Here is a 57671-nt window from a genome sequence, read left to right on the forward strand (position 1 = left end):
TAGCGGTAGTGACGGTTCCAATGGTGCCGTGGCCACACATTGGTAAGCAGCCACTGGTTTCAATAAACAGAATTGAAGCGTCTGCGTTATCGCTGCAAGGAGGCAAGACAACTGACCCCGACATCATTGAGTGTCCGCGAGGCTCAAACATGAGTGCCTGACGAATCCAATCATAATGCTCAAGAAAGTATTGGCGCTTTTCGCTCATGGTATTGCCTTCGAGTGGAGGCACACCGCCTGCGACCAGCCTAACTGGGTTGCCGCAGGTGTGGGCATCAATACAGAAAAAAGTTCCTTGTCTCATTTTTCGCTCCTTGCTGAAAAAATGGTTGAATTAAACAATGGTAATGTTAACGTAATGTAAAATATATTGTATACAATCTACGTTTTCAAGTGTGACTCGGAGCATATTTATGTTGGTCAAGGATGAAACCAAAAAGGAAAGGATCGCCGTGATAGGTGCGGGGATTATCGGCTTATCAATTGGATTGAAGTTGCAGCAGCAAGGTTATCAAGTCACGATTTTTGATCCCAATGGCGTGGGGAATGGATGCTCTAAGGGAAATGCAGGCCATATCGCGACTGAGCAAATCTTCCCTCTTGCAACGCCAGCGCTGCTTTCACAATTACCTAAAATGCTGCTAGATCCCAAAAGTCCGGTTTCGATCCGTTGGCAAGATATTCCAAGCACTATCGGGTGGATGATTCGTTTTCTATTACAAACAAAGCCATCAGCCGCGGAGCAGGCAAAAAACGCGATTAAAACTCTTAACGAGCGGTCAGTGGCGAGTTGGCGTGGCGTGCTTGATTCAATCGGAAAAGCGCATCTAATAAAAATGAATGGTTCATTGCTCACTTTTGAAAACGAGAAACTGTTTAAAGACTACCAAAGTACGCTTAACTCACTGGCTAAAAACGGTGTGGCGTATCAAGTTTGGACACAAGAGGCGATTCGAGAGCGGATACCTGATCTCAGCCATAAGGTTCGTGTCGGCGTCTTTTTTCCCGATACAGGTCATACGCTAGACCCTTATCAGCTCTGTGTTGAGCTAAGTGAAGCTTTTGAAGTTCTTGGCGGTAAGGTTTTACAAAACGGTGTATCTGCGTTGGCGAAAAATGGCGAGGTGCTGGTTGAGTCTCAAACGTATTCATTTGACCGAATCATTGTTGCCGCTGGTGTACATTCTAAGCCTTTGATACGGCAACTAACCGGAGTCAAAGTGCCTATTCAAGCCGAGCGTGGTTATCACCTAATGGTGGATGACAAGCGTGATGTATTGCCATTTCCTATTAGCTCTGCCGATAGAAAGTTCATCATGACTCCGATGTCTGGCGGGCTACGCTTGGCAGGCACTGTTGAGTATGCCGATGTAGAGTCACCACCTAATATGAAACGTTCAGCAATGCTTTTTCAGTTAGGTGATGAGATGTTTGAATCGGAGTTAAATCCACTCAAGCAAGGAGAAAAGTGGATGGGTAATCGGCCTTCAACAGTCGACTCGTTACCGGTTATTGATAGCATTTGGGATGGAAATGTATTACTGGCATTTGGCCACCAACACCTTGGATTAACTCAAGCGGCGATTACGGCAGATCTCCTTTTAGAGCTTATCGAAGGAAAGCCGACATCGATTGATCTTTCACCTTTTTCATTACAACGATTCGCCTGAAAAAATTTAATATTAAATATTGTATAAAATATATTAAATGCTAATGTTAACTTAATTTTAACAAAAACTGGTGTCCAACAGCCGTACTCGGATGCCTCCAGAAAAACAACCAAAAGGAGTAATACATGTCACGAATGACCAAAGCACCATTGGCACTGTTGATTTCAGGAATGCTGTTGGGGACTTCTGCTTATGCTGAAGACAAATTGACGGTCGTATCTTGGGGTGGTGCATTCACCAAGAGCCAAGTGGAGGCATATCACAAGCCTTTCATTAAAAAAACAGGTGTTGAGATCGTATCCGAGGATTTCAGTGGCGGATTAGCCGAAATTAAAGCGCAGGTGGAAGCGAACAACGTGCGCTGGGATTTGGTGTCTCTCGACAAGCCGGACATTGTTCGTGGTTGTGCCGAAGGGTTATTAGAACCAGTGAACCCAAGTATTTTGCCTCCGGGCGCAGATGGAACACCAGCACAAGAGGATTTTATTGATGGTGCGATTCACGAATGCGCAATCAATACCATCGTAGTGTCCACTGTATTAGCGGTGAACGAAGACGCGTTTAAAGGTAAGGCTTTGCCTAGCAAGTTGAACGATCTCTTTGACCTAAAAACTTTTCCAGGTCGACGTGCATTGCAAAAACAGCCTCAGGGTAATCTTGAGTGGGCACTATTGGCTGATGGTGTAAAGCCAGAAGAGGTCTACAGCCTGCTCGAAACCGAAGCGGGGCGTGAGCGTGCTTTTGCTAAGTTGGATACGATCAAATCAGAAGTGCTGTGGTGGACAACAGGTGCCCAGCCACCTCAAATGCTTGCAGACAAAGAAGTGGTGATCGCCTCGGCGTTTAACGGCCGAATCCACAATGCCCGTAAAGATGAAGGTCAACCATTTCGGATTATATGGGACCGTCAAATGGGTTACATGAATGGATGGGCGATACCTAAAGGGAGTGAGAACACAAAGCTTGCATTGGACTTCATTGCTTTTTCTTCAGGAACAAAACCATTAGCTGATCAAGCTAAGTACGTTGCCTATGGGCCTACGCGTAAGTCGTCTTCGGCGGAGGTGAACCCAGACATTTTAGCGAACCTTCCTACCGCACCTCAAAACTTCCAAACCGCCTTCCTGATTAACGATGAATGGTGGTCAGACTACGCGGATGAACTAAATGAAGAGTTCAATACCTGGCTGCTTAACTAGGCGTTAATTTGTGTATGGGGTCGAGTTTTCATCCATAAGCGAGGTTCCGTACTTTTCCTCAACTGTATTTATGTTTTCGGAGAAATGATGAAAGTCATCGAAGCACAGCAAGTCGCGCAATGTTTAACAATGAAGTCTCTTATTGAAACGATGCGTGAAATGTACTCGCGGCCAGCAACAATACCTCAACGCCGAGTCATGCCCTTAGAAGAGGGAGAATACGAGGCGTTTGCGCTACTTCCAGCTTGGAACCAGGAGTTGATTGCGGTGAAAGCCTTTACGTATTTCCCGCATAACCCTGAGCACGGCAAAGATACGCTTGCATCTAAACTGCTTGTTTTTAGACGAAATGATGGTGAGCCGCTCGCACTCGTAGACGGTAAAGTTTTAACGTTTTGGCGCACCGCCGCAGCTTCTGCGTTGGCAGCGGACTACTTAGCGTGCCCCGATGCTGATCGTTTGTTGATCTGCGGAACGGGCAATCTTGCGCCTTATTTTGCTTGGGCATACGCTGCGGTTCGCCCGCTTAAGCAGGTTTACATTTGGGGGCGCAACTCAGACAAAGCCGAGGCGACGGTAGATGCCATTGTGTCATCTTCAGAGTATCAGTCGCTTCCTGATGAGCGTCGGTTTCGCGTTTCAGTCGTAGAAAATGTGGACCACATTATCAAACACGTTGATATCATCAGCTGTATTACCGCATCAGCAGAGCCTTTGTTTAATGGCGCAGACGTGCAGCCGGGCACCCATATTGATTTGGTCGGTAATCATGACTTGGATAAGCGTGAATGCGACTCCGAAGCAGTGCAACGAGCACAGGTGTATGTTGATAGCCGTATTAATGTATTAGCCGAAGCGGGCGATCTTCTCATTCCAATTCAAGAGGGCGTGTTCACGTCAGACGATATCAAAGGGGAATTACCGCAGCTTTGCGCCCAACAAATCTCAGGACGTCAAAACGATGAGGTCATTACTTTATACAAATCAGTTGGCAGTGCTTTGGCTGATTTGGCCGCTGTAAAGGCGGTGTTGTTAGAAAATGGCATAGATAGCCATGCCTGAGCATTTTTGCTCGTTCATTTAAATTGCATACAATATACATATAAGGAAAGTAGTTCATGAAAATTGATTGGAAAGGTGTTTATCCGGCGGTCAGTACGCAATTTCGTCAAGATCAGTCAATCGACTTAGACGCAACGCAAACTGTTATAGATAACCAAATTAAAGATGGTGTGAATGGCATTATCTGCTTGGGTACTGTCGGTGAGAACTGTGCGTTGTACCCGGAGGAGAAACGCCAGGTCTTGCAAGCGGCAAAAGAAGTCGTAAATGGCCGTGTGCCTTTGATTGCTGGTACAGCAGAGTCTATTACCACAGCAGCTGTTGATTACATGCAGGATGCGTACAAAATTGGTATCGATGGTTGTATGGTGATGCCTGCCATGGTTTACCGCACGTCTGAGAGCGAAACGTTCGAATATTACCGCACGCTAGCAAAAGCAACGCCAGAAATGCCAATCATGATTTATAACAACCCGGTTGCTTATGGTGTCGATGTAAACCTCGATATCATGGCGAAACTGGCTGAGTTTGAAAGTATTGTAGCTATCAAAGAGTCGACCACTGATACTCGTCGTATCACCGAGCTTTACAATAAATTTGATGACCGCTTTACCGTGTTCAGTGGTGTTGATGACATCGCTCTTGAATCATTGATGCTAGGTGCGACCGGCTGGATTTCTGGTTTAACCAACGCATTCCCAGAAGAGTCCGTTGCGATTTATAAACTGGCAAGCCAAGGTCGTTATGCTGAAGCGTTAGAGATCTACCGTTGGTTCTTACCCCTACTGCGTTTAGACACCATTCCTACGCTGGTTCAGTGCATAAAATTGGCCGAGCAAGTCTGCGGACGTGGCTCTGAACAAGTTCGTGCGCCACGCCAACTCTTACAAGGTGAAGAGCGTCAACAAGTCATTCAAATGGTTGAACATGCGTTAGAAACCCGCTTAGACCTATCCAAATACAATCTGTAATTGTGCTGTTTAGTAGAGCGTTAACTGACGCTCTACTCATTCGTAATATTCAAAAAATGAGAAGAGGGAAGTCATGAGCACGGAAAACAAGGACTATGTCAGCTTTCAACACGTTAAGAAAACCTACGATGGCACGAATTTGGTGGTGAAAGACTTCAACTTAGATATTGCTCCTGGAGAGTTCGTTACTATGTTGGGGCCGTCAGGATCGGGCAAGACCACTTGCTTGATGATGCTAGCAGGCTTTGAAACTGCGACCGGTGGAGACATTTATATTGATGGCGTTCCTGTCAATCATCTCGCGCCGCACAAGCGCGATATTGGTATGGTGTTTCAAAACTATGCGTTGTTCCCACATATGACCATTGCTGAGAATCTTGCGTTTCCTTTAAAGGTGCGAAAACTCGACAGTGACACGATTCAAAGCAAAGTTCAGAGTGTATTAGAAATGGTCGAGCTTGAGCATGTTGCGACTCGATACTCAAAGCAGTTATCAGGTGGTCAACAACAGCGTGTCGCGTTAGCGCGAGCATTAGTGTTTGAGCCTAAACTCGTGTTGATGGATGAACCACTAGGCGCATTAGATAAGCAGCTGCGCGAGCAAATGCAGATGGAAATTAAACATTTGCATGAAAAGCTTGGCATTACCATTTTGTATGTGACGCACGATCAAGACGAAGCTCTCACTATGTCCGACCGTATTGCGGTTTTTAATCACGGCGAAGTGCAACAACTCGCGACACCAACCGAGCTTTATGAATCTCCGAGTAATACGTTTGTTGCGCAGTTTATCGGAGAAAACAACCAACTCTCAGGTTTAGTCAAAGAGTGGAACGGAAAGTATTGCCAAGTGCTCGTTGGGAAAGAGTTATTTACTGCGAAACCTGTCAGAGTCTCTGAGCAAGGGCAGAGAACAACACTTTCCATTCGACCAGAAAAGATTGTTATTCAACCAGAGAAAGCGTCTTGTGAGAACCAAGTCTCGGGCGTCCTACGAGAATTGATTTATCACGGTGATCATTATCGTCTGGTCGTCGAAGTAGAGAGCGTTGGTCACTTCATCGTTAAAGTACCTAACGATAATCGTAAACACTTGCAGTTAACGCCTGGCTCAATTTGTCGTATTGGTTGGCAAAGTGACGATTGCCATGCTCTTGATGGGACACAAACTCAAAGTAGCGAGGTAGCAGCATGAGTCGAGAGCTAACCGCATTAGATTCTGTATTGGAAATCGAACGCCAAGTTCATCAGCAAGAAACCAATTTGAAAGCGCAGTTGCAAAAGGCCGAGCGCCGAAAAAAGCTTCGCTCCATTATGCTCACAACTCCATTGGTGTGTTTTGTTCTGCTTACGTTTGCTTTTCCTATCCTCGACATGCTTTATCGAAGCGTGGATAACCGAGAAATATCCCTGTCACTACCACAAACTATTCAAGCCTTAGAAAGTTGGGATTATCAAGGTCAGCCTCATCAAGAAGTCATTGAGGCATTCTCTGTTGAAGTACTTGCGCTTTATCAAAGCAAAGAGCTGCCGAAAATAGCCAACCGGATGAATATTGAAGAGTCTGGTATGCGTAGTTTACTCATGAAAACCGGCAGAAAGTTGTCTCGTTTGACGTCGCTGCCGAGCTCGGTGACACAGTTGGCTAAGCTGGATAAGCGATGGACTAATCCTAAATATTGGGCGGCGTTTAAGAATCTTAGTGGCGCATTAACATTCAGTCATTATCTTGCAGCGCTAGACTTGCAAGTGAATGAGTTTGGAGACATTGAGCCCCAACCAGAAAAACGCCAAATATACGTCGACCTTTTCTTTAAAACTTTTTGGATGTCTATCTCAATCACCTTAATTTGTTTGGTGATGGCGTACCCCGTTGCTTACCTGCTTGCCAATTTACCTGATAAGCGCGCGAACTTACTTTTAATTATCGTGCTGCTGCCATTTTGGACATCATTATTAGTCAGAACCACGTCTTGGATTGTTCTGCTGCAAAACCAAGGGGTCATTAATGATCTCCTTATTTGGTCGGGTTTTACTTCTGAGCGAATTCAGATGATTCACAATACCTTCGGAACGGTGGTGTCTATGGTGCACATTCTGTTGCCTTTTATGATCCTGCCTCTGTATAGCGTAATGAAAGGAATTAGCCCAACTTATTTCCGTGCCGCTCGTTCTCTAGGCGCGACGCCTTTCATTGCGTTCATCAAAGTTTATATGCCGCTTACGCTACCGGGGATAGGTGCGGGGGCCTTGCTCACTTTCATTCTTTCTATTGGCTTCTACATTACGCCCGCTTTGGTTGGTGGAAGAAGCGGACAGATGATCTCCAATATGATTGCCTATCATATGCAGACATCACTGAACTGGGGGATGGCTGGCGCATTGGGTGGACTGCTTTTGTTCGTTGTACTGGTTCTGTTTTATATGTTCAACCGTGTAGTTGGCATTAACAACCTTAAGGTAGGGGGATAACTATGGCATTACCAAACTATGCATCAAAAGTAGAGCGAGTTGCTTACGCAGGTTACTTAGCTTTTTGTGGGGTGGTGCTGTTCTTTTTAATCGCTCCAATTCTGACCATCATCCCGTTATCGTTTAATGCAACGCCTTACTTTACTTTTACCGAGGGGATGTTAAACCTTAATTCGGAAGCGTATTCTACTCGCTGGTATCAAGAAATGTTTACTAGTGATCAGTGGCTGTTGGCGCTGAAAAACAGCACGTTCATTGCTTTTATGGCGACACTCGTTGCAACAGGGCTAGGAACTCTGGCGGCGTTGGGTTTAGCCAGTAGTAATTTGCCTTTTCGCAATACGATTATGGCGCTGTTGATCTCACCCATGATCGTACCAGTCATTATCTCTGCTGCTGCGATGTACTTTTTCTACACACGCCTTGGCTTATCACAAACTTATTTAGGCGTCATTTTGGCACACGCTGCGTTAGGTACGCCTTTTGTCGTCATTACCGTTACTGCGACGTTAAGCGGCTTTGACCATAGCTTGGTAAAAGCGGCGGCTAGCTTAGGAGCAAACCCTGTTTATACTTTCAGACACATTACCTTTCCTCTGATTCGTCCGGGGATGATATCTGGCGGCTTGTTTGCTTTTGGCACCTCGTTCGACGAGGTTGTGGTGGCGTTATTCCTGACTGGGGCAGAACAAAAAACCGTTCCGAGGCAGATGTGGTCAGGAATTCGAGAGCAAATTAGTCCGACCATATTGGCGGTCGCTACGTTGTTGGTTTTTATGTCGGTGTGTTTGCTCGTGATATTAGAAGTTTTACGTAGGCGTAATGTACGCATTAGAGGCATTCAAGAATGACCAGACTTTTTCTTTGTTGGTCACTTTGCACTTTTGTTTAGGGGCACCTCAATTTTTGATCAAATGCGCCTCATTGTAGGCGCTTGTCTTTTGTGTTTATCATCAGCGATGACTGACATGTCACTCTTGTAGATTAATGCCAGCCTGCTCGAAACGTGCCAAAGGCGACTTGTTTGATCGCTGATACCAACTAGCTGGCATGTTTGGTTTAAGTCGGGCTTTCTCTTCCTTGCTAATCACAACATAGTGCAAAAACGCATTAAGTGTGGTTACCATCACGTCAAACGTCATTTCCCCATCTTTGCTGATGGATTTCACTAACCCAACGACGGTTTCCTCAGAGACTAACGGTTCAACCACCGCCTTTTTTCGCTCTTTTGTTGATGTTGAAGCGGGCAGTCTTGCACGTGCCGTCTCCCAGCAAACTTTGTTGGTTTTACTGACAAGGTTGTGCTTGTAGCAGTAGTAACTGAATAAAAAGCGTGGCAGGTTTTGCCAGCGTTCGGCTTGGACTTCTAACCAAAGGTGTTGTAGCTCAATATCAGCGTCGGTCATAGGAGTTGTTTAGCAAAAAGAAAAGAAACCATTTTATCGCTTTTGTGAGGAGCAATAAAAGATATTTGAATGGAAAGATAAACAACTAGTTGATCAATATTATTAAAGCAAATCGATTTCTGGCAAGCTCGTGCAACGGCAACTCGAGTACCAAAAACTGATACCGCCACATCTGTTTGTTAACAAAATGTTTCTTCTTATCTTGCGAGTAGATTATATGGAGATGCTCTTGCAGTAATAAGGGCAGTGGCGATGCAAAAGACGTAATGCATTTAAGGAAAACTCAATATAGAAGAAATTAGATGGAACTGAAGATTTTGAGTGTCGCGATTGCGACAACATTAACCAGTACTGGCGTATTTGCGTTAAGCGAGCCAGTTTCTCAAGTTACAGAGCAACATGCACATTCGGCTCATACACACGGTGTTGAATCCAATCGAGTTGAATACCAACCAACCGCAACTCTCCCTATTCAGCCCTCCAAGGCAACTCGAGTACAGTCACTTGAAAGCCTTGATGAGTCGAGCACTGCTTGTGATTTGGAAGCATTGGTTACCGAAAGCAGTAACCAATTGATCGGCGAAATTTTAAGTCAGGGCGCGACGTGTGTGAACCAGCTATTCTCTGCTGAAAGTCGGATTCAAGAGTCGGTATTTAGCTCCGATCATATGTACAACATTGCGAAGCGTACTACGACATTGGCGAAGGGGTATACAGGTGGCGGGAGCGATGAACTAGAAACGTTGTTCTTATACTTACGCGCAGGTTATTACGCCGAGTTTTACAATGACAACATCTCATTTATTGAATGGGTCACCCCAGCGGTGAAAGAATCCGTGGATGCGTTTGTTAACAACGCAAATTTCTACGAGAACAGCGACCGTCACGGCAAAGTGCTTAGTGAAGTCATCATCACTATGGATAGTGCGGGCTTGCAGCACGCGTACTTACCGCAAGTGACCCAGTGGCTTACTCGTTGGAATGATCAATACGCCCAGCACTGGTATATGCGCAATGCGGTTAACGGTGTTTTTACTATTTTGTTTGGTGGGCAGTGGAACGAGCAATTTGTGCAAATAATTGGCAACCAAACGGACCTTGCCAAAGCTTTAGGCGATTTCGCTCTAAGGGCGTCATCAATCGGTGCTGAAGATGAGTTTATGGCCGCGAATGCGGGGCGAGAGCTCGGGCGTTTGACCAAGTATGCGGGTAACGCGAGTTCTGTGGTGAAGAGTCAGCTGAGTCGAATCTTTGAACAGTATGAAATGTATGGTCGGGGTGACGCGGTTTGGCTTGCGGCGGCGGACACCGCCTCATATTACGCAGATTGTAGTGCGTTCGGAATTTGTAATTTCGAAACTGAGCTAAAAGGCTTGGTGCTATCGCAAACTTATACTTGTAGCCCGACAATCCGAATTTTGTCTCAGAATATGACGCAAGAGCAACACGCGGCCGCATGTTCTAAAATGGGCTACGAAGAGGGTTACTTTCATCAGTCTTTAGAAACTGGTGAACAACCAGTAAAAGATGACCACAACACTCAGCTCCAAGTCAATATCTTCGATTCAAGCACTGATTATGGTAAGTACGCAGGGCCAATTTTCGATATTAGTACTGACAATGGCGGTATGTACTTGGAGGGCGACCCTTCCCAGCCGGGGAATATTCCCAACTTTATTGCTTATGAAGCCTCTTATGCGAACGCGGATCACTTTGTCTGGAACCTAGAGCACGAATACGTGCATTACTTAGATGGTCGATTTGATCTCTATGGAGGGTTTAGTCATCCAACTGAAAAAATAGTGTGGTGGAGTGAAGGCATTGCAGAGTATGTCGCTCAAGAAAATGACAACCAAGCAGCACTTGAGACGATTTTAGACGGCTCGACATATACCTTAAGTGAGATTTTCGAGACTACTTATGATGGGTTTGATGTCGATCGAATTTATCGTTGGGGGTACTTAGCTGTACGTTTTATGTTTGAAAATCATAAAGATGACGTAAACCAAATGCTGGTGGAAACACGCCAAGGGAATTGGAGCAATTACAAAGCAACGATCACCCAATGGGCGAATTTATATCAAAGTGAGTTTGAGAAGTGGCAGCAAGCCCTTGTCTCAAATGGTGCACCTAATGCAGTCATAACCGCAAACAACAAGGGGAAAGTCGGTGAAAGCATTACATTTAGCAGTGAAAACAGTACAGACCCAAACGGGAAGATCGTCAGCGTCTTATGGGACTTCGGTGATGGCTCGACAAGTACACAAACCAAGCCGACGCACCAATATGGGAGTGAAGGGGAGTATTCGGTCAGTCTAAGTGTGACAGACAGTGAAGGCTTGACGGCAACCGCCACTCATACTGTTGTTATCTCAACGTTGGGCGGTAATGACACATTGCCACAAGACTGCGCGGTGCAAAGTAAAGTAAGCGGTGGGCGCCTAACAGCAGGAGAGCCCGTTTGCTTGGCAAATCAACAAACCATTTGGCTAAGCGTGCCAGCGGTGAATGAGAGCTCAAATCTGGCGATAACGACGGGGAATGGTACGGGCAACCTAAAGCTTGAATACAGTAACTCTGGTTGGCCGGATGATACTAATCGTCACGGGTGGTCAGATAATATTGGTAATGGAGAGTGTATTACGTTGTCAAATCAGAGTAACTACTGGGGCTACGTTAAAGTCTCTGGTGACTTTGAGAATGCCGCCATCGTCGTTGATTTTGATGCTCAGAAGTGTCGTCAGTAGGGCATTTTAACTGCATCATTTTAATTTAATTGATCGCCTCGCTAACATTGCGGGGCGTTTTTGTTTTTCACGCCGTTATCTCTATAAAAAAAACCAGCCCGAAGGCTGGCAAACAAGGAGTTTGAGATGAAAATGAAAACGTTATAAAGCTTGCTGATATCCTATTTCTCAATAAGTTGGGTTGTGCGTTGAAGCCAGTTTTTATCTTGCGTATCAAGAAAAGGGCTAAGTGCTTGATAGACTCGTGAATGGTAATGATTGAGCCAGTCTAGCTCTGCTTGATCTAGCATTGATAAATCAAGGGCGTTGGTCGCAATTGGAGCAAGAGTGATGGTCTCAAAACCGTAGAACGTGCCGAACTCATTTTGTTCTACTTCTACAACTTTAAGAATGTTCTCTATTCTTACCCCGTACTCACCTTCGCGATAAACGCCTGGTTCATTAGTAATGACCATACCCGGTTTTAGCTCAACCTCATGGTGGCTTTGCGAGAAATTTTGTGGGCCTTCGTGAACATTCAAGCAAATGCCCACGCCGTGTCCAGTGCCGCACTTGTAATCAATACCATGTTGCCATAAGACGCCACGCGCCATGATATCAAGATTGGCACCCGTAGAGCCTTTCATGAATCGAGTCTGAGTCAGTCGGATGACCGCTTTGAGCACCAAGGTATAATCTTTGCGCTGCTTAATGGTCGGTGACCCGAAGTGGAAAGTACGGGTGATGTCTGTTGTCCCGCCAAGGTATTGGCCACCAGAATCGACGAGAAAGAAGTTGCTTTCATTGACTGCCGCATTGCTTTCTTCATCGGCGGCATAATGCATTTTTGCCCCGTGAGCTGCGAAGCCTGCGATAGTGCGGAAACTGTCACTCACATAATGTCGGGTTTGACGGCGATAGTGATTCAGTTGTGCATCAGCAGACAATTCTGTAACGAGTCCGCTTGGAACTTGCTCTTCGAGCCAGTTCATAAACCTTACGATTGCCACACCATCATCTGTTAATGCCTGTTCTAGGCTAGTTAGCTCGGTCGCATTTTTTATGGCCTTCATTGCCGTTACAGGGCAAGCCATTGGCTTTAGATTCACATTCCCTTCAATCGAACTCACCAATAAGCTGTCTGTGTGGGTCGGGTTAAAAGCGAGCGATAATCCCTCACATTGCTGATTCAAATACTGACTTACGTAGTTGTAATGGCGAATGTGTACACTCTGCTCGGTCAGCGCTCTTTCAACGTCTTGAGGCAGTTTGGCTTTATCAATAAACAGTGTCGCAAGTGATTGCTCTACGACTAGATAGGCTTCAGAAACTGGGCAGTAATTCGTATCACCACCTCGAATATTCATTGTCCACATGACATCATCTAGCGTTGACACTAATAAGCTATCTACTTGGTTCTCGGTTAACAAAGAACGGATTCTCGCTAACTTATTTTCTGTGTCGACGCCAGCAAAAGCGGTGGGGTGCTCGAATACGGGTGCACTTGGGCGAGGTGGTCTTTCAAGCCAAATCGGTGTGAGCAAATCTAGGTCGAGAATGATCTTAATGTTTTTCGCTTCAAAGGCTTGTTTGAGGCCTTGATAAAAAGCGTAACTGATGGCGCGCCCGTCAACCGCGACAATACTGTTTTCTGGGAGCGTGGTAGCCAGCCATTTGGCAATTGTCGGCGTTTCTGGTTGTTTGGCTTTAAACAGTTCAAGTCCTGTGCCGTGTAACTGTTCTTCAGCTTGAATATAGTAACGACCATCAGTCCACAGGCCACCACCTTGTTGGGTAATGACGACATCGCCTGCTGAGCCGGTAAAACCTGAAATCCAGCTTCGCGCTAACCAATGATCCGCTGAGTATTCACTGTTATGTGGGTCATTGTTGGTCACGATATATGCAGACACGTTATGAAAGGACATTGCCTCACGCAATAACGTAAGGCGTTGGTTTACTGAGTTAGTATTGTTCATTAAATGGTTCCTAAAGTCATATTTGAGCAATAGATATGATGCTGCTCCGAGCCTGTTTTTATTGGGTTCTGTTGCCCACATACTTCTGTTGCTTCTGGGCATCGAGTACGAAAAACGCAACCGCTCGGTGGATTAAGTGGAGAAGGAAGGTCGCCGGGCAATAGTTGTATTTCACGGTAACGTGCTAATTGCGGATTAGCTATCGGGACAGCAGATAACAGTGCTTTGGTGTAGGGGTGTTGTGCATCATCAAATACTTTATCGTAACGTCCTACTTCCATAGGTTTACCAAGATACATCACCATAACGCGGTCGCTGATGTGGCGCACCACGCTTAAGTCGTGCGCAATCATCACCAGTGTTAACCCCATTTCTTGTTTAAGATCATCTAGAAGATTGATGACCTGAGCTTGTATGGAGACGTCTAGCGCACTAACGGGTTCATCACACACGACCAAATCTGGATTGAGAATTAATGCTCTGGCAATACCCACACGTTGGCATTGACCTCCGGAAAATTCATGTGGATAGCGGTTTCGCTGGCTCGCCAAGAGACCCACTTTATCCATCATAGCGATGACACGCTTTTCTACCTCTGCCCGTTTAAGTTGTGGCTCGTGGGTGAGCAGTGGTTCGGCGATGCATTCTGAGATGGTTAATCTCGGATTCAAACAAGCGGATGGGTCTTGAAACACCATCTGAAATTCTCTACGTCGAGAGGAAAGCTCTTTCTTACTAAACCCGCGCATGTCTTGATCTTTCCAAGTCAACTCGCCATGTGTAGGTTCAATTAAGCGAAGTAAGGCGCGTGCAAGCGTTGATTTTCCGCAGCCTGATTCCCCCACAATGCCAAGTGTTTCACCTCGATAAACATCTAAGTCGATACCATTGACCGCTTTCACGATTTTACGTTGACTTGGAATAAGGTGACGCGAAACAGGAAAGTGGACGTTTAAATCACGAGCAGACATGAGGACTTCTCTTTTATTCATAATGCCTCCTTAAGCTTTTATTTGAATAGGAGTGATAACACTGGGTGCGTTAACGTGACAGGCAATGGACTGGCTCGTGTTTAATGGAGAAAACCGTGGGGTTTCGTATTGGCAACGCGTCTCTCGATGCTCGCACCGCTCTTTAAACGGACACCCTTGATGGTTAATCAACGCACTTGGTGGGTTACCTGGGATGGTTGGTAAACGCGGCATATCTTCAGTGATGGAAGGAATCGCCTTTAGCAGGCCTTGAGTATAGGGGTGCGCAGGTTGAGCGAACAATGTCTCGGTATCTGATTGCTCCATTTTTTGACCACCATACATGACCAATACGCGATCACACATCTCGGCGACGACGCCCATATCGTGAGTGATCAGTAAAATTGCGGTGTTGAACTCTTGTTGTAAGTCTCGTAATAGCGTCAAAATTTGAGCCTGAACGGTTACATCTAATGCGGTGGTTGGTTCGTCTGCAATTAACAACTCGGGCTTACACAACAACGCCATCGCTATCATGATTCGCTGACGCATTCCGCCAGATAATTCTTGAGGGTATTGATTCATCCGAGTTTCGGGAGAGGGAATACGCACCGCATCCAACATGTGAATCGATTCAATTTTTGCTTGTTTTCGGCTCATTCCTTTATGAATCATGAGAACTTCACAAAGCTGCTTGCCAATTTTCATGAATGGATTAAGTGACGTCATCGGATCTTGAAAGATCATTCCGATTTTCTCTGCACGGATGCGGTTGAGCTGCTTTTTCGACATCGCGAGTAAATCATCACCGTGGAACATTGCGCTTCCAGACACGGCGCCGTTGTCCGCGGTTAACCCCATTAATGCGAAAACAGATTGGCTTTTTCCCGAACCTGATTCCCCAACAATCCCAAGAGTTTCGCCCGCTTTAATCGAGTAGGAGAGATTACTGACCGCTTGCACTTGCCCATCTGGCGTATCGAAGCGCACGTTCATGTTTTCAATAGATAGCATGGGTTTGTCCTTATCGGTCTTTCGGGTCAAGAGCATCACGCAAGCCATCGCCGATGAAGTTAAAACAAAAGAGGGTGGCAACTAAAAACAGAGAGGGAAAAAGCAGCATCCACAATGCAACGTCAATTGTTTTTGCGCCTTCGGAAATCAGGATCCCCCAGCTCGTGTCTGGTGGTTGAACACCAAGCCCTAAGAAGCTTAAAAACGATTCGAACATAATGAATCCTGGTACCATTAAGGAGGAATAAACCATCACGATCCCAAGAACATTAGGCAGAACATGGCGTCGGACAATTGTCAATTTAGAAACCCCAATAGAGTGTGCGGCTTCGATGAACTCTCGCTTTTTTAGACCGAAGGTGACACCACGTACAACACGGGCAATGCCCAGCCAAGATACCATTCCGATCACGATAAAAATCAGGTAGATGTTGTTGCCAAAAAGGGTAACAAACAGGATAACCATAAACATAAATGGCACCGAATCGAGCACCTCAATAATGCGCATCATTACGCTATCGACAACGCCGCCAAGATAGCCGGAAATACTTCCCCAAATCGTACCAATAACAACGGCGACTAAGGCCCCGACAAAGCCCACCAAAATAGAGAGCCTGCCACCTTGCATCGTGCGAGCGAAAACATCTTGCCCGAGATCATCGGTACCAAAGTAATGGCCACTGCTCAGTGAAGGTTTCCCTAGCTCGTATGGATCGATGAGCACTTCCCAGTCAATTTCATCATGGCCAAAAGCGGCAATAGAGGGGCCGAAAGTTATGCATAAGGTAATGAAAGCCAAAACATACACTGATGTCATCGCGGCTCTGTTTTTACGAAATCGAGTCCATGCATCCTGCCAAAGACTGCGACCTTCGACGGCTTCAATATTGTCGACGACTTGATCTTGAAGAGCTTGTGTATCCAGTTTTTTTATCGTTAACATGCCGGACTCCTAAACGCGTATACGAGGGTCGATAATCGTATATAGCAAGTCGACCACAAGGTTAAAGAAGATAGTGAGTGAAGCGACAATCAGAGTAATGCCCATTACTAGGCCGTAGTCGCGGTTGAGAGCCCCAGACACAAAGTGTTGTCCCATGCCACCTGTACCAAAGAAAATGTCGATAATCACCGAGCCTGTCACGACAGAAACAAACGCAGGGCCGAGCATCGCAACGACGGGAATCAGGGATGGTCGCAAAGCGTGATGGAATAAAATGTAGGTTGTGGACAAACCTTTGGCTTTTGCCGTTCGAATGTATGGTTGGTTGAGCGTTTCAATCATTGCGCCACGCATGACGCGTGCAATACTCGCAATGGAGCCAATCGCCAGGCTGAGCACGGGAAGAACAAGAAAAGCCAGCTTTCCTCCTTCCCAACCACCAGCAGGGAACCAGCCGAGCTGAATGGCGAAGATCATGACTAAAACTGGAGCAAGTACGAAAGCCGGAACCACAACTCCAGTCATCGAAAGTGTCATCAGGCCGTAATCTAGGCGGCTATTTCGGTTCAATGCCGCAATGGTGCCAAGCAACATGCCAAGTGGAACGGAAATGCAAAAGGAGAGTACGCCTAATACTGCTGAAACTGGCCATGATTGTGCGACGAGCTGTGTAACACTGAAGTCTTGATAAACGAAGCTCGGACCGAGATCTCCTTGTATGAAATTACCAATGTAAATCCAAAACTGAGTAAGGAAGGGCTGGTCCAAATGGAATTTTGCTTCGATATTCGCCCGTACCACCTCTGGCATAGGCCGTTCCATATCAAATGGCCCCCCTGGTGCAATGTGCATCAGCCAAAATGATACGAGTGCGATGAATAGAAGCGTGGGGATAGCGATAGCTAATCGCTTAACAATGTACCAAATCATGATCCATCATCCTTTGGTCATCCGAAATCACTTCGAACGGTTATGAATAAAAAAATGGTCTGAGCTCAGGTTGCCTTCTCCACCGAGAGATATGAGGAACGGCAAGTAAACATTGAACTTGCCGACTCAGACCGAAAACATGCTTTTAGTGGGCTTTTACATAGACATTCTTGCGGTAGTACGACGACTCAGGGTTTGTCAGTTCGTAGCCGCCCACGTAAGGCTTGATGAGGTATTGATCGTTACCCGGACGATAAATAGGAATAATGGCCATGTCTTCAATCAGCATGCTTTCTGCTTGTAGATACAGTTCTGATGGGTTGCTCATGGTCTTTGAGCGAGCCATTAACTCGTCGTATTGCGGGTTGTTATAACGAGAATCGTTGTACTCGCCACTAGAAACGAAGATATCCAACCATGTAGAGGCTTCATTGTAGTCGGCCGTCCAGCCGCCGCGAGTAATGTCGGTCGGCTCTTTAAGTGCGTAGAACACTTTCGGTTCTAGCTGTTTTATCGTGACTTGCGCACCCAATCGGCTTTTCCACATGCCTGCCATGGTGGTTGCCATTTTTACGTCCATCGAGAAAGTTGGTACGGTAAACGTTAACTTAAGCGGATTGCTTTTATCGTATCCAGCTTCTGACAGTAATTGCTGCGCTTTTTCGATACGTTTATGGCGGTTCCAAGTTGCGAACTCAGGAGTGTGAGATTTAAAACCATCTGTTTGAGGTGGCACAAGGGTATACATTGGAACCCCACCGTTTCTCAAAATAGCACTCGTTAACAGTTGACGGTCAATGGCATATGAGAGGGCTTTACGAACTCGCACGTCTTTTGTTGGCCCTTGTTGAGTGTTGAGGTAATAGAATGTGGAGCCAAGAGACGCACTGGTGCTTGCCACTTCTTGTGGGCGTTGTTGAATTAACTTTTTCTTCTGAGCGGCAGGAATGGAAACCGCTTGGTCTATCTCACCAGCTAGGTAGCGGTTTAGCACTACGTTTGCATCACCAATTGGTAGCCAGGTGACTTTTTCCAGCACTACATTGCTTGCGTCCCAATAATGTGGATTTTTAACCATCACCAGTTTTTCGTTAACTTTCCATTCAGAGACAGTAAACGCACCATTTGTAACTATATGTTCTGGCTGGGTCCAACGGTTGCCATGTTTTTCAATGGTCGCTTTATGAACGGGGGCAAGCACTGGATGACTTAATAGTTTCGTAAAGAAGGGAATAGGCTCTTCTAGTGTTACCTGGAACGTTTTTTCATCCAGCGCCTTCACGCCCAAAGACTCGGGTGCGGCGTCGCCCTTCATAATCGCTTGCGAGTTTTCGATCTTTGGAATGGCCGCAAACCAAGCGTAGGGTGAAGCAGTGCTTGGATTCAGTAAGCGTTGCCAGCTGTAGACAAAATCTTGTGCAGTGACCGTTTCGCCATTTGACCATTTTGCATCACGTAAGTGGAAGGTATAAACCGTATTGTTGTCATTGACTGACCAAGACTCAGCAACACCAGGAATGGTTTTACCTTGCTTATCTTGAATGACCAGACCTTCAAACAGGTCTCGACCGAGATTAAAAGCGGGCTCTGCGGCTTGCTTGGCTGGGTCAATAGAAGTAACTTCAGCTCCATTGTTTAGCGTAATTTCTTGTATCTCATCGAGGGTCACACCTGCGGGATACGGTGCGGCATAGCTTGATGTTGCCAGTATTGGACTCATCATCGACGCTAATAAAAGCAACTTAGGTAATTTCATCCTTGTCTCACTCTTTTCATCCTGAAAGATGCCAAAAATGTATATTGTATAAATTGTCTGCACAATCGAGTTTTAACATTACTGTAACAGGGTGTCGGGTGTTGAGCTGTCTGGTCTCAAAAAGTGAGCTAGGGGAATTTCTTTGAAAATCTGATATCAAGTTGGCATGACGGGAAGTAATTTTGCTTCGATACAAATTAAAATCCCCTTCAAGCACAGGCTAGAAGGGGAAGATAGTCAGTCTGCTCTTCAAAAGGCACGACGTTAACTGACTAGGAAATGTTTCACGAACTCAGTGATTTTGACCATATCACTTACCGCGATAAACTCTTCTGTCGTGTGTACTTTTGCCATGCCAGTTGAAAGGTTGACAGTTGTGAGACCTTTCTTGTTAAAGTTGTTGGCATCGCTACCGCCGCCAGTGCCTTTTGTGAAGGCGTCAATGCCCAACTCTGAAAACGCTGCTTTTATAGCGTTTACGTGTGGGTGGTTTTCTTCAATAACAAAAGCGTCGTAGGCTCGGCTAGATTCAATTTCGACTTCTGCACCGTGTTTTTTACAGACAGACTCTAATGTTGAGATCATATGATTGACCTGAGCATCTAGTTTATCGCCATTCAGGGAGCGTGCTTCTGCCACGATTTTTAATTCAGGCATAACAATGTTTGTGGCCTGACCGCCGTTAACCATACCGATGTTGGCTGTCGTTTCTTCGTCGATTCGAAGCAGCTTCATTTGGTTGATGGCATCTGCCGCCACCATGATCGCACTGATGCCTTCTTCTGGCGCAAGCCCTGCGTGTGCTGGTCGACCTTTGATTTTTGCCATGATCTTTTGCTGGCCTGGGGCTGCGGTCACAATGGTGCCAATAGGGCCACCCGTATCTAACACGATTGCTTCCGTTGAAGTGACGTGTGACATATCGAAGTATTGTGAACCGAATAAACCGCCTTCTTCATACACGGTGAAAGCAAGTTCTAACGTTTTGTGCTCACGGTTTTCCGCTTGAATACAACGAACGGCTTCCATGATGGCAGCAATACCAGATTTATCATCGCCACCAAGAATCGTATTGCCTTTTGAACGGATAACGCCGTCTTCGATGAGTGGCTCAATGCCAATACCTGGAGTGACCGTATCCATATGACAGCTCATTAGAATAGAGCCGTCTTTTTTGCCGTCTAAACGGGCGTACACGTTAAAACCGTTAGAAATGTGCTCAGGCACTGGAAGCTTGTGCACGGTAAATCCTAGCTCGCCTAGCTGCTCTGCCAGTGTTTCTGCAATTTGTTTTTCGTTTGTTGATTCGCTATCGATACGTACTAGTTGGCAAAAATGTTCAACTAAGCGTTCTTGATTGATGTGTGTCATTAGATGTCTCTTTTTCTGATCGAGAGTGAAGCCCTGTGGCTCGGCTCGATAGGGAACAGAGCACCACTTATGGCACAGTTACTTTTGAATAAAACTGAGGTGAATCAATAAAGGAGTATCCATGACACGATTCTGACCGATGAGCCTTTCGAACTGTATGAAGCGTCACGAAACATTACTTTTGATGTTTTGCAGGATCAAATGAATAAATCGGATAGAGATAGGGTGCAATAGACTTTCCATCCCCTTTTTACTTTTTGAGCTACGTTGCCAAGATAAAATTCCAAAGTAACAACTTGTTTACATTTTGTGTATTGGCGTAAAGCCGAAAATATCAATCTAATATATTGAAAATAAGCAGTTTGTTTGATGTTTACGAAAGTGAGTTCGATGTGCCTTCTGTGTGTAACATATATTTTACAATTATGCGTAAAAATCGCCAAGGTAAAGATTTCTCCCCACGTATTCCAATTTCTCAAGACCTGCGCCAAGTTAGAAAAATAAGTCCAAACAAAAGCTACTGAGACAAGGAGAAAGTCATGGTTGATGCATATAACCCACTAGGAACAGACGGATTTGAGTTTGTTGAATATACCGCTGCTGACAACAAAGGCATTCAACAGCTTAAAGATCTGTTTATATCGTTAGGTTTTGCGGAAATTGCAAAGCATCGCTCAAAAGAAGCGTGGTTATATCGACAAGGTGACATTAGCTTTATTGTGAATGCGCAGCCGCATAGCCAAGCTGAGGGATTCGCCAAAGTCCACGGTCCGTCGGTTTGTGGCATGGCATTTCGAGTGAAAGACGCGACCGTTGCTCTGGCGCATGCGTTAGAGAATGGCGGTAAAGAATATAAAACGGAAATTGGGCCGATGGAGCTTAGCATTCCTGCTATTTATGGCATCGGTGAAAGCTTGCTTTATTTTGTCGATCGTTATGGAAAGCAGAGCATCTATGATGTCGATTTTCGTTTTTATGATGATGCTGATGAGCGTTTATCAAAAGCGAATGTTGGTCTTTACGAAATCGACCACTTAACGCACAACGTTAAGCAAGGCAACATGGATGTCTGGTCTGGTTTCTATGAGCGCATTGGTAACTTCCGCGAAATTCGTTATTTCGATATCGAAGGTAAGCTGACTGGTCTTGTCAGCCGCGCGATGACCGCACCTTGCGGCAAAATCCGAATTCCTATCAATGAGTCGTCAGATGATAAATCACAGATTGAAGAGTTTATCCGTGAATACAATGGCGAAGGCATTCAACATATCGCATTGACTACAGACGACATCTACGAAACGGTCAAAACATTGCGTGAGCGAGGCATGGACTTTATGCCAACGCCAGATACTTATTACGAGAAAGTCGATCAGCGTGTTGAAGGCCACGGTGAAGATGTAAGCAAGCTTCGTGATTTGCAGATTCTTATTGATGGTGCACCAACGAAAGATGGCATCTTGCTACAAATCTTTACTCAAACCGTTATCGGCCCTGTGTTCTTCGAAATCATCCAACGTAAAGGCAATGAAGGCTTTGGCGAGGGTAACTTCAAAGCGTTGTTTGAATCGATAGAAGAAGACCAAATTCGCCGAGGAGTATTGAGCGATGCATAAATGGATCACATTCCCTCACCGGGAGGGAGTGTGCTCTAAACAAGCGCATGCTGACTTCCCGGAAGAGGCAATTTATGAACGTGAGGCAGGTCGAAGTGGCTTCTTCGGCCCCGCAACACATTTTCATCATCAACATGCCCCAACGGGGTGGTCTGAGTGGGAGGGAGAGCTACGTCCACGAGCGTTCGATTTTAATCTAGTTGAGAAAGCCAGCCATATTACCCCTTGGGCAGTCCCGCATCTATTACACAACGCGAATTGTAAAGTTCGTGTTTGGCGTATGGATGAAAAAATGGACTTCTTGGTGAGAAACGCGGATGGCGACGAACTGCTATTCATCCACCAAGGTACGGCAGATCTCTACTGTGATTATGGTCATTTGAAAGTGAGCGAAGGGGATTATGTCATGATCCCTCGCTCAACGAGCTGGCGTTTAGAGCCAAGCGAGCCGATGTTCATTCTGATGATCGAAAACACCGATGCGGCTTATACATTGCCCGAAAAAGGCATGGTTGGAAACCACGCGGTGTTTGATCCGGCGGTTTTAGAAACGCCGTCGATCAACGATCAGTTCCGTGCTCAATATTCTGAGAATCAAACACAGGTTCAGGTGAAACGCCACGATAAAGTCAGTGTTATCACTTACCCATTCAACCCGTTGGATGCGATTGGCTGGCATGGTGATTTGGCGGTAGTAAAAGTGAACTGGCGTGATATTCGTCCACTTATGTCACATCGTTACCATTTACCGCCTTCTGCACATACTACATTTGTAGGAGCAGGATTTGTGGTGTGTACCTTCGTTCCTCGTCCAATTGAAAGTGATCCTGGAGCGCTCAAAGTACCGTTCTACCACAACAATGACGATTATGACGAAGTCTTGTTCTACCATGCAGGTGATTTTTTCAGCCGTGACAACATTGAAGCAGGCATGGTGACATTCCATCCAGCAGGATTTACACATGGTCCTCACCCGAAAGCATTCAAAGCAGGGCGAGAGCATAAGAAGACTTTCACCGACGAAGTTGCGGTCATGATTGATACGCGTCACGCACTTCAGTTTTCGGATGAGCTGGAAAAAGTAGAAAACAAAGAATACGTCTATAGCTGGCAAGAGAAGTAAGAGGCAAGGATGAAATTAGCAACCAAGAAAAATGGCACTCGTGACGGTTTGTTGATGGTCGTGAGCAAAGATTTAACGCGCTGCGTACCAGCGACAGAAATTTTCCACCCCATGAACTTAGCACCGACGATGCAGGTGGCGCTTGATAACTGGGATACGCTAGCACCACAACTGGAAGAGCTATACGTTGCACTGAACAATGGCACGGTTGCAGGGTATGAAGAGTTTGAAGCGCACTACTGCGAGTCGCCGCTTCCTCGCGCTTATCAGTGGGCTGATGGCAGTGCTTACGTAAACCACGTTGAGTTGGTTCGAAAAGCTCGCGGCGCTGAAATGCCAGAGAGTTTTTGGACGGATCCGTTGATGTACCAAGGAGGCTCTGATGCCTTTATTGGTCCTTGTGACAACATCGAGTTTGCGAGTGATGAATGGGGTATTGATTTCGAAGGTGAAGTGGCTGTGGTAACTGGTGACGTACCAATGGGCGCGAGTGTTGCAGAGGCTCAGGAGTCGATTCGTTTGATCATGCTGGTGAATGATGTCTCACTGCGTGGTCTAATTCCGGCAGAGTTAGCTAAAGGGTTTGGTTTTTTCCAATCTAAACCTTCTTCTGCGTTTTCTCCTGTGGCAGTAACACCTGACGAACTAGGCGATGCGTGGTACGAAAACAAAGTGCATTTACCACTGGTCTCGACCTACAACCACAAGCCGTTTGGTCGCCCGAATGCAGGTATCGATATGACGTTTGATTTCGCAGACTTAATTGTTCATGCGACTAAAACGCGCCCGCTATCTGCTGGGGCAATTATAGGTTCTGGCACGGTATCTAATAAGCAAGGCACCGAACATGGCACTTCGATTGAGGAGGGTGGTGTTGGTTATTCATGTATCGCGGAAGTTCGCATGATTGAAACCATTCGTGATGGTAAGCCGTCGACTAACTTCATGTCGTTTGGAGATTCTATTAGATTGGAAATGTTCGATGCGGATGGCAACAACATATTCGGTTCGATTGACCAACAAGTTAGCCAATATCTCAAGCACTAACAGTGCTGGTTGGGAGACGATATGAGCGATAGCATGATTTTATACGGATACTGGCGATCATCGGCGGCATATCGTGTGCGTATTTGCTTGAATCTTAAAGAGTTACCGTATGATTCAAAATCGGTACACTTGGTGCGCAATGGTGGCGAACAACACAGTAACGAGTACCATGAGTTAAACGCTTCTGAACTGGTTCCTTTGCTGGTGGATGGGGAGGTTCAGTTAACCCAGTCACTGGCGATCATTCAATACTTAGAAGAACACTACCCGGATGTCACTGTGATCCCCGAGCAAACGCCGCTTCGATACCAAGCGCTAGCTTTGGCTCAGGATATTGCAATGGAGATTCATCCCCTGAATAACTTAAGAGTTCTACAGTATTTAGAGGGGGAGTTAGCTTGCGAGCCAGAGCGCAAAGTCGCTTGGATTCATCACTGGATCCACAAAGGTTTTACAGCATTAGAAGAGAAACTTCAGAAGCATCGTAAACTAAATGGTGATTGCAAGTTTAGCCTGACAAGCTCGCCATCTATTGTCGATATTTGTCTGGTACCACAATTTTATAACGCACAACGCTTTGGTGTAGATACCTCTCTTTATCCAACCATTAACGCTGTTGTGCAGTCATGCAATCAACTGCCCGCTTTTATTGATGCGATGCCAGAGAGTCAGCCAGACGCTAATAGTTGATTCTTAGCATACATAATGTATTAACAAAATTTAAACGAGCCAATCCAAGTGTGTGATTGGCTTGTTTTTATTGGTGAGCAAAATTTTCTGTTTCTCGCTATCGTCGTGGCGCCTCAAAATTGCGAGGTTTTGTTGCTCTGCATAACATTTCCATTTACGCTTTGAGCAACGAGTTGTTTTGGATGCACTTTATTTATGACCAACATTTTTATCATTGTTGTTCTTCTGGTTTTATTCTTCTTTGTTATTCAAAAGTACGTGATTAAGCACGATGACACGCGTGATTATCCTTATCGCTCGAAAGGCCCTCTGCTCAGAGGTCAAGAGGGTGCGTTCTATAATGCGTTAAGAGCTGCGGTCGGGGAGCATGCCGTAGTATTCGCGAAAGTAAACATGTCCAGTTTGGTTACGCCAAAAGAAATCAAAAATAAGAAGCGGTTTTTTGTCGCGAACAATCGTATATCTCGAAGCTATTTTGATTACGTTATTTGTGACCCAAGGACACTAGAGCCGCGCGTTATCGTTGAATTGGATAATGGGCAGGAGCTAAACAAGGGTAAGATAGAAAGACAAAAGTTATTGATTCATGTTTGTAAGACGGCCAACCTGCCTTTAATTGGCGCCTCGGTAAAGCACAGTTATCAAGTTGGGCGATTACGTCGTTTGCTTGCGGCACACATTGATTTGATTGAGCCCGATAAAGAAGTGCGCTTTTGCAAAAAATGCGGCAGTCCGATGATCATTAAAACCGCAAGCCAAGGTGAGTTCAAAGGGAGACGTTTCTTTACTTGTAGCCGTCAGCCGAATTGTACATACACCGAAAATTATAACGTTGTGTTTGAGGCGGACGACTAAACACGACAATTAACCTGCAGAAATAAGGGGCTTTGATTAGAGATGATCAAAGCCTTTTTTGTATCTGTCCTCAAGGCAAGACCTATACTTTGAAAAAGAGTGCAGAATAGGGCAGCCATATGCGATACGGATGGATTTTATCGGCGTTGTTCATCGCATCGAATGTTAGTGCGATACCTAATTTGAAACCACTGGAGTGTGAATTGACAGAGACACCCCAAGATCATTTCTTGTTTTACCGAGAGCAAATGGTTTACCACAGTGAGCAGTTTGTCATATTTCAAAACTTCAAAGGCAGGGTGAGCACTCAAGTGGACGTCAAAACAGGAGAGTTGATTCGTACAACCTATATCGGCGAACCATTTAAACCTAAATATCAGATTTTGTTTGGTACTTGCCCCAATGTATCGCAAACCTTACAGATTTGGATGCTCAGTGAAGTGCCTTACGACAATTAAGTGAGATAATAAAAGTTATATAGATCACACTTTTAAACCCTACAGGCCCAGTTCTTGTCGATAAAATCATCTGAAAACGCGTGTTGAGTTTACATTTTCGCCAAACGGTTCAAAGTTGGCAAATTTGTGCTTGCACCGTCGTTCGCTTATAGCTAATATCCTCGTCGTTCCAGAGAAATGCGTCCGTAGCTCAGCTGGTTAGAGTATCGCCTTGACATGGCGGGGGTCGGTGGTTCGAGTCCACTCGGACGCACCATTCTGAATTGAATGGTTAGGAACACAAAATTTGGGTCCGTAGCTCAGTTGGTTAGAGTACTACCTTGACATGGTAGGGGTCGGCGATTCGAGTTCGCCCGGACCCACCAAATTTTAGAAAAAGCCCACCTTTTGGTGGGCTTTTTTGTGTCTGTAATTCATTGATACTCAAGTAAAACTACTTCTTTTCTTGTCCCTTGTTTTTGCTCTGCGTTAGCCCCTTGTTAAAGATAAAAGCGCACTACCTGATCCGCAACACAACCTCAAAACCCTAAATGCAATGCATAAGGTGCATACACTTCAAACCCACTAGAGCCGTCTATAAATCATGTTGCGTGCCACTAGCCGTGGCATTAGAGACACTGACTATTAATCTAAATTATCTGGCGTGTGAAGATTGGTGCCGCATATTGTACATTTGTAGTCACCAGTCGCTTCGCCTTCCATTAATGAGCTAATTATTGCTGCAAATAGACCTGAGAAGAAACCTTTAGCTTTTTTCTCGGTCTTTTCCTGCGCTTTAGAGAAGCTTTCGTACCGATGTAGCGTTACTTCTTTACAATTACAGCAAAACGCTCTTGTCTCTTCAGAACCGTACATTTTTACCAATTGATTTACTCCCTGTAAGTTAATTTCCCAAGTGGCGTTATGTTCAAGGGTAAGTCACACAAGACTGATGTGTGACTTACCCTAAACACTAAAACGAACGTAATGTAAAACACCACATGTTATGAATGATTATTTAATGCCTTGTGATCCGAGCTTGCTAACTCTGCTGATTGAATAGTTGTGGCAATAAGCTCTTCAAACAGCTCTAATTGCCCAGCAGGTATCAATTGATTTTGTATAGCTTTTCGTTTGTTTGAGTCAAATAGCCGCTCTGTTAACCAACCAATTAGATACATCAGTGAAAGACAGCCACCGGCCGTCGCTACATTACCGTCTATCACGAGAGGCAGATCCTTAACATCTCCTCCCATACTTTGTAGAACATCCTTTGCATCTGGGTTTGTTGTTAATCGCTTGCCTTTTAGTAAACCGAGTTCATGGAGGATGAATGATCCCGCACAAATCGAACCTATTAGCTGCCTATTTGGATCAAGATTCAACGCTGACATAAATTCAGCATCTTTTAAAGCGGCTGGAATACCCCGTTTGCCGCTTGTAATAAGAACGACATCTTGATTCGTCACCTCAGAAAGGTGTCCGTCTGTTTTAACTTTCATACCGAGGTGGGAATGATGTTCAGATTTAGTTCCAAGTATACTTACTGTCCAACTGTCGGTTGTGCGCCCCAGCAAGTCATACATAAGAAAGAAATCGACATCCGTGAAATCATCAAATAAAACAACGCCGATTTTATACATAACATTTATCCTTTTGGACTTACTCGTAAGTCGCAAAATGTGTAGTAGGAGGGGAGGGGCATTCGATACACAAGCTTCTGCTAAGCACCTTAAATACCAAAGGCGGTGCAAACTAACAATGCCATGTGTACCAAATCCCTATTATAAAACTTTGTTATGTTTGTTTTACGAGCCCGCCCAGAAAAACTCAACCCTAATACCACTTGGGTCGTAACACATTAAATGTTTTGCGGGCCCTGTCTTAACAAGCTCGGGACCAAACTCAATTTCGATTCCCGACGCCATAAATTGATCACGCAACTCATAGAGTTGCTTCTCAGTCTCTACGAGTAAAGCTAAGTGATGCAAACCAATATTCGTTTTTCTGTCAAATGGAGTGGCGGCATCAGCCTTAGCCGCCCATAGTGTAAGCATGATATGCCCATCACTCACAAATATTGCCGGGTAGTCTGGATTTCTTTTTACTTCACTCCAACCTAATTGTTCAGTGAAAAACTTCGCGCTTGCTTCTAGGTTAGATACGGTTAAACCTACGTGGTGTATGCCTTTTGTTAACACAGTCACTTTGTTTCCTTACTCGTTTTAATGGCTATCAAACAAAGATAACTCGACAAAAAGTAAGCATCAATACACATATATTGATTAACTTCGTCAATCTATTCGAATACGGTAATCCAACTGGAAACATAACATTGTAAACAAGAAACCCAATCTTGAACTAAAAATTAAACTTAGAGTTCATTCTTAAGTGCTGTATTAATCAAATACATTAATAGCCATAATATTTAAGCCAGCCTATAGGGCATATCATTCCATTAAAGGTTTGAATGTTCTTATTCAAGCTAACGTCTTCCAATTTGTAACAGTGAACAAAATTACTAGTCGAAGTAGATGCTGGTGTTGAATACGTCACAGGTTTAGAAGCGTTTGCTTTATGTATTTCATGTGCTCGCTGCTGGTCTATCGCCACTTGATTCTTATGATTGTTAACTTCTCGCAATCCAGATTCTAGGGGTAGGTGCCAATCCTTACATGTTGTTCCTAAACCATCATTCTGAGACTGATATTCTGATAACGCTACACGAGCTTCATTTACCGACTGATCGATATCGGACTGATCGACTAGCCAAGTAGAAAAAGAATAGTTAATGGCCTCTCGATAGTTTACGGATTGCTCTAAGCTATAAGCATCGGAGTGAAAACAGGCCTCTACCACTGCCCATTGAGTCGATAGGTTTGATAATACGTTTTCAGGTATAGGCTGAAGCTGGCTTTGCGTAGACTGGCAACCGGTTAGAAGAAAAGGGACAGAGAGTAGTTTTAGAAAAAATTTTTGGTTCATTTTAATTTTAAAATTAGTGCAATCTTTTTCATTATCATAATACAGGACGATTGAAGAAAGTAGCATTTCTATCAGTAAGGGAATATAGCTAACGTACTGATAAGGTGCGAGTAAAGCAATGCCAAAGCCCTTAACACACCTTAACTACGAATACTACCGCATAACAAAGATGCTATGCGGTAGCGGTAGTATTCAGGCTTGAACAGTTTGTCGCACGTTGCTCTCGCCTGACAGCACGGAAATTCTCTCAAAATCTCGACTCGGGAAGTCAGGGTCTACGTACACAAACATACGACTTATCATTTTTCCTTCAAACTCAAATACACTACAAAAACGCCCTGTGGAAACTTTGTTGTCCGGCCAAGAGGTACCATCACTCATTACGCCGCCTTCCTGTCCTTCAACAATGACCTTGTTTCCAGCAGTCGTTATTTGAAAGCCGTCTATGTCGTGCCAGATACTAATCAACGAGCTACCAATCCTATTGCCAAACTCCACTAAGGCACTCTTTCCTTTCGCTTGCCCAAATTTAGGAAAGAAAAAATCAACATCCTCTGAGAATAGATCCAGATAGCTAGGATCACCGGCATCTATTTTCTCGAAATACTTAACTACTAGCCCAACTAAATCGTCTTTTTCCATAATTATTTCACACCCATATAAGCTTTACGCACAACCTGAACGCTTGCATCTTAAACACAGAGTACATTTAAACTGAAATTGCCAAGAGTTGCGAATCTTATTGAAGTGCCTTGTTAGATGTAATCCGTTTAGCCTACGTATACACCATTGAAGTATTCGACGCGTTCTAACGTCATTCTTAACTTACATTCTTCAATCTGGACACCTTGCCAGGGTGAGGGTGTGGAAGACAGGCCCGTAAATTCACATTCGGCGTCTCTGTATTTTAGCCAAGCTCTTTGGGCCTTTCGAAATGGCTCTACCAGTTCGGTCTGAGACCATGTTTCCCTTAGTGCTTTTTCTTCCTCACCTATTCTAGTGATTGCTTCCTTGTAACTTTCGTTAAGCTCTTTATCTGCAGATTCCATTTTCTTTTCTACACACTGATAACCAGCCATAACGCCACCGCCTTTTACTTTGCAGGGATCTTCAACATCATCAGAGGCCAAGCAAGGTAAAGAAACCAACGCAAATATCATTAGTAATTTGTTCAAAATTGCCTCCAAGCTCCGAGTGCTTGTTAAACCGTTATCCGCTATTTTTCCTTTTTAATCATGCTTCTTTTTATCTGTGCCTTCAAAGATAAAATAGAAGGTTAGTGATTCTAGTGCCTAAATAGAAGGTAAAAGAAGATTGATACACGGATTAAATGACGCCTTAATCTGAGTTATTTTTAGTGGGCGTTTGGTGTTAATCTTTTCTGTGGAATCATTAGTTTGATGGCGTCTGAGGATGTTAATATGACTCCCATTGAATTTATTATCGCCCTGAAACACCTAGGTTGAATTAAGTGGTGAATATTCCCCTCCAATCATGAAGTTGGTTCAAAGGTAGGGCGATAAATGTTGCGATTCGTAATAAAAATTTATGCCAAGTGCAGTTCGCTATCGCGGCTTATATTGAGTCGGGCAATAACCTCTAATGATGTCTGAGTTTCGTAGCTTGTTGTGTTTTGTATTGCGCCCCGAAACCCTTTTACGCCACAATTTAAAGCTACTTGATTTGAGCCGGCTACGCATAAACTGAATCACGTCGGATTCATTCAAACCAAATTGAAATTCGATAGCCTCAAATGGGGTGCGGTCTTCCCATGCCATTTCTATTATTCTTGACTCAGTTTCCGAGGTCAGTTTCATTTCAAATAACCTATTTAAGAAAAGACATTGTTACGACGGAAATTGAGTCTTGGTTCAAATGTTCTTATATGCGTGCTTAGTGTTTAGCGACTTAACACCTACAAAAACTTCTCAATGAGGACTTCGTCTACGTATTTCCCACGAACTTTTGCATGCTTCTTCGCGGTCCCTACGATTTCGAAGCCTTGTTTGAGATAGGCTGATAACGCTCGGTCATTATCGCTGCGGACGTACGCAAATAGTTTTTCGTAACCCTTTTGTTTGGCTACTTCGAATGTCGATTTGAAAAGCTGTTTAGACACACCTTGGCCACGAGCACCGTCACTAACAAACGTACCAATTATGCCAACATGGTCAAAAGCTTTTGTATATTGTGCAAAGGGCTCGATATTTTGGAAACCAATGACTTGTGAGCTATTTTCGGATAAAGCGACTGTAAACACGCCCCGTTCTGGGAAATGAGTAATGAACTCTTTTTCTTCTTCAGGTGTGAAAGGCGTATCTAATACAGTGTATAAACCTTCAATAATGATGGGATTGAGGACGTTTGTAATGCCTTCAGCATCACCTAAAGTTACCTGACGTACAATTAAATTCATGCCACTTAGCTCCTATTAAAATTAGGGCTGTTTTGTACATGAGTTGGAGACTTGCGGCAACAAGTAACGTCATTAAGTCGTAAAGAATATACCTATTACACTTAAGCGGCGGTTAATAGTGCTGATTGTTACTTTAGTATTTCTGATATATCACTTTTTAAGTGACGGCTTAACTTCTACAGAATATTTCCACATCACGACCCCGTTTTCTACAAGATCATAACTCGCGCTTTGACCCTCGGAGTTGAGTACAAATACCGGCATTTCCATCCTTGACGTAGCGCCATCTCGGTTGCATGACATGGTAGCTTCAAGCTGTATGCTATTTTTGCTCGGTTCTGAAAGGGTTCCTAAGTACGCGCAGCCGTCGACAAAACTGGTTTTGCTTTTTCCTTTAGAGGATATTTCAAAAGTCGGAAAAATGAATGTTGATTGAGGCTCTGTTACTACCACATTGACTTGATAGTTCGTCGCTGAAAAAGCATTGAAATGAGCTCCAAGCATAAGTAAGAACAAGATTTTTGATTTCATAAACTCTTCTTTATTTCGATATTACTAGTTTGGTAACGGCGCTATTAACGTGACCACTTAATCTAAAACTTTACTGCGTAAGCATTAAAAAGGATACAAAGGTAGAGTAGTTGAATATGGTTAATCGGCCGTAAATAGTTTTATTAAGAGATCTTACATACCTAAAAGAGGTAAGTTCTTTCGCTTTTGATAGGTTAATGCTAATTCTAAACAGGTCTTGATTGAAGCTTCTGGCAAAGGAGCGGATAAAGATAGAATTATTGCTCGATTACCCTGAAACTCAAGTGAGTCACTATACAGTTCGCGGAATGTGTCGACGAGCTTAGTTTGGCAATTAAAGAACAGATAATAACGACTAGGCGTTTTCTGTTTCCAATCCATCCTTACCGGGCTACCTGTTTTCACACTGTAGCTTGGCTCTCCCCATTTTAGAGATTCTTCAACTTCCCCCAGTTTTAATTCAGAAGCGATAGTTAAGACGATATTTCGTAGCTCTTCTATACGAATACGCACATGTTTTGGATACTCATCAAATCTTGCCTTCACTGCATGGTTCATTGGTATCTCCTATAAATAGCGCTGTTTTGGGGTGAAGCCCAAGCATACTTTGGCTATGTAGCAATTACGTCATAATGTTATTAATCAATAAATCTAGCACATAGCCAAAATACTAAGCGTAAGGGTTTCCCTCGGTTACGTTTAGGATGCTCTGGGTGAAAACATGATGATTGACATGCCAAGCATAGCGACAGAAACCCCCACTATGTCCCAGAGCGTTGGTCGAACGCCGTCGATACACCACAACCATAGAATTGCGACAAAAATATAGACACCACCGTAAGCGGCATAAACTCTGCCAGTTGCGGTAGGATGTAAAGATAGAAGCCAAGCAAACATAGCAAGGCATAGCGCTGCTGGTACCAAAAGCCAAACTGACTTATCTTCCTTTAACCAGAGATAAGGTAAGTAGCAGCCTAATATTTCTGCAATGGCGGTTATAAAGAAAAGCCCAATGGTTTTGACTTCAGTCACTTAAACATTCCTATCTTTTTCTACAAATATATGAGGCTGGTTAAATGGGCAATTGCTCGGCTCATTACATTTCGCCCAGCTTAATCTTGGATTGAGCCTCACTCACGGTTTGTTTACCGAATAACAAATCCATCATCGAAATGATTCGTTTGTTGTCTTTACCCCATTTATCTGGATTCGCGCTGTTTGGTGCTTTAAATTCAACTTGTCCTACTTTTTCGTTATTTTTGTAGGCTTTGATCTGAGCATCAGCGATAAATGTTCTAAAATCCCAGCTCCAGCGTGATACGTAAGTAAGTGTCAGCTCAGAGCTAACAGGAGGAGTGCCATCGCTTACGACTGTGCATTTGTGGGCGGTATCCAAACACCAGTCTTGCATCGAATCTAAGAAAACATCTCGCGTGGCGTTGTCTTTTACGATGGTGATTTCCTTGCTCTGATTTTCTTTCGAGATTGTTTCTACCGTATACTTTGGTGCCGCACATGCAGCTAATAGAATAGGCAAGCTTAGAATGATGAGTTTTTTGTGCATCTTATGTCTCTTTTTTTTTAAATTTATATATTCAAACAACTTCAAGATACTGAGTTCAACGAGAATAACTAACAAGCATGGCAACTGTTATTAACAAAACCTTTAGAGTAGAAGGGTTTGTTTCGGGAGTATGCCAATGTCTCGATGCAAAATAATTAGTAAGAGATTGCTATTGCGTTATGTTAACTCTTGAACTTATGTCCGTATCAATGTCCAGAATTCTTCGCATTGAAGTTTTTGAAGTGCAATTCTAACGGAATTTTAAATTGCTGCATAATGCTCAATTAAGAGGAATAGGGGAGCTTATCGTTAAACATAACGTGTAGTGCTGTAAATTGGTCCCTAAGACTAAGCTAAAAGGGCCTAATGTTTTAAAATAGCTTCTTGTCTATTCTGTTGTGTGAGTTTTCAATGTTGTCTCATACTAGCCACTTAAAAGAGCGCTGTAAGAACTCGTCTGCATTATCAAGGACGATTTCACCGTGAGCCATAACCAATATATTAGGTTTCCAAGACAGCAATTTATTTAAGTGTTTTCGAGCCTCTTGTTTGCTAAACATAAAACTTAGGCGCCAATCCAAAGGCATTTTTCCATTCGGAGCAAGAATACCGGCCCCTTTAGCCACAAACCGCTGCCAGTAGTTAAAGTCCTGGCCAGAAAAATTCTCGACGAGGTCAGTAACAATTAAGGTCTTTGAAAGTCGATGATAAAACACACACTCTTCCATTAATGGAGAGCCAGAAAATAGTTCTTGTTCAATCTCAGAGTTCCAAGCATTACCGCCTTGGTTAAGTGAAGCGTGAAAGTGTATATCACGGCACTTCTTAATGACTTCATCTGTGCCATAAATTTCTGCGCTAGGATAGGCAAATACCCATTCAGATAAGAACAAGTGGTGTAAATGATTAGGAGCGATTAAGTATTTCACTTGGCCTAGATTGTTGATTTGCTCTTTAATCGAATTTGATAACTGAATTGGACTATGAACCCAAAGGCCACCATCAGAAAGCCTAACAATAGTCATACGAGTGGTGTATGGGAGTCCTAAGAATTGGACGGGATCTCCGTCAAATATCCATATCTCATGGGCTAACTTTTTCATGTCTCTCCAACCGTTAACACTGTATTAAGGCGGCATTTAAGTTACTCAAAAGCTGCCTTGTTGCACAATAAACGCTTCGCTAAGCGTAAACCAAAAATATTAGGTTTACCAAACCCTTATTGAGTGCAGCTGTACATCTTTGAGTATTTTTATACTGAACGCGCGTAAAGTAGTTTTAAGAGGATCATTTGACTTGATAGAACAAAACCCCGCTATTTTTGAGCAGGGTTTTGCAATTAGATAAAGGGGCTAACCGATGATGAAGAAGAAAATCGCGGTTGCAACAATACCAATCAACGCATAAGGAAACTGTGTGGTTGCGTGTTGCATTGCTGTACAGCCTGAACCTTGTGCAGATAACACGGTTGAGTCACTAAAGAAACAAGAGTGGCTCCCTGCCGCTGATGCTGAAAGCAGCGCTGCAACGGTTAAGTGTAGAGGCACACCAAGCTGTTCGCCCAAAGGTAGAACAATTGGCATCGCTACTGCAAACGTTCCCCAAGACGATGCCGTTGCAAATACCAACGCGCCCGTAATCATAAAGATAATCGCAGGGAAGTAAGACGCTGACAGGTAAGGGCTGACGGTCTCAATGACATACTGCGTGACGCCCAATGAGTCGTTGACCGATTTCAACATGAAACCACCAATAACGGTCGCAAGCGGCAGTAGCATAACTTTAATGCCATCATAAACAGCTTCGAACATGTCGTTCATCGAGATCAGTTTTTGTGCGCCGTAAAAGCTAATAGTAAAGATTAACGCGACGAAAACACCAGCAAGTAGATCGATACCAAAATACCAACTTGCGGCAACAAGTACGATCATTGGTAACAAGAAGTTGACAAGGCCCATGGTTGGGTTGGTATGTGCAGATACATCGGGACCAAAGTCGACATCTGTTGCACCGTCTGGACGAACTTGACCATTCTTCGCACGCTTTTCTGCCTTTTTCATCGCACCTAGATCTGGGATCTTTTCCATTGCAACCAGCAAAACAATCACCAGCGTTACCCAGCCGTAAGCCATGTATGGAATAGCTTCAATGTATGCTTTGATACCATCTCCCGCTTCTGCTACTCCGTTTGCTTCTAGCAACGAACTGAAGAAAATTGCCCAAGTGGAAATCGGTACGAGGATACAGATAGGCGCGGCGGTTGAATCCACAAGATATGAGAGCTTTTCACGCGAGATTTGGTAGCCGTCCGTAACTTTTTTCATTGAGGAAGAAATTGCAATCGCATTCAAATAATCGTCGATAAAGATCAGAATACCTAAAGCAAAGGTCATCAGCATCGATTGCTTACGGCTTTTTACTTTCGTGACCAGCATGTCGGAGAAGCTTAAGATACTGCCGCCTTTCTCCAAAATAGCAATTAGGCCGCCCATCAAACCACAAACGAGGATGATCCAAGCAATAGTTTCATCCATCATTACCCTCATGGAAATATCAACAATCTGTTCCACCGCTTCAGTTGGGTTAAGCAGAAGAACACCGGCAATAGCGCCGCTAAAGAGGGCTTCCACAGTTCGGTGTGTTGTCAGCGCAAAGACCAATACCAACGCCGTTGGTAAAAGACTCATCCATCCGTAGGCTTCGCCTTCCTCATGGTTCAAACCGATTGTGGTAAAAAAGACAAACGTCGCAACCGAGATTAAAGAAACAATAATGTGTTGAGAGTTGATTTTAAGAGGCGCATCCAGCGCCTTGGTCTGCGTAGTCATAAAGTTCATTTCCTTTGTTTATGCCGAGTGCAACATCCAGTCGATTTCCAATGGAGTAATCGCTCGCTCAAATTCTGCGAGTTCACTCTGTTTGCAAGCTAGATACAAATCGATAAAATCTCTTGAGATGTATTGAGCTAGCTCACTGTGCTCCAGTCGCTCTAGAGCTTCTGACATACGCAGAGGTAACTCAATTGCATCATCACTGAGAGTCGGTGGACATTGATCTTTGGTGTAGCTTTCACTCGCTAATACTGCGGAAAGTACTACTGCAGCGAGAATGTATGGGTTAACGTCAGCGCCTGCTATACGATGCTCTATACGGCGATTTTTGCTATCGCTGATAGGCACACGCAACGCAACACCGCGGTGGTTTTCTCCCCAATCGGCTTTGGTTGGGACGTAAGCGCCAGGAACAAAGCGACGGTAAGAGTTAACGTTAGGGCAGATTAGGGCCATGGCATCGGATGTTTGTGACAGCATCGCTGCCATGGTTTGATAGAAGAAGGCGCTCGCTTGACCGTCTGGCTGGCTAAAGTGGTTGTTACCATCTGTATCAACCAAGCTGAGGTGAATGTGCATGCCATTACCCGCTTGCTCACTAAAAGGTTTCGCCATAAATGTGGCGTCAAATCCGTGCTGATGAGCGACCTGGCGAATCAAGCGTTTTGCGATGATGATTTCATCACATGCTCGAAGTACATCTTTAGAATGGTTGAAGTTGATTTCGAACTGCCCTGGTGCCGATTCAGATAGGGCTCCGGAAGTGTTTAAACCTTGTTCTAATGCAATTCGATTAAGGTCGGCCAAGAAATCAGCGTAGTCATCTAGTCCATCAAGGTCGTAAACCTCGGTATCTTTTTCTCGAGTTTTTTTCGTGGGGTTAATTGCCGTTAATGGTTCGCCATTTTCGCCGCGGGTTTTGTCTATTAAATAGAACTCCAGCTCGAGCGCGACACAAGGATATTGGTCTTTAGCATGCAGTGTTTGCAATATAGAAGCGAGAATGTTTCGGATGAACAGTGGGTTAGGGTGCTGCCCAGTTTCATCCATCATACTAAGCAGTAGCTGACCAACTTGTTCTTTTGCCGTCGGCATTAAGGTGCCGCTGATTGGATAGCAGAGATTATCTGGTTCTCCGAGATCTTCTCCCAACCCGGCCGTTTCAACGACGTTACCTTTGGTATCTAGGGTGATGGTCGAAAGGGGGAGGGCAACACCTTTATTCAGTTTTTCTAGAGCATCTATCGGGATGCGTTTTCCTCTTGGGGTGGCATTTATATCGGTAAAGATGAGATCGATAAATTCAATATCGGGCCATTTTTGTTTAAAATTTTGTACTTCCTGTAGATACGATTCCATTTTCTTCTCCAAATAGCCTGACGAGTAGAAATTAGAAATAACCAAATTAACAAATAAATTACAGTACTCTGAGCGAGTTGTTTGTTTTTTAGGTTATTTTTAATTTAAACATGCACTTACACTGTGTTTTTGATGTTTAACGGCTGGTTTTTATGTCTTTCTGTTAACTATTTTGTAACAGTTGGTTTTGTTTTGTTCAATATAATGAGCATAAATATTCAGTTTTGAAGCCTAAAAAGTGCGTCAGATCACGTTGTGACGATAATAATGGTCATCTGTGTTGATAATTTTGTACATGGTTTGTAGGGTTTGTGTTAAATAAATTGAACACGGACATATCATGGCAGATACACACAAACCCATCATTGGTGTGGTTAGCTGCGCTAAAGAGTTGGGTGGCTATCAGATACAAGCGGTCAACGACTTTTACCTTCGCGCCATAAAGGATTTTGGAGGACTACCGATTATGTTGGCTCCCGACATGTCGGGCGATGACGTAACCACCATCCTAGACATATGTGATGGTTTTCTTTTTCCTGGCAGCCACTCTAACGTTGCGCCACATCGATACAATGCAACGCACGAAGAGAGCTACAAAGATGAAGCTCGTGATGAGCTCTCATTCACGTTAATTCGTCATGCGGTTGACCAAAACATTCCGTGCCTTGGTATTTGCCGCGGCTTTCAAGAGATGAATGTCGCACTTGGTGGCTCGTTAAACCCAGCCGTTCATGACTCCGGCTTCAATGACCATCGTGAAGCGCCTGTTGAAGATTTCGAACAAAAATACGCGCCAGCACACGCTGTGCTAGTTCAAAAGCAGAGCTTATTTGAACAATGGCTGGTGCAAAATCATTGGGAAAACACCACCTTCTTTGAAGTGAACACACTACACAACCAAGGCGTCGATCAGCTTGCTCCTCTATTACAAGTAGAAGCTAAAGCCCCGGATGGCTTGGTAGAAGCATTTAGTCTTCCTAATCAAAAATTTTTCGTTGGCGTGCAGTGGCACCCAGAATGGGAAGCAAAAACCAATCATTTCTCTCAAATTTTGTTCAATGAATTTATGATGGCTACCTCTCGTTAAACGTTTGGAGCTGTATGAATGGACAATCAAGAGATTGGTAAAAATATTGTTCAGTTACGAAAAAAACATGGATTGTCACAAAGGGAACTAGCCGAGCGCGCTGGTATTACCCACAGTGCGATCTCATCCATTGAAAATGGCAAAGTGAGCCCGTCGGTCAGCTCACTACAAAAAATCGTTAATGTATTTTCTTTATCGTTATCAGAGTTTTTCACTTTTGAACAACCTTCGAACGATGAAGTGAAAGTAGTCATCAAGCCGTCAGATCTTGTGGAAATCGGGAGCGAGACGGTGTCCATGAAACTGGTAACGAATGGCGACAAAGATCAAGTCATCGGATTCTTGATCGAGGAATACGCACCTTATGGAACCACTGGTGCGGCAGAAATCAAACACGAAGGCGAAGAGATTGGCACCGTATTAGAGGGTGAAATCACTCTGGAATATAAAGGGCAATCTCATGTCATAACAGCGGGCGAGTCGTACATTATTGATACGACGAAGCCCCATCGATTTACAAATCACACAGACAAGGCTTGTCGAATGATAAGTGCGCATACGCCAACCACATTTTAGTGGGGGCTTGCCTTGTGTGATCACAAGGAGAGCGTATGAAAACCCAAGAGCAATGGATTGAACTAAAAAACAATCTAAACATCGAAAACAGGGCGTACATTAACGGTGAATACAGTGCCGCTTTGACAGGGCAAACCATCCCGGTAGTTAACCCAGCAACAGATGAGATATTCACCGAAATCGCCCGTTGCCAAAATGAAGATGTTGATCTCGCGGTTTCATACGCTCGCCAAGCATTTCAATCCGGTCAGTGGAGCGAGAGCAGCCCAGCTCATCGCAAAGCAGTGCTTAAACAGTTTGCTGACTTGATTGATCAAAACCAAGAAGAATTGGCTCTGCTAGAAACGCTTGATACCGGTAAGCCTATCTCTCACAGCTTCTCTACCGATATTCCTGGCGCGGCGAGTGCATTACGCTGGTACGCAGAAGCAATCGACAAAGTATACGGCGAAGTTGCCCCAACCGAAAAAGATGTACACGCTTTTATTTCTCATCAACCAATTGGTGTGGTTGCTGCGGTTGTACCGTGGAACTTCCCCCTTTGGCTTGCGTGCTGGAAGCTTGGCCCTGCTTTAGCCGCTGGTAACAGCGTGATTCTAAAACCGTCAGAAAAATCTTCTCTCACCGCGATATTCCTAGGTCAACTTGCTTCTCGAGCGGGCTTGCCAACAGGCGTTTTCCAAGTCGTTACGGGTTTTGGTCATGAAGCTGGCGACGCGCTGGCGAAACACCAAGACGTAGACTGCATCGCCTTCACAGGCTCGACGCGCATTGCAGGTCAACTGATGGTCAGATCGGGTGAGAGCAACCTAAAGCGTGTGTTTGCAGAAGCGGGCGGCAAGAACGCGAACATCGTGTTTGAAGATTGTGATGATTTAGACCGCGCAGCAGCAGACACCGCTGCAGGGTGTTTTTACAACCAAGGTGAGGTGTGCGTCGCGGCAACCCGCCTGCTTGTTCACGAAAGCATCAAAGAGCAGTTTATAGAAAAAGTTATTCAAGCGTCGAAAGCGTTCACGCCAAAAGACCCAATGGACCCAAGTTCATCAATGGGTGCGCTCATCGACCAAGATCATAAATCAAAAGTATTGGAATACATCTCGTTAGGTGAATCAGAAGGTGCAAACGTACGTTGTGGCGGCGATGTCGATGGGCAGGGCGCATTTGTTTCCCCAACCATTTTAGACAACGTCGACAACAAGATGCGTGTCGCCCAAGAGGAAATTTTTGGTCCGGTGCTGTGTGTCATTCCATTCAAAGACGAAGCGCAAGCAATCGAGATCGCTAACGATTCGAAGTACGGCTTAGGCGCGGCACTCTGGAGTAGCAATATCAACCGCGTTCATCGCGTAGCAAAACGACTGCAAGCCGGCTCGGTTTGGGTTAACAACTACAACGAAGGTGACATGACGGTTCCATTTGGTGGATTCAAAATGAGCGGAAACGGTCGAGACAAGTCTCTCCACGCGATTGAAAAATTCACCGAAACCAAAACCACTTGGATTCGCCTCCATCCTTAAGCCTGCTGACGATTACGATAAATAAAGGAATAGTTCTATGAACAAGCATACGGATTCGTTCTACGCGCACTCTGTGCCAAACATGCCGGAATACCCACAATTGCAAGACAACATCGAGTGCGATGTGTGTGTAGTCGGTGCGGGATTCTCTGGTCTTTCTTCTGCACTACACCTAGCGGAAAAAGGTTTTAAAGTTGTTGTGTTAGAGAGCGCAAAAGTGGGCTTTGGAGCAACTGGTCGTAACGGTGGCCAAATCGTTAACAGCTACAGCCGAGATGTTGACGTGATTGAAAGCCGTTACGACCAAAACCAAGCCAAAGCTCTGTGCGATATGATTTTTGAAGGCGGCGATATCATCCGTGGTCTGATCGACAAATACGACATCAACTGTGATTACAAGCAAGGCGGCTTGTTCACGGCACTGAATAGTAAACAACTCAAAGGGCTAGAAGAACATAAGAAGAACTGGGAGCGTTACGGCAACGACCAATTGACTCTGCTTGACGCAGGAGAGGTAGAACAAGCGGTAGGTACGAAAGTGTACACTGGCGGTTTGCTGGATATGCGCGGTGGTCACATTCACCCGCTAAAACTGGCATTAGGTGAAGCCGCTGCGTTTACGTTTCTAGGTGGTCAAATCTTTGAGCAGTCGGCGGTCGTGTCGATTGATAAAGGCATTAACCCAGTAGTGAAAACAGCGCAAGGCAGCGTGAAGAGCAAGTACGTGGTACTGGCAGGTAACGCCTACCTTGGTGGTTTGGCACCAAACATCAGCAACAAAGCGATCCCGTGCGGCACACAAGTGGTGGCGACTCAGCCTTTGAGTGATGAGCAGCTAAAACAAGTGCTGACCAGTGACTACTGCGTTGAAGACTGTAACTACTTGCTTGACTACTTCCGCTTAACCGCCGACAAGCGTTTGTTGTTCGGAGGTGGCGTGGTTTACGGCGCACGTGACCCAGAAAACATTGAAGCACTGATCCGTCCGAAGATGGAAAAAGTCTTCCCACAATTGAAAGGCATCAAGATTGATTACACCTGGACGGGTAACTTCTTGCTGACTTACTCACGCATGCCGCAATTTGGCTCGTTTGCAGACAACATTTACTACCTACAAGGCTACAGCGGTCACGGCGTAACGTGTACTCACCTAGCAGGTAAGTTGTTGGCTGAAACCTTGACTGGACAAGCAGAACGCTTTGACGCGTTTGCGGCTCTGAAACATTACTCCTTCCCGGGTGGCCGCCACTTCCAAATTCCGTTTACGGCAATGGGCGCGGCTTACTACAACCTACGTGACAAACTGGCGATTTAAGAGATAAGGAATATCCAATGAGCAAAGTAGTGAAATTTGCAGCCCTTCAACTGACGAAAAGCTGGGATCTGGAAGATAACTTAGCCAAAGCAAAAAAGGCGATTCGTGAAGCAGCACAAAACGGTGCGAACGTGATTCTTCCTCAAGAGCTGTTCGCCACGCCTTACTTCTGCAAAAAACAAGAAGCGAAGTATTTCGAGCTCGCAGAAGAGACGGCAAATAGCCACCTTATTCAGGAAATGAGCGCACTGGCGAAAGAACTCGGCGTGGTTATTCCTGTTAGCTACTTTGAAAAAGCGGGCAACACGTTTTTTAACTCGCTAGTGATGATAGATGCCGATGGCACGGTACTAGATAACTACCGCAAGTCACACATTCCTGACGGTCCGGGCTACAGTGAAAAGTACTACTTTAGCCCTGGCGATACCGGTTTCAAAGTGTGGCAAACCAAGTTCGGTAAGTTCGGTGCTGGCATTTGCTGGGACCAATGGTTTCCAGAGCTTGCGCGCAGCTTGGCTCTGCACGGCGCGGAAGCGATTTTCTACCCAACTGCAATCGGTTCTGAGCCTCAAGATCCAACACTGGACTCGCGTGATCACTGGCAACGTACAATGCAAGGTCACTCGGCAGCAAACCTCGTTCCAGTGATTGCGTCAAACCGAGTGGGCACTGAAGTCGATGATGGTATCGAGACGACGTTCTACGGCTGTTCTTTTATCACTGACCACACTGGTGCAAAAATTGCCGAAGCACCGCGTGAAGGTGAAACCATCATTTACGCAGAAATCGACCTCGCTACGACAGCGAAAGCGCGTCACGCGTGGGGCTTGTTCCGCGACCGTCGTCCAGACCTTTACACCAGCGTTGGCAAACTAGCTGTTTAAAGAGGCGTTAAAATGAAGTTATCGACAACACCAGCGCAGGATGGCTTCTATTTTCCGGCTGAGTTTCAGCCGGTTAGTGAAGTTTGGCTAGCGTGGCCAGAAAGGAAAGACAATTGGCGTGATGACGCATTACCCGCGCAAGAAACCTTCGCCAGAATCGCGAACTTAATCGCGGAAGTGACCAAAGTGTGTGTGGCGGTGTGCTCGCACAACTTTGACCGAGCTCGTCAAATGCTTCACTCAGATGTACGTTTGGTGGAAATCCCATTTAACGATGCGTGGATGCGAGACATCGGGCCGACCGTGCTTGTTAACCGAGCGGGCGAGCGCCGTGGGATTAGTTGGCAATTCAACGCGTGGGGCGGCGAATACAACGGGCTTTACGACAACTGGCAGCAGGACGATCTTGTCGCTGGCTCGGTGTGCGACATCATCGGTATAGATTATTACCGCGCACCGTTTGTACTTGAAGGTGGGGCGATTCACACCGATGGTGAAGGCACCCTTTACACCACAGAAGAGTGCTTGCTTAGTCCGGGGCGAAATCCGCAATTGAGCAAAGCGCAAATCGAAGAGCAGTTAAAGGTGTATCTCGGTATCGAAAAAGTCATTTGGTTGCCAAATGGTTTATTCAATGACGAAACAGACGGCCATGTTGACAACCTGATGCACGTTATCGCACCGGGTAAGGTGGTACTGAGTTGGACCGATGACTCAAGTGATCCGCAATACGCGTTGTCTCGTCAAGCGGAACAAGTACTGAAATCTCAGCACGATGCGAAAGGGCGCGAGATTGAAATTGTCCGTTTGCCATTACCAGGTCCGTTGCATTACAGCGAGCGCGAAGCCAATGGCATTGACGCCAGTTCAGGAATGAGTCGACAAGCTGGCGAACGTCTAAGTGCCTCTTATGCGAACTTTCTTATCGTCAACGGACATGTGTTCTTACCAATGTTGGATGAAGACACCGACGCTATTGCGATCGATATTTTGCAAAACGCGATGCCGGAATACCAAATCATCGCGATACCGTCGAGAGAGGTTCTACTCGGCGGAGGGAACATTCACTGCATTACGCAGCAGATCCCTGCTTAAACATAAGCTCGCCGCTGACTCAGCGGCGATGATGAGTTGTCAAAAGGAATGACCATGCAACAGATACAAAACCAAAGCCTTGTTTCGTTTATGGTAGCGAACCCACAACAGGGCATTGCAGTGACTAATCCGGCGACCGGAGAGCTTCTTGGGTACGCACCAGTCTCAACCGAAAATGACATTTTAAATAGCATTGAACGTGCCAGTGTCGCGCAGAAAGAGTGGGCGGCACTGCCAGCAAAAACGCGCGCTGGCATGCTCAATCGTTGGTTCCAACTCCTGCTAGAAAACAAATCCGATCTTGGCCGTTTGATGACGTTAGAGCAAGGTAAGCCGCTGGCTGAAGCTCAAGGTGAAGTGCTTTACGGCGCGAGCTTTATCGAATGGTTTGCTGAAGAAGCGAAACGTACCTACGGTGAGACGATTCCTGCGCCAAGTGCAGACAAGCGTTTGGTGACAATCAAACAGCCAATTGGTGTTGCCTGTGCGATTACACCTTGGAACTTCCCAATTGCGATGATCACGCGCAAAGCAGCGCCAGCTTTAGCGGCAGGCTGTAGCTTTGTGGTGAAACCATCTGAATCTACGCCGCTGTCTGCGTTTGCGGTTGCAGAGCTCGCCTATCAAGCGGGTATCCCGCGCGCTGTGCTGCAAGTGGTTCTAGGTGAAAATTCCCGTCAGGTAGGTGCTATCTTCACTTCACACCCGTTGATTCGTAAGTTGTCTTTCACTGGCTCTACTCAAGTCGGTAGCGTGCTGATGCAGCAAAGCGCGGTTGACATCAAACGTACCTCAATGGAGCTTGGTGGCAACGCGCCGTTTATCGTATTCGATGATGCGGATATTGATGCAGCCGTGGCGGGTGCGATGGCGTCGAAATTCCGTAACGCAGGTCAAACGTGTGTGTGTGCGAACCGTTTCTACGTACACAGCAAAGTGTATGACGAGTTCGTTGCTAAGTTCGACGCTGCGGTTCAGCAGCTCAACGTCGGTAACGGCTTAGAAGAGGGCGTAAACATCGGTCCTGTGATCAGCGAATCGGCAAAGCAAGGCATTCAAGCGCTAATCGACGGTGCTATTGAACAAGGTGCTAAGCCAGTTACAGAACTTAAAAAGCTGGATGGTCTATTTATGCAGCCAGTGGTTCTCAAAGACGTTACTCACGACATGAAGATTGTCTCCGAGGAAATCTTTGGCCCTGTCGCGCCAGTGATTCGCTTTGACAGCGACGCACAGCTGATCGAAATGGCGAACGACACCATCTATGGCCTCGCGTCGTACTTCTACAGCCAAAACATTCACCGTGTTTGGAAAATCGCAGAAGCGCTCGAATACGGCATGGTCGGCATTAACGAAGGCATGATTTCTACTGAAGTCGCTCCTTTCGGTGGTGTTAAGCAGTCCGGCATCGGACGCGAAGGCGCAAAACAAGGTATCGATGAATATATGGACGTGAAATATCTCTGCTTTGGCGGCAACTAATTAAGGACAAAACAATGACAAACCAACAACTACACGAAAGAAGAAGCCAAGTTATCGCTCAAGGCATGGGCGCACTGTACCCACTTTACGTCGAGAAAGCAGAAAACGCTTACGTATGGGATATTGAAGGCAACAAATACATCGACTTTGCAGCGGGTATCGCGGTGACTAACACCGGGCATTCTCACAAGCGCATTAGCGAAGCGGTAAAAGCTCAGTTGGATAACTTTTCGCACACCTGCGCGATGGTTACGCCATACGCGTCATTCGTTGAGCTGGCTGAAAAGCTGACAGAACTTGCACCAGGTGAGACTAAGAAGAAAGCGATCTTTCTTACTACTGGCGCCGAGGCGGTCGAAAATGCCGTAAAAGTGGCACGCGCTCATACAGGCCGTAGCGGCGTGATAGCGTTTAAAGGCGGCTTTCATGGTCGCACAAACATGACTATGGGGTTAACTGGTAAAGTTGCGCCGTACAAAGCGGGCTTTGGTCCTTTCCCGAACGAAATCTACCACGCGCCGTACCCAAATGCGTTTCACGGCATCAGCGTTGAGCAAAGTTTACAAGCGATCGACGATCTATTTGCTTGTGATATTGAACCATCACGTGTTGCGGCGATCATCTTCGAGCCAGTACAAGGTGAGGGCGGCTTCTACAAAGCACCTGAAGCGTTTGCACAAGGCTTGCGTCAACTGTGTGACAAGCACGGTATCATGCTGATTGCGGATGAGATCCAAACGGGTTTTGCCCGTACCGGTAAAATGTTTGCGACGGAGTACCTAGGCATTGAACCCGATCTAATGACAATGGCGAAAGGCATTGCTGGTGGTTTCCCAATCTCAGCTGTTGTTGGTAAAGCGGATGTAATGGACTCCGCACTGCCTGGTGGTTTAGGTGGTACTTATGCAGGCTCGCCACTCGGTTGTGTTGCTGGTCTTGAAGTGCTGAAAATCATCGAAGAAGAAGATTTGTGTGCTAAAGCGATGGGCATCGGTGAAGTGGTCAATGCACGTATGACCAAACTGCAACAATCTGTGCCTGCTATTGGTGAAATCCGTACTACGGGTGCGATGATGGCGATTGAATTTACTGACCCAGAATCAGGTAAGCCGCTACAAGAGATGACCAAATCGGTGATTTCTAAAGCGCAAGAAAATGGTCTTATCCTGCTTTCTTGTGGGGTAAAAGCGAACGTGATTCGTCTGTTACCTCCACTGACCATCGAATCTGACGTGCTAAATGAAGGCCTAGATAAGTTGGAAAAAGTGATTCTTGAAGTGGCGTAATTCACGCACTTTTAAATAGCAATAACAAATAAAGGAAGCGGTTGGCATCAATCGTTTCCTTTTTGTTTTTTAGCGTATCTGCTGCCTATCTAAAAAGTATTGCTCAAGATCCAAGTTGTCACTTTTATTACGGATGACTTAACAGTTGGGCTCGTTCTTACTTTTCACTTAGTCGCTACTTTGTTCTCCTCGAATGTGGTTTGGTGCTCACATTCTAAATCCCGACATCTGAAAGCCACTTGAGTCTATAATTTTATTGAGCGTCATTCCTCACTTTTTGGACTATAAAAATGAGATAGTATTCATATACCACTTAGGTTGCTTGACAGATTAGCAGGACGAACTTTGATAACAAAGAATACAAGGTATGCCATTTTACTCGGCTTAGTTCCCATCGCCATATTTGTAGTGGCCTTTCATTCGATAACCAACTTTTACGTCAACTCGGTAAAAGCGTCGAAAATAGATGCTTACGTAGATTATTTAAATCAAAGGTCTGCCTATTTGGACGGAGCAATAGTGAAGCAGATTGCTCAGTTAGATTTTACTTGTAGTGATAGTGATGTAAGAACTTTACGCGACCCACGTTTTTATAACCGTTACATTCGTTTTATTGCGATGACCACAGAAGGCGGAAAAACGTGTTCCACGGTTGGTAGTGAAGTGTCTCGCCCATCTAGTAGTGAACGATTTCAGATGGATGAGAACTTTTTCGCATCACTTATTTTGCCGCAACAGAATGACCAAATAGAGTGGATGGTCATTTATGATAATGAACACGTTGAAGTCTTCTGGGTGCTTGATAACAGTTGGGTTAACGAGGTAATAAAAACGCCTTGCAAAGACTGCCTATTTGTAGAGTTTAAGTATGATGAACCAATATTTGGTGATTTAACGATAAGCCGTGGCAAAGCGAATATTGCAGGAGAAGAAAACGCACTCTCAAAAGAGTTTTTCTTTTCAGGAGAGTCTCAAGCCAACATGCTCATCAAGATATACAGCGGTGAAAAACTTAAAAATTATGCTCAGGAAAGAGTACTTTTGTGGGGCGGTCTTGTAAGTGTGCTTGCTGGTCTTGCGACTGCCTTTGCATACATATCTGGTAAAAGCTTGAGAAAATCCATTACTGGTCTAATTGAAAATGGGATTAGTAATGCAGAATTTATTCCTTACTACCAGGCGATTGTCGATAGTCGCGATGGTAAGACAGTAGGATACGAAGCTCTGATTCGATGGTCGCGGCGTGATGGAATGGTGCCACCAAATATGTTTATTGGTGCTGCAGAAGAAAGTGGCCTGATTATCCCGATGACCAATCAGCTTATTCGTAAAATCATACAAGACTTAAGTGACTTGCCCGAGCATACGTGGGTCAGCATCAATATTGTTTCCTCCCATTTAGAGTCAGGCGTATTAACGAAGTTGCTGTCGGAGTTAAATTGGCCAATCTCGAATAGAATTCATTTTGAGTTGACCGAGAGAATACCAGTAAAAGACACTGAGGCCGCGAAAAAAGAGATTTTGTATTTAACGAATAAAGGCTACAAGTTCAAAATTGACGATTTTGGTACCGGATATGGTGGCTTTTCTTACCTACAAGATTTGGGCATCCGATGTTTAAAAGTGGATAAGATGTTTATTGATCCAATAGGATCTGACGACCAAAAATTGAAAGTGCTGGACTCAATTGTGTCTGCAGCGAACAAAGCGGAATGTGAGATGATTGCAGAAGGTGTAGAGAGCCAGGCTCAAGTCGAATATCTGGCTCAGCATGCGATTTACCTTATTCAAGGTTATGTTTACGCTAAACCAGAGCCCCTGACTAACCTTGCAAGCGCTTAATAGCCATAACGTCATAACATCCCGCTTTAAAGGTGCCAGTTTCCTAGGTTAGCGCTGATTTCTGCTGGTAGGCTCACACTTGAGGATTCCTAACACTCTCATTACTCCTAGAGTGTTAGGAATTAACGTTACTTAGGAGGAGAGTGCGGCTCTTTTCGTTTTGATTGACGTAATGAGCTGAGGTAGTAATGACATTACGATCATTCCCAGCATTAAGCTGTATTGCAGAGGAGTGAACGTTTCCCCCAATAGCAGTAGGCCCGAAACAATGCCTGCGACTGGGTTTGCAATACCACCAAAGGTAAAATCTACGACCGACATCCGCTGTAATAACCATACATACATGCCATACCCTAATGCGGTGTTCAGAATAATTACCCACAGTAACCCTAGAATATTCGTCATGGATACGTCCTGAACGACTGTAACATATGGCTCTGGATTGTTTATCGCCAGCACACTTGTTGCGATAGACATAATCACGCCACCCAAAATGAGCTGCCATGTTAGCACTGTCCACCAGTGCATTTTTGTACCTAGTGACTTTGTTACGCTACTTCCTATCACGATGCACATAATGGCGGAGATCATCGCAAGTAAGCCCACGGGTTCGAGAGAAATAGAGCTAGGATCAAATAAGAACCAAGCTAAAGCAATCAAAGTTGCGCCGCTTATCGCTTGAATGCCACTAGGCTGACGTTTGTAGACCGCCCAACCAAACAGCATCGCAAAAACGGGGACCGAAACCATACCAACACCAGAGATGGCAGAAGGAAGCGTCAACGCCATGACAAAAATGAGACCAAAGAAGCAAGCGATGTTGATGGTTCCTAAAACAAGCAGCACCTTCCACTCACTTCTTTTTGGAAACGAGGGCTTTATTGCCAGCAACAAAAGACCCGCAGGCAGTGCCCTTAGAGCGCCAAGTAAAACGGGAGGCCAGTCCGGTAGAGTAAACTGAGTAACAGCGTAAGTCGTCCCCCAAAAAAAGGCAGGAATCATCGCAAGTAAAATGTTCATGTTAAATATCTTTATGTAGAGATAATTAAATGTAACGATATCGGCAAGGTGGCTTTTTGTAAAGTATCTTTATGTTAAAATAAAAAACATATGATGTTTGGAGAGAAATAATGGATGCAATTGATAGAGTGGTAGAGCAGTGGGCTAGGGAGAAGCCAGACCTCGACACTGAACCGATGGCAATAATGGGTCGACTAATGCGAATTGCAAAACACATGGAATCTAGGGTCGCCGAGCTACATAAGAAGTACGATCTGAAAATGGGTGAATTTGATGTGTTAGCGACACTGCGTCGAGCTGGTTCACCATATTGTCTTACTCCCTCAGCGTTAATAGAGTCGATGATGCTCACTTCGGGTGCGATGACTAATCGCTTAGATAAACTAGAGAAGAAAGGGTTTATTACCAGAACCCATAGTAAAGAAGACCGACGTAGCGTCACCGTTGAACTAACAGAGCAAGGCTTAACCTTAATTGACAAGCTAATTTTGGAGCATGTAGACGTTCAGCAATCGTTATTGCATGGTTTAGAAGGCAATGAAAAAGCGCAGGTTAACCAGGCGTTAAAATTGCTATTGCCACAATTTGAATGAGAACGCAGAAGGAGGTAGGGGATATGAAAAGCAAAGAACTAGAACAATACTTAAGTACCTTCATGTGTGCAGAAAGCGATTTCCCATTTGGGCCTGAAGCGGTTGTTTACAAAATCAAAGGCAAGATGTTTGCCATCATTGCAGAGAGAAACGGTCGGGAGTATGTCAGCGTAAAAGTAAAACCAGAAGATGGAGAAGTCTTAACGTCGCAGTTTACGGACATTATCCCGGGTTATCACTTAAATAAGCGTCATTGGATAACGGTTTATTTTAACGGTGATGTCGAGGATGGGTTGATTCAAGACTTGTGTGAACGCTCTTATGCTCTTGTCGTTGCCAAGCTGCCGAAAGCACAACGAGCGTTGCTTGGTGAGTAATCGGCAACGCACTGGCCTCTGTTGTTTTGTCGCTCGTTGCTCGTAGCCTTTACGGAAAAATTCGCACCTTTTTCATCCTCGGGCTATATAAGAATAAGAAGGTGGAAAAGGGGAATGATATGCGAGCATTATCTGAATGGCTAAAAGAATACGGGGAGAGTCACCAAAACCCTATCAACCAAAAGATTCACACAATCGCAGTTCCAGGTATCTACCTTTCTGTGGTTGGACTTATTTGGTCGATTCCCCAGATTTCATTATTAGGCTTCGAACTTAATTGGGTTTGGGTAGCAGTGATCCCCACTTGGGTTTTCTATTTTCGTTTGTCTCTGAGCGTATTCATGATGATGATCGGCTACACATTAGCGTGCATTGGCCTTATTTGGTCTCTAGAGGTATTGATGTTGCCCGTTCTGCATATTTCTATGCTTTTGTTTGGCGTATTGTGGATATTGCAATTTATCGGTCACAAGATTGAAGGTAAAAAACCGTCGTTTTTTGAGGATTTACAGTTTCTACTCATCGGCCCGATTTGGGTGTTCAGAAAACACTAGCGACAAGCAAAATCAGGCATCATCCGAATGACACAAGACATATAACGTTCAGAGATTATGTAGCTCTTACTACAGAATACCTCTCCTTCTTATTGCCACGACAAGCATTCACTTTAGATACGCACTATGATTAAAGAGGTGCCAACGCACTTTACGCTATCGAGATACTTAAACTTACGGCAAGTTTACTTTAGGGGGATGAATGTACGACCGACAATATAAATATGCCTATTGGAGAGAAGAGCGTAAAAAAGGCAAATGGCACTATATATTAAAGTCCTTCTTTATGATTTGTTGTGCATTACTGCTTGGTAAAGTCATCGGTTTGTTCATTTTGGGAGAGCTGCATTCTTTAAGCGACATTTGGGAACAACTCCCTGCGGATGTTTTTATTATGATGCTCGTGGGCTTTCCAATTAGTGTCCTTGGTTGGTACCACGAAGAGTCAAAGTTTTTCCGGGCACTGCGACGCAAAGAAAAGCGGTTAAAAGGCAATCAAAACAAACCGAAATAGAGTAACCTTTGTCTCTGTTTGGATTGCCACTTACCTATCTGAACGATTCTATCCCTTCCAGTCGTTTAGCGTTTAGTTACGTGTTGCAAAAAGCCTTCTTAATACAGCAGCCCCAGTGTTGTGGAAATTGGTACTGTAAGAAACATTAAAAAACGAAGTTGAGCATTAGCGTATAAAGGCTCGCACTGTCATCCTTTGGGGCTGATGAAAACGCGCCAGAGCTATTATTGTAGGCGTTGAACCTTTGCCATTCTGCGTTCAGGGAAACGTTGTAATCTAGGTCATATCTCAACCCGAGTAAGAAACTGTCTCCACTTTTTTTATCCCGACTATTAAACTGCTGACCGTAAACAATATAAGGAGTCAGCTTGTTTACATTATAACTTGTTGTCGCGTACCAAGATGAGGAAAGATTGCTGGTCTGTCCTTCTGCCATAATCACAATGTTATCGAGCTCGTATCTTAACCCTAGAGAGAACAGATCGATCGTGTTGTTTTTTTCTGTTTCAACTAGACGGTCAATGATTGTGGTTCCGCCACCGGGAGTGGACTGCTCAATGTTAGAGAGCGTCGTTGTTTGATCATAATCGCCGTGGAGGTAGGAAAAATTCCAACGATAGCTCTCTCCGCTTAGCGTTAAGTTCATCCCTGCAGTATTGTTTGACTCAATTTCCAATTCAGTACGTTCATTGATGGTTACGTCACTATTGTCTTTAAACCCGACAAACGGCATGGCGGTAAGTACGACTTGCTCATTGAGGTCATGAATCCAGCGTGCAGATAGGCCGTTATAAGCCGTGATACCTAGAATGCTGTCATATACCTCATTCGGTGGGCGGGCTTGGGTAAAAGCGTGGCCGACATAGTTGTACTCAGACATCAAAAACAGTGGCAGTCTTAAGCGTCCTCCTCGTATTTCTATGTTTTGATAGGTATAAGCCAAATACGCCCACTCGAGCTGAGGCGAGCTCCAATGGTCTTGCGGGCGCTTTACGACTTGTGCGGATGCCCGAAATGCCTTGTGAAAATAATCGAGCTGCATGCCGAAAGTGGTATCGCAATCGAAACAAGATTCATCGCCAATAAAGCGGTTAACTAGTAACGTAGTTGGGTTATCGGATTTTGCCCACGAAGTAGAGCCAAAACCACTTAAAGAAAGTTGTTCTGTTAGTTCAATCGTGGCTGAGCTCGGAAAGGTCGCGATACTCAGCGATAACATGGTTAAATATTTTTTCATATCAATTCTCCGAGCTAACCACACATAAAACATGAGCATTACTAGGGACGCTCGATGTTGGGGCATAACCAATTCTATTCGGCTTCTCTTGCATCCATGCTATGAGGTCATCAATGCTGGAGCGTGCAATCACTTTTGGCGGTCTAGCTTTACCTGAAAAAGACAAGCTTGCCCAATGCGCGTTCATTTGCGCTAAATTTTTGTTGAGAAGATAACGATAGAACTCAGCTCTTTCTGTTGATGTCGCAGGCCAGTCAGAGAGTTCAATTCGCTGGCCTTGTAAAAGTTGCGTCTTCCCTCTGTACAACTTTCGCGCTTTATTGACAGTGAGCGGAGAGAATTCGTCATTAAATGAGAAAACGGCGTAGCTCTCTGCAGCGAGAGCTTGGCAATTTAATGAAAGAAGGGCAATCAGAATAAACAGATAGCGTTTTATGTAACGCAAAGGAAAAGCAACGCGAGAATGATTTCTACTCATAGAATCCACCTACATTGCTTGTTCAATTTGATACAACAGTTTTTCTTTGCGCACAGGCTTTGGTACGTAGGCATCCATTCCTGAATCAAAGCAGCGTTGAATATCATCATCAACGACGCTTGCTGTTAATGCGATAATGGGCGTCTTAGCTAATCCTTTACTCGCTTCATAAGCTCTAATTTGCCTAGAAGCTTCAAACCCATCCATTATGGGCATCATGCAATCCATCAAAATAACATCAAACTTTCCATCTTTTTGGAACATTTCGACTGCAATTTGACCGTTTTCTGCGACTTCGAATTGATAGCCTGCTTTAGATAGCAATAGAGAAGCCACTTTCTGGTTCACTCTATTATCTTCGACAAGCAAGATGCGTTCGGAGCGAATAGGCGTTACCGTTGCTTCTGGTTGCTCAGAACTTGCAGGTAGTTCATGAGTTTTATCGGGGGTGGTGTTCTCTTGGTGTGGTTCAGCAGGCGTCGTGTTGGAAACGCGTAACCCTATTGCCTTATCTAACTTCTCTTTAAGCAACCCTGCTTTAAACGGTTTGGGCACATAGTCATCCATTCCAACGTCAAAGCATTTTTGTATATCGTCATCGACCACACTTGCCGTTAGAGCAATAATCGGAATTCTGAAAGCGCGTTTTTCTTTTACTTCTATTTGACGAATTATTTGGGTGGCTTCAAATCCATCCATTACGGGCATCATACAGTCCATTAAAATTAGGCTGTATTGATTCTGTTGAAATTTCTCAACCGCTTCTTGTCCGTTTACTGCGACATCAAAGTCGAAGCCAGCTTTTGTGACGTGTAGCCCCGCGATTTTTTGATTGACCGTATTGTCATCAACGACCAAAATTTTCGGCAAAGATTTAACATGTTGCGCTGAAGTGCTCTCTTGTTGTGCGAGCGAGAAATTTGCCGCACAACTTTCAAGTGCTTTAATTAAGCGCTGCCCTAGTAGTGGTTGAGTGACCAAGGCGCTTATATTGTTTCTAAAGTCGAATTGTGGGCTATGAAGGTGCTTGATGAGGCAGACACGAATGTTTCGTTTACAAAGGCTTTCTATCTCATCGATATGCATCGCCGCTGCATTTGGTGATGCTTCTACATGAATAACGATAACGCGCTCGTTATCAATCCACGTTGGCAACGCACTTAAGGTATCTACTGACTGCGTTATATTGATGTTGAAAAAACTTAACTCGTTACGCAGTTTTTGTTCTAGTTGAGTACTGCTGCATACAATCCATATATCGTTGTGATTCAGAGCGTGATAAGCGTTAAACTCTTGCGTCACAACAGGAGCAGTTAGTTCAAAGAAGAAGCGACTGCCTTTACCTTTCTCGGATTCAAGTTGAATTTCTCCACCCATTAGCTCAACTAATTGCGTGCTAATGGCAAGCCCAAGTCCAGTTCCCCCAAATTGTCGGGTAGTAGAGTTATCCTCTTGGGCAAATGGAGCAAATATTTTCTTTTGCTGCTGGGCATCAATACCAATCCCTGAATCTTTAACAGAGAACTCGATGACCGCTTCACCATTTTTTATTTCGCGGGTGATGACCGATAGCTCTACACTGCCTTGTTCGGTAAATTTTACCGCGTTAGACATGAAGTTCATGACAACTTGGCGTATACGATGGTCATCCAACATTACGTGGTAAGGCGTGTTACGGCTAATGTTGACTTGCACATCGATGCCTTTTTCCTTTGCTTTCGGTGAAATGATAGAAGCAATGTCATAGATAGACTCTCGAACACAAGTTGAATGTGGGCTAATGAGCAGCATCCCAGATTCAATTTTTGAGAAGTCTAGAACGTCATTAATTAAACTTAAAAGCAGTTGGGAGGAGGTTTCAATCGTGTCGACGTAATCGCGTTGTGTGGCAGTCAGGGAAGTATCGGATAAGACTTCAGAGATACCAATAACGCCATTTAGCGGCGTGCGGATCTCGTGGGACATGTTGGCCAAAAAGCTACTTTTGGCTTTACTCGCCTTAATTGCATCATCTTTTGCTTGTTCTGCATCTTCTTTAGCTTGTGTGAGCTTTAGTCTGGACAACATCCGCTCATCACTAAGCTTTTTTACCTCTCGAGCAAACTTACTCAGCTCGTCTTTACCCTTTATTAGTTGAGCAAGAGGTGAATTTTCAGTGTTACTTTGTTCATTGCTTTCGTTACTGAGAAATTTGAGGACTAGATTCAAGTTTCCAGTAACTTTTCGCACCAATCTTAGCGTTAAACTTACGACCAACAGCGTTAAAAGGCTCATCATTGCGATAAAGGTAAAGCGGTGCTGTGTCGTCGTGTTGATTGTCTTTGATATATCATCACTCAGCTGTTGTTCCATTTTGTCGTCAACACTTTGTAATAACGATAAGCGTTTGTTGAGTGCAGATAACCCCGCATCAATCTCATCCGGGGTTAATGATTTGAGTTGAGCTGGTTGCAATAAATAAGCACGAAACTCTTGGCTTTTGATAAAGACTTCACCCGTAAACGTCTCAATGAGCAGATCTACTTGTTGTTGATTGGCATTTAGCGTCACAAAACGCTCTAGAAATAGTTGTTGGTTCTGGATTAAAGATTGGATAGAAGCCTGTGTTGTGAGGTCGTACTCGTTATTTTCCTCTGAAGATCGAATCAAATATTCGCTTAATCTATGCTCTTCAGTGGACCAAAACATTAACCATTCAAGTTGCATCAAAGAAGAAAGGTGAGTGTTTGTTTCATAACTCACATTTCTAAAATAGACTTTGTCTAAGCTCATGAGGATTTCTTTGAACGTATCAGCGCGCCACTCTGCCGCATCTAACTTTTCTTCTTGATTTTGCGAAGAGAGCATCGAGAGGGTTGCTTCCTCAAAGCTTGTCAACTGGTTTAGTATCTCAGCGTTTTCACCGAATACTGGTGCAGCGGTGTCGCGTAACAATTGAGATATCTGCTGAGTTTTTAGTTGCTTATCTATTACATCAGGGTTATTCGGTAGGTGATAAAGCGAAGATACGCGGTCGATGTAGACAGAGAATAACTGTGCTTTTTGTAGTTCCTGAGCCTGGATAGAAAGGCTTTGTACATGTTTACCCGCGAGGACAAGCAACAATAAAATTGGCAGCAAAACCAACCCAAATAGCTTTTGTTTTACCGACAGGTTGTTCCAAGAAAAGATTCCTACCACGCGCATTTCCATATCCAAGAAGTTGATATGAAAAGTGTAGTTTATTTATCTCAGATGTTAGATTTTAAGAGAAAATTCATATTAATGAGGTGGGGGAAGTGTGACCGATATTGCATTACGAGTACTAACGCGCTAAGCGGCAATAGTTAACAAAACGGCGTTCTAAGCAAAGTGATTGACGCTTTGAGCGCCACTCTCTCGTTGGTATTCAAATGCAATCAATTCCTCGGCAGGTACAGGTCTACCTAAGAAAAAACCTTGTACGACGTCACAGTGGAGAGACTCCATTCGTGTGAGTTGAGTTTGAGTTTCTACGCCTTCGGCTACTACTTTCATTCTTAGGTTGTGAGCCATGGATACAATCGCGCGAACTAATGAATCGTCTTGATCGCTTTTTCGGATTTGAGCGATAAATGAACGATCAATCTTGAGACCGTCAAAAGCCATATGTTGTAGGTAGGCAAGGGCTGAATACCCCGTACCAAAGTCATCTAGCCAAACTTCCACTCCGATACTTTGTAGTTTTTTAAGCACATATTGAGCTTTCTCTGTATCATCAATAAAAAGTGACTCTGTCACTTCAACATGAATGGTTTGAGGGGCGACATCATGTCGTCGTAAATACTTAGAAAATAATTGACTTAAATCTTGGCGATAGATTTGTCTTGGGGACAAGTTTAGTGCGATGTGAAAATCAGTATCGAAATGTT

At 44.6% G+C, this 57671-nt stretch carries 56 protein-coding genes and 2 tRNA genes (2 of these 58 only partly in view); 29 read left to right on the top strand and 29 right to left on the bottom strand.

What is annotated here, in order from left to right; genetic code table 11:
* Positions 1-304, bottom strand: partial view of a 4-hydroxyproline epimerase gene (locus R7Q38_RS07725; protein ID WP_239932028.1) — the start only. Its footprint begins 698 nt before the window's first position; 304 of the gene's 1002 nt are visible here — the first part of the coding sequence; it begins with the start codon at positions 302-304; its stop codon lies beyond the left edge, outside the window.
* 109 nt (positions 305-413) lie between these two features.
* On the opposite strand from R7Q38_RS07725, the gene R7Q38_RS07730 reads away from it, so the two are divergent.
* The 7 genes from R7Q38_RS07730 to R7Q38_RS07760 all read left to right on the top strand — a co-directional run bounded on the left by R7Q38_RS07730 (position 414) and on the right by R7Q38_RS07760 (position 8225).
* Positions 414-1670 carry an NAD(P)/FAD-dependent oxidoreductase gene (locus R7Q38_RS07730; RefSeq protein WP_239932029.1) on the top strand — a complete coding sequence of 419 codons (1257 nt, stop codon included), beginning with the start codon at positions 414-416 and terminating at the stop codon, positions 1668-1670.
* A 125-nt stretch (positions 1671-1795) separates the two neighbouring features.
* A complete protein-coding gene (locus R7Q38_RS07735; RefSeq protein WP_239932030.1) occupies positions 1796-2869 on the top strand; it encodes a polyamine ABC transporter substrate-binding protein in 1074 nt (357 codons plus the stop codon).
* A gap of 87 nt (positions 2870-2956) precedes the next feature.
* Positions 2957-3931: an ornithine cyclodeaminase family protein gene (locus R7Q38_RS07740; protein WP_239932057.1), complete on the top strand. Its 975-nt coding sequence runs from the start codon at positions 2957-2959 to the stop codon at positions 3929-3931.
* A 56-nt stretch (positions 3932-3987) separates the two neighbouring features.
* A complete protein-coding gene (locus tag R7Q38_RS07745) occupies positions 3988-4902 on the top strand; it encodes a dihydrodipicolinate synthase family protein (RefSeq protein ID WP_005389756.1) in 915 nt (304 codons plus the stop codon).
* Positions 4903-4975: 73 nt separating this feature from the next.
* A complete protein-coding gene (locus tag R7Q38_RS07750) occupies positions 4976-6097 on the top strand; it encodes an ABC transporter ATP-binding protein (protein ID WP_239938889.1) in 1122 nt (373 codons plus the stop codon).
* The gene (locus tag R7Q38_RS07755) at positions 6094-7374 is read left to right on the top strand and encodes an ABC transporter permease (RefSeq protein ID WP_239938890.1); all 1281 of its coding nucleotides are present in this window, start codon (positions 6094-6096) and stop codon (positions 7372-7374) included. The genes R7Q38_RS07750 and R7Q38_RS07755 overlap by 4 nt, the downstream gene beginning before the upstream one ends.
* Positions 7375-7376: 2 nt before the next feature.
* Positions 7377-8225 (top strand): ABC transporter permease, encoded by an 849-nt coding sequence (locus R7Q38_RS07760; protein ID WP_239938892.1) that lies wholly within the window; start codon positions 7377-7379, stop codon positions 8223-8225.
* A gap of 120 nt (positions 8226-8345) precedes the next feature.
* Here R7Q38_RS07760 and R7Q38_RS07765 read toward each other — a convergent pair whose 3' ends face one another.
* Entirely contained in the window at positions 8346-8780 is a 435-nt protein-coding gene (locus R7Q38_RS07765) for a hypothetical protein (protein ID WP_239938894.1), read from the bottom strand.
* Between the two features lie 302 nt (positions 8781-9082).
* On the opposite strand from R7Q38_RS07765, the gene R7Q38_RS07770 reads away from it, so the two are divergent.
* Complete coding sequence (locus tag R7Q38_RS07770) at positions 9083-11527, top strand: collagenase (RefSeq protein ID WP_239938896.1); 2445 nt, start codon at positions 9083-9085, stop codon at positions 11525-11527.
* A 161-nt stretch (positions 11528-11688) separates the two neighbouring features.
* Here R7Q38_RS07770 and R7Q38_RS07775 read toward each other — a convergent pair whose 3' ends face one another.
* The 7 genes from R7Q38_RS07775 to R7Q38_RS07805 form a co-directional block, all read right to left on the bottom strand.
* A complete protein-coding gene (locus tag R7Q38_RS07775) occupies positions 11689-13485 on the bottom strand; it encodes an aminopeptidase P family protein (RefSeq protein ID WP_239938898.1) in 1797 nt (598 codons plus the stop codon).
* Positions 13485-14477, bottom strand: a complete 993-nt coding sequence (locus tag R7Q38_RS07780) for an ABC transporter ATP-binding protein (RefSeq protein WP_239938899.1) — start codon at positions 14475-14477, stop codon at positions 13485-13487. The genes R7Q38_RS07775 and R7Q38_RS07780 overlap by 1 nt, the downstream gene beginning before the upstream one ends.
* A gap of 9 nt (positions 14478-14486) precedes the next feature.
* Positions 14487-15470, bottom strand: coding sequence for an ABC transporter ATP-binding protein (locus tag R7Q38_RS07785; protein ID WP_239938901.1), 984 nt, complete (start codon positions 15468-15470; stop codon positions 14487-14489).
* 10 nt (positions 15471-15480) lie between these two features.
* The gene (locus tag R7Q38_RS07790; RefSeq protein WP_239938903.1) at positions 15481-16413 is read right to left on the bottom strand and encodes an ABC transporter permease subunit; all 933 of its coding nucleotides are present in this window, start codon (positions 16411-16413) and stop codon (positions 15481-15483) included.
* Between the two features lie 9 nt (positions 16414-16422).
* Complete coding sequence (gene oppB, locus R7Q38_RS07795; protein ID WP_005377838.1) at positions 16423-17343, bottom strand: oligopeptide ABC transporter permease OppB; 921 nt, start codon at positions 17341-17343, stop codon at positions 16423-16425.
* A gap of 145 nt (positions 17344-17488) precedes the next feature.
* On the bottom strand, positions 17489-19099 hold the full coding sequence (locus R7Q38_RS07800; RefSeq protein WP_238970304.1) for a peptide ABC transporter substrate-binding protein: 1611 nt from the start codon (positions 19097-19099) through the stop codon (positions 17489-17491).
* 264 nt (positions 19100-19363) lie between these two features.
* Entirely contained in the window at positions 19364-20470 is a 1107-nt protein-coding gene (locus R7Q38_RS07805) for a M20/M25/M40 family metallo-hydrolase (protein WP_239938905.1), read from the bottom strand.
* Positions 20471-21009: 539 nt separating this feature from the next.
* On the opposite strand from R7Q38_RS07805, the gene hppD reads away from it, so the two are divergent.
* From hppD to R7Q38_RS07845, 8 genes are all read left to right on the top strand, one after another.
* The gene (gene hppD / locus R7Q38_RS07810; RefSeq protein ID WP_005377835.1) at positions 21010-22083 is read left to right on the top strand and encodes a 4-hydroxyphenylpyruvate dioxygenase; all 1074 of its coding nucleotides are present in this window, start codon (positions 21010-21012) and stop codon (positions 22081-22083) included.
* Positions 22076-23206, top strand: a complete 1131-nt coding sequence (locus R7Q38_RS07815; RefSeq protein WP_005388948.1) for a homogentisate 1,2-dioxygenase — start codon at positions 22076-22078, stop codon at positions 23204-23206. Before hppD ends, R7Q38_RS07815 begins: the two co-directional genes overlap by 8 nt.
* Before the next feature lie 9 nt (positions 23207-23215).
* Positions 23216-24253: a fumarylacetoacetate hydrolase family protein gene (locus R7Q38_RS07820; RefSeq protein ID WP_025766743.1), complete on the top strand. Its 1038-nt coding sequence runs from the start codon at positions 23216-23218 to the stop codon at positions 24251-24253.
* Between the two features lie 21 nt (positions 24254-24274).
* The gene (gene maiA / locus R7Q38_RS07825; RefSeq protein ID WP_239938907.1) at positions 24275-24943 is read left to right on the top strand and encodes a maleylacetoacetate isomerase; all 669 of its coding nucleotides are present in this window, start codon (positions 24275-24277) and stop codon (positions 24941-24943) included.
* Positions 24944-25138: 195 nt separating this feature from the next.
* A complete protein-coding gene (locus tag R7Q38_RS07830) occupies positions 25139-25798 on the top strand; it encodes a DUF2726 domain-containing protein (protein WP_203345838.1) in 660 nt (219 codons plus the stop codon).
* A 119-nt stretch (positions 25799-25917) separates the two neighbouring features.
* Positions 25918-26256: a hypothetical protein gene (locus tag R7Q38_RS07835; protein WP_046874875.1), complete on the top strand. Its 339-nt coding sequence runs from the start codon at positions 25918-25920 to the stop codon at positions 26254-26256.
* A 179-nt stretch (positions 26257-26435) separates the two neighbouring features.
* A tRNA-Val gene (locus R7Q38_RS07840) sits at positions 26436-26512 on the top strand.
* Positions 26513-26544: 32 nt separating this feature from the next.
* Positions 26545-26621 (top strand) — tRNA-Val (locus tag R7Q38_RS07845).
* A gap of 259 nt (positions 26622-26880) precedes the next feature.
* On the opposite strand, the gene R7Q38_RS07850 is transcribed toward R7Q38_RS07845, so the two are convergent.
* The 15 genes from R7Q38_RS07850 to R7Q38_RS07920 form a co-directional block, all read right to left on the bottom strand.
* Positions 26881-27111 (bottom strand): hypothetical protein, encoded by a 231-nt coding sequence (locus R7Q38_RS07850; protein ID WP_017820907.1) that lies wholly within the window; start codon positions 27109-27111, stop codon positions 26881-26883.
* 128 nt (positions 27112-27239) lie between these two features.
* Positions 27240-27878, bottom strand: coding sequence for a DJ-1/PfpI family protein (locus R7Q38_RS07855; protein ID WP_239939271.1), 639 nt, complete (start codon positions 27876-27878; stop codon positions 27240-27242).
* A gap of 165 nt (positions 27879-28043) precedes the next feature.
* On the bottom strand, positions 28044-28442 hold the full coding sequence (locus tag R7Q38_RS07860) for a VOC family protein (protein ID WP_031780991.1): 399 nt from the start codon (positions 28440-28442) through the stop codon (positions 28044-28046).
* 205 nt (positions 28443-28647) lie between these two features.
* Positions 28648-29286: a hypothetical protein gene (locus R7Q38_RS07865; RefSeq protein WP_239939272.1), complete on the bottom strand. Its 639-nt coding sequence runs from the start codon at positions 29284-29286 to the stop codon at positions 28648-28650.
* A gap of 126 nt (positions 29287-29412) precedes the next feature.
* Positions 29413-29862, bottom strand: coding sequence for a nuclear transport factor 2 family protein (locus R7Q38_RS07870; protein WP_005377826.1), 450 nt, complete (start codon positions 29860-29862; stop codon positions 29413-29415).
* 128 nt (positions 29863-29990) lie between these two features.
* A complete protein-coding gene (locus R7Q38_RS07875) occupies positions 29991-30380 on the bottom strand; it encodes a lysozyme inhibitor LprI family protein (protein WP_239939273.1) in 390 nt (129 codons plus the stop codon).
* 405 nt (positions 30381-30785) lie between these two features.
* Positions 30786-31037, bottom strand: a complete 252-nt coding sequence (locus tag R7Q38_RS07880; RefSeq protein WP_005377824.1) for a TIGR03643 family protein — start codon at positions 31035-31037, stop codon at positions 30786-30788.
* A gap of 98 nt (positions 31038-31135) precedes the next feature.
* On the bottom strand, positions 31136-31636 hold the full coding sequence (locus tag R7Q38_RS07885; protein WP_137281925.1) for a GNAT family N-acetyltransferase: 501 nt from the start codon (positions 31634-31636) through the stop codon (positions 31136-31138).
* Positions 31637-31786: 150 nt separating this feature from the next.
* Positions 31787-32167 (bottom strand): hypothetical protein, encoded by a 381-nt coding sequence (locus R7Q38_RS07890; RefSeq protein WP_047100679.1) that lies wholly within the window; start codon positions 32165-32167, stop codon positions 31787-31789.
* Positions 32168-32320: 153 nt separating this feature from the next.
* Complete coding sequence (locus tag R7Q38_RS07895) at positions 32321-32725, bottom strand: DUF1801 domain-containing protein (RefSeq protein WP_017633973.1); 405 nt, start codon at positions 32723-32725, stop codon at positions 32321-32323.
* Between the two features lie 141 nt (positions 32726-32866).
* Positions 32867-33199 (bottom strand): YnfA family protein, encoded by a 333-nt coding sequence (locus R7Q38_RS07900; protein WP_005377819.1) that lies wholly within the window; start codon positions 33197-33199, stop codon positions 32867-32869.
* A 64-nt stretch (positions 33200-33263) separates the two neighbouring features.
* The gene (locus R7Q38_RS07905; protein WP_005385757.1) at positions 33264-33731 is read right to left on the bottom strand and encodes an Sbal_3080 family lipoprotein; all 468 of its coding nucleotides are present in this window, start codon (positions 33729-33731) and stop codon (positions 33264-33266) included.
* Positions 33732-34150: 419 nt separating this feature from the next.
* The gene (locus R7Q38_RS07910) at positions 34151-34834 is read right to left on the bottom strand and encodes a DUF4336 domain-containing protein (RefSeq protein WP_086046699.1); all 684 of its coding nucleotides are present in this window, start codon (positions 34832-34834) and stop codon (positions 34151-34153) included.
* 249 nt (positions 34835-35083) lie between these two features.
* Positions 35084-36559 carry a Na+/H+ antiporter NhaC family protein gene (locus R7Q38_RS07915; protein ID WP_239938549.1) on the bottom strand — a complete coding sequence of 492 codons (1476 nt, stop codon included), beginning with the start codon at positions 36557-36559 and terminating at the stop codon, positions 35084-35086.
* An 18-nt stretch (positions 36560-36577) separates the two neighbouring features.
* On the bottom strand, positions 36578-37921 hold the full coding sequence (locus R7Q38_RS07920) for a glutamine synthetase family protein (protein ID WP_017820915.1): 1344 nt from the start codon (positions 37919-37921) through the stop codon (positions 36578-36580).
* Positions 37922-38261: 340 nt separating this feature from the next.
* Here R7Q38_RS07920 and R7Q38_RS07925 point away from each other — a divergent pair, with 340 nt between their 5' ends.
* From R7Q38_RS07925 to R7Q38_RS07965, 9 genes are all read left to right on the top strand, one after another.
* Positions 38262-39008: a gamma-glutamyl-gamma-aminobutyrate hydrolase family protein gene (locus R7Q38_RS07925; protein WP_005377814.1), complete on the top strand. Its 747-nt coding sequence runs from the start codon at positions 38262-38264 to the stop codon at positions 39006-39008.
* An 18-nt stretch (positions 39009-39026) separates the two neighbouring features.
* Positions 39027-39584 carry an HTH-type transcriptional regulator PuuR gene (puuR, locus tag R7Q38_RS07930; RefSeq protein WP_005377813.1) on the top strand — a complete coding sequence of 186 codons (558 nt, stop codon included), beginning with the start codon at positions 39027-39029 and terminating at the stop codon, positions 39582-39584.
* 35 nt (positions 39585-39619) lie between these two features.
* Complete coding sequence (locus tag R7Q38_RS07935; RefSeq protein WP_064376924.1) at positions 39620-41104, top strand: aldehyde dehydrogenase; 1485 nt, start codon at positions 39620-39622, stop codon at positions 41102-41104.
* Positions 41105-41141: 37 nt separating this feature from the next.
* Positions 41142-42419: an NAD(P)/FAD-dependent oxidoreductase gene (locus R7Q38_RS07940; protein WP_239938550.1), complete on the top strand. Its 1278-nt coding sequence runs from the start codon at positions 41142-41144 to the stop codon at positions 42417-42419.
* A 17-nt stretch (positions 42420-42436) separates the two neighbouring features.
* Positions 42437-43303 carry an N-carbamoylputrescine amidase gene (gene aguB, locus R7Q38_RS07945; RefSeq protein WP_239938551.1) on the top strand — a complete coding sequence of 289 codons (867 nt, stop codon included), beginning with the start codon at positions 42437-42439 and terminating at the stop codon, positions 43301-43303.
* Positions 43304-43315: 12 nt separating this feature from the next.
* Positions 43316-44398 (top strand): agmatine deiminase, encoded by a 1083-nt coding sequence (aguA, locus tag R7Q38_RS07950; RefSeq protein WP_239938552.1) that lies wholly within the window; start codon positions 43316-43318, stop codon positions 44396-44398.
* Between the two features lie 54 nt (positions 44399-44452).
* Entirely contained in the window at positions 44453-45880 is a 1428-nt protein-coding gene (locus R7Q38_RS07955) for an NAD-dependent succinate-semialdehyde dehydrogenase (RefSeq protein WP_222712215.1), read from the top strand.
* 14 nt (positions 45881-45894) lie between these two features.
* Entirely contained in the window at positions 45895-47166 is a 1272-nt protein-coding gene (gene gabT, locus R7Q38_RS07960) for a 4-aminobutyrate--2-oxoglutarate transaminase (RefSeq protein ID WP_206957281.1), read from the top strand.
* Positions 47167-47511: 345 nt separating this feature from the next.
* A complete protein-coding gene (locus R7Q38_RS07965) occupies positions 47512-49008 on the top strand; it encodes an EAL domain-containing protein (protein ID WP_239938553.1) in 1497 nt (498 codons plus the stop codon).
* A 132-nt stretch (positions 49009-49140) separates the two neighbouring features.
* Here the strand turns inward: R7Q38_RS07965 and R7Q38_RS07970 are convergent, their stop codons facing one another.
* Entirely contained in the window at positions 49141-50028 is an 888-nt protein-coding gene (locus R7Q38_RS07970) for a DMT family transporter (RefSeq protein ID WP_064353868.1), read from the bottom strand.
* A gap of 110 nt (positions 50029-50138) precedes the next feature.
* On the opposite strand from R7Q38_RS07970, the gene R7Q38_RS07975 reads away from it, so the two are divergent.
* The 4 genes from R7Q38_RS07975 (at position 50139) to R7Q38_RS07990 (ending at position 52066) form a co-directional block, all read left to right on the top strand.
* Positions 50139-50621, top strand: coding sequence for a MarR family winged helix-turn-helix transcriptional regulator (locus tag R7Q38_RS07975; RefSeq protein ID WP_053350391.1), 483 nt, complete (start codon positions 50139-50141; stop codon positions 50619-50621).
* Positions 50622-50644: 23 nt separating this feature from the next.
* Positions 50645-50998 (top strand): MmcQ/YjbR family DNA-binding protein, encoded by a 354-nt coding sequence (locus R7Q38_RS07980; protein ID WP_005377801.1) that lies wholly within the window; start codon positions 50645-50647, stop codon positions 50996-50998.
* Between the two features lie 119 nt (positions 50999-51117).
* Entirely contained in the window at positions 51118-51552 is a 435-nt protein-coding gene (locus tag R7Q38_RS07985; protein WP_005377800.1) for a DUF962 domain-containing protein, read from the top strand.
* A 202-nt stretch (positions 51553-51754) separates the two neighbouring features.
* Positions 51755-52066 carry a hypothetical protein gene (locus R7Q38_RS07990; protein WP_225466644.1) on the top strand — a complete coding sequence of 104 codons (312 nt, stop codon included), beginning with the start codon at positions 51755-51757 and terminating at the stop codon, positions 52064-52066.
* A gap of 145 nt (positions 52067-52211) precedes the next feature.
* Here R7Q38_RS07990 and R7Q38_RS07995 read toward each other — a convergent pair whose 3' ends face one another.
* From R7Q38_RS07995 to R7Q38_RS08010, 4 genes are all read right to left on the bottom strand, one after another.
* The gene (locus R7Q38_RS07995; protein WP_025766727.1) at positions 52212-53303 is read right to left on the bottom strand and encodes a hypothetical protein; all 1092 of its coding nucleotides are present in this window, start codon (positions 53301-53303) and stop codon (positions 52212-52214) included.
* Between the two features lies 1 nt (position 53304).
* Positions 53305-53781 (bottom strand): hypothetical protein, encoded by a 477-nt coding sequence (locus tag R7Q38_RS08000; RefSeq protein ID WP_017633987.1) that lies wholly within the window; start codon positions 53779-53781, stop codon positions 53305-53307.
* A gap of 9 nt (positions 53782-53790) precedes the next feature.
* Positions 53791-56967, bottom strand: coding sequence for a response regulator (locus R7Q38_RS08005; protein WP_239938554.1), 3177 nt, complete (start codon positions 56965-56967; stop codon positions 53791-53793).
* Positions 56968-57123: 156 nt separating this feature from the next.
* On the bottom strand, positions 57124-57671 hold the end of the coding sequence (locus tag R7Q38_RS08010; RefSeq protein WP_239938555.1) for an EAL domain-containing protein. It continues 1609 nt past the right edge of the window; the window shows 548 of its 2157 coding nt (coding positions 1610-2157); its start codon lies off the right edge, out of view — the gene reads right to left on this strand; the stop codon is at positions 57124-57126.

The organism is Vibrio sp. Vb0598 (assembly GCF_033338935.1).
Taxonomy (GTDB): Bacteria; Pseudomonadota; Gammaproteobacteria; order Enterobacterales; family Vibrionaceae; genus Vibrio; species Vibrio alginolyticus.

Excerpts from the sequence above, each read along its gene's own strand:
- R7Q38_RS07730 (WP_239932029.1), top strand. The coding sequence starts at position 414 with ATGTTGGTCAAGGATGAAACCAAAAAGGAAAGGATCGCCGTGATAGGT.
- R7Q38_RS07735 (WP_239932030.1), top strand. The coding sequence starts at position 1,796 with ATGTCACGAATGACCAAAGCACCATTGGCACTGTTGATTTCAGGAATG.
- R7Q38_RS07740 (WP_239932057.1), top strand. The coding sequence starts at position 2,957 with ATGAAAGTCATCGAAGCACAGCAAGTCGCGCAATGTTTAACAATGAAG.
- R7Q38_RS07745 (WP_005389756.1), top strand. The coding sequence starts at position 3,988 with ATGAAAATTGATTGGAAAGGTGTTTATCCGGCGGTCAGTACGCAATTT.
- R7Q38_RS07750 (WP_239938889.1), top strand. The coding sequence starts at position 4,976 with ATGAGCACGGAAAACAAGGACTATGTCAGCTTTCAACACGTTAAGAAA.
- R7Q38_RS07755 (WP_239938890.1), top strand. The coding sequence starts at position 6,094 with ATGAGTCGAGAGCTAACCGCATTAGATTCTGTATTGGAAATCGAACGC.
- R7Q38_RS07760 (WP_239938892.1), top strand. The coding sequence starts at position 7,377 with ATGGCATTACCAAACTATGCATCAAAAGTAGAGCGAGTTGCTTACGCA.
- R7Q38_RS07765 (WP_239938894.1), bottom strand. The coding sequence starts at position 8,780 with ATGACCGACGCTGATATTGAGCTACAACACCTTTGGTTAGAAGTCCAA.
- R7Q38_RS07770 (WP_239938896.1), top strand. The coding sequence starts at position 9,083 with ATGGAACTGAAGATTTTGAGTGTCGCGATTGCGACAACATTAACCAGT.
- R7Q38_RS07775 (WP_239938898.1), bottom strand. The coding sequence starts at position 13,485 with ATGAACAATACTAACTCAGTAAACCAACGCCTTACGTTATTGCGTGAG.
- R7Q38_RS07780 (WP_239938899.1), bottom strand. The coding sequence starts at position 14,477 with ATGAATAAAAGAGAAGTCCTCATGTCTGCTCGTGATTTAAACGTCCAC.
- R7Q38_RS07785 (WP_239938901.1), bottom strand. The coding sequence starts at position 15,470 with ATGCTATCTATTGAAAACATGAACGTGCGCTTCGATACGCCAGATGGG.
- R7Q38_RS07790 (WP_239938903.1), bottom strand. The coding sequence starts at position 16,413 with ATGTTAACGATAAAAAAACTGGATACACAAGCTCTTCAAGATCAAGTC.
- oppB (WP_005377838.1), bottom strand. The coding sequence starts at position 17,343 with ATGATTTGGTACATTGTTAAGCGATTAGCTATCGCTATCCCCACGCTT.
- R7Q38_RS07800 (WP_238970304.1), bottom strand. The coding sequence starts at position 19,099 with ATGAAATTACCTAAGTTGCTTTTATTAGCGTCGATGATGAGTCCAATA.
- R7Q38_RS07805 (WP_239938905.1), bottom strand. The coding sequence starts at position 20,470 with ATGACACACATCAATCAAGAACGCTTAGTTGAACATTTTTGCCAACTA.
- hppD (WP_005377835.1), top strand. The coding sequence starts at position 21,010 with ATGGTTGATGCATATAACCCACTAGGAACAGACGGATTTGAGTTTGTT.
- R7Q38_RS07815 (WP_005388948.1), top strand. The coding sequence starts at position 22,076 with ATGCATAAATGGATCACATTCCCTCACCGGGAGGGAGTGTGCTCTAAA.
- R7Q38_RS07820 (WP_025766743.1), top strand. The coding sequence starts at position 23,216 with ATGAAATTAGCAACCAAGAAAAATGGCACTCGTGACGGTTTGTTGATG.
- maiA (WP_239938907.1), top strand. The coding sequence starts at position 24,275 with ATGAGCGATAGCATGATTTTATACGGATACTGGCGATCATCGGCGGCA.
- R7Q38_RS07830 (WP_203345838.1), top strand. The coding sequence starts at position 25,139 with ATGACCAACATTTTTATCATTGTTGTTCTTCTGGTTTTATTCTTCTTT.
- R7Q38_RS07835 (WP_046874875.1), top strand. The coding sequence starts at position 25,918 with ATGCGATACGGATGGATTTTATCGGCGTTGTTCATCGCATCGAATGTT.
- R7Q38_RS07850 (WP_017820907.1), bottom strand. The coding sequence starts at position 27,111 with ATGTACGGTTCTGAAGAGACAAGAGCGTTTTGCTGTAATTGTAAAGAA.
- R7Q38_RS07855 (WP_239939271.1), bottom strand. The coding sequence starts at position 27,878 with ATGTATAAAATCGGCGTTGTTTTATTTGATGATTTCACGGATGTCGAT.
- R7Q38_RS07865 (WP_239939272.1), bottom strand. The coding sequence starts at position 29,286 with ATGCTACTTTCTTCAATCGTCCTGTATTATGATAATGAAAAAGATTGC.
- R7Q38_RS07870 (WP_005377826.1), bottom strand. The coding sequence starts at position 29,862 with ATGGAAAAAGACGATTTAGTTGGGCTAGTAGTTAAGTATTTCGAGAAA.
- R7Q38_RS07875 (WP_239939273.1), bottom strand. The coding sequence starts at position 30,380 with ATGATATTTGCGTTGGTTTCTTTACCTTGCTTGGCCTCTGATGATGTT.
- R7Q38_RS07880 (WP_005377824.1), bottom strand. The coding sequence starts at position 31,037 with ATGAAACTGACCTCGGAAACTGAGTCAAGAATAATAGAAATGGCATGG.
- R7Q38_RS07885 (WP_137281925.1), bottom strand. The coding sequence starts at position 31,636 with ATGAATTTAATTGTACGTCAGGTAACTTTAGGTGATGCTGAAGGCATT.
- R7Q38_RS07890 (WP_047100679.1), bottom strand. The coding sequence starts at position 32,167 with ATGAAATCAAAAATCTTGTTCTTACTTATGCTTGGAGCTCATTTCAAT.
- R7Q38_RS07895 (WP_017633973.1), bottom strand. The coding sequence starts at position 32,725 with ATGAACCATGCAGTGAAGGCAAGATTTGATGAGTATCCAAAACATGTG.
- R7Q38_RS07905 (WP_005385757.1), bottom strand. The coding sequence starts at position 33,731 with ATGCACAAAAAACTCATCATTCTAAGCTTGCCTATTCTATTAGCTGCA.
- R7Q38_RS07910 (WP_086046699.1), bottom strand. The coding sequence starts at position 34,834 with ATGAAAAAGTTAGCCCATGAGATATGGATATTTGACGGAGATCCCGTC.
- R7Q38_RS07915 (WP_239938549.1), bottom strand. The coding sequence starts at position 36,559 with ATGACTACGCAGACCAAGGCGCTGGATGCGCCTCTTAAAATCAACTCT.
- R7Q38_RS07920 (WP_017820915.1), bottom strand. The coding sequence starts at position 37,921 with ATGGAATCGTATCTACAGGAAGTACAAAATTTTAAACAAAAATGGCCC.
- R7Q38_RS07925 (WP_005377814.1), top strand. The coding sequence starts at position 38,262 with ATGGCAGATACACACAAACCCATCATTGGTGTGGTTAGCTGCGCTAAA.
- puuR (WP_005377813.1), top strand. The coding sequence starts at position 39,027 with ATGGACAATCAAGAGATTGGTAAAAATATTGTTCAGTTACGAAAAAAA.
- R7Q38_RS07935 (WP_064376924.1), top strand. The coding sequence starts at position 39,620 with ATGAAAACCCAAGAGCAATGGATTGAACTAAAAAACAATCTAAACATC.
- R7Q38_RS07940 (WP_239938550.1), top strand. The coding sequence starts at position 41,142 with ATGAACAAGCATACGGATTCGTTCTACGCGCACTCTGTGCCAAACATG.
- aguB (WP_239938551.1), top strand. The coding sequence starts at position 42,437 with ATGAGCAAAGTAGTGAAATTTGCAGCCCTTCAACTGACGAAAAGCTGG.
- aguA (WP_239938552.1), top strand. The coding sequence starts at position 43,316 with ATGAAGTTATCGACAACACCAGCGCAGGATGGCTTCTATTTTCCGGCT.
- R7Q38_RS07955 (WP_222712215.1), top strand. The coding sequence starts at position 44,453 with ATGCAACAGATACAAAACCAAAGCCTTGTTTCGTTTATGGTAGCGAAC.
- gabT (WP_206957281.1), top strand. The coding sequence starts at position 45,895 with ATGACAAACCAACAACTACACGAAAGAAGAAGCCAAGTTATCGCTCAA.
- R7Q38_RS07970 (WP_064353868.1), bottom strand. The coding sequence starts at position 50,028 with ATGAACATTTTACTTGCGATGATTCCTGCCTTTTTTTGGGGGACGACT.
- R7Q38_RS07975 (WP_053350391.1), top strand. The coding sequence starts at position 50,139 with ATGGATGCAATTGATAGAGTGGTAGAGCAGTGGGCTAGGGAGAAGCCA.
- R7Q38_RS07980 (WP_005377801.1), top strand. The coding sequence starts at position 50,645 with ATGAAAAGCAAAGAACTAGAACAATACTTAAGTACCTTCATGTGTGCA.
- R7Q38_RS07985 (WP_005377800.1), top strand. The coding sequence starts at position 51,118 with ATGCGAGCATTATCTGAATGGCTAAAAGAATACGGGGAGAGTCACCAA.
- R7Q38_RS07990 (WP_225466644.1), top strand. The coding sequence starts at position 51,755 with ATGTACGACCGACAATATAAATATGCCTATTGGAGAGAAGAGCGTAAA.
- R7Q38_RS07995 (WP_025766727.1), bottom strand. The coding sequence starts at position 53,303 with ATGAAAAAATATTTAACCATGTTATCGCTGAGTATCGCGACCTTTCCG.
- R7Q38_RS08000 (WP_017633987.1), bottom strand. The coding sequence starts at position 53,781 with ATGAGTAGAAATCATTCTCGCGTTGCTTTTCCTTTGCGTTACATAAAA.
- R7Q38_RS08005 (WP_239938554.1), bottom strand. The coding sequence starts at position 56,967 with ATGCGCGTGGTAGGAATCTTTTCTTGGAACAACCTGTCGGTAAAACAA.